The organism is Lysinibacillus sp. ACHW1.5, assembly GCF_022014815.1.
Lineage (GTDB): Bacteria > Bacillota > Bacilli > Bacillales_A > Planococcaceae > Lysinibacillus > Lysinibacillus capsici.
In genome coordinates, this window is record NZ_CP091777.1 from 2248178 (window position 1) to 2305635 (window position 57458).

Here is a 57458-nt window from a genome sequence, read left to right on the forward strand (position 1 = left end):
CAATTCTAAACTGTCATTCTCTAACTAATGTCGCTAGCTACAAGTAGAAATAGAAAACACTACATAGAGTACTGCGTAATGATGCTTAAGACAAGCAATACAGCAATGATTAATTAACATTTTTAATTCAGGAATTAATTTTATTTATTTTTTAATTAAAATTATTAATTTTATTATTTACATCTTTAATTTCTTTGTTATATAATCAGCTTAACTTAAAGGAAGGAGTTCACTATGGCTTATCAAGTAATCACAAATTGTCCTGTCTGCAGTAAAACATTGAAAATTACGAAGTTACAGTGTTCTCATTGTCACACGACCATTGAAAATGAGTTTGAATTGTCGAAGCTAGCATCCTTATCACAGGATCAGCTTCATTTTGTGGAAGTATTTTTAACCTGCCGAGGAAATATTAAAGAGGTTGAAAAGGAACTGGGGGTTTCGTATCCAACAGTTCGAGGCAAGCTAAATGATATTATTTCATCCCTTGGCTATGCTCAAAAGAAGAAAAATGAAGTAGATGAGAAAAAAATTGTAAGCATGCTGGAAAATGGCGAAATCACAACAGATGAAGCCATAAAGCTCTTAAAAGACGAATAGGGAGGAACGACCATGAAAGAGGAAATTACAAAAGTGTTAACGATGATTCAAGAGGGCAAAATTGATGCGGATAAAGGATCAGAGCTGATTCAAGTGCTACAACAGAAAGAAGAATCAGAGAATAAATTTGTGGAAAAAACAAAGTATTTAGATAAAACGTTAAAGGTTCGTGTTGTATCCACCGAAAATGATAATGTCACGGTAAATTTACCAATTAAACTTGTCAAAGCCGTATTGATGGCAGGACACAGCATCGCTGCAAGTATTCCGCAATCGGAAAAATACGTAAAAGATATCGACATCAATCTTCTTCTTGAAGCGATTGAAAATGAACTAGATGGACAAATTGTAGATATAAAATCAGCAAACGGGGATTCCGTTGCAGTCTTCATTGAGTAGAGGCGACGAATGATGCATGTAAAAGTGAAAGCAAAAGACGTTCGCTTTACCGTCCCTGTTCCCTATACTGTGCTAACCATTATCCTCTCCATTTTAACTTCTAAATGGATACAGCAACAAGCCAATAAGTGGACAAAGGCATACTTCGATAAAAAGAAAATAGACTTTACCTTTCCGCTCATCGACAAAGAAATGCTAAAGCCGATTATCAAGGAACTACAAAATTATAAAGGACTTGTGCTAGTCGATGTCAAAGCTCAGGACGGGACTGAGGTTAAGGTTAGACTATAATCCCAATGATAGAATGGTAAGAGCATGTTATGATAAAAGCATGCTCTTTATTAATGTAATGATCATTATTTCAGGACTTACGATAGAGACAACTAATTTTCAATGGTACATAAAATAGAAGATTTCTTAAAACTACAAATTAGAATTCAAGATCCATTTTAATAGAAAATCACGTACATCGTTAAAAATAGATTTTTGATTTGGGTATAAGTGATTAGTGGTAATCTATTTGGAACTACATAATTTAAAATACTGAATAATCCAAAAATAAAGAAGTTTAGAATCATGATTTACTTTTCATTTGAAGGATGGTACACTTAAAAATATTGAACAACAACTATATATTGTGTTCGTTTTACAAAGGTACTACTACATGTAGTTTAAAAGGGAAGTTCGGTACAATTCCGACGCTGTCCCCGCAACTGTGAAGCTGACGATGATTACAACCACTGTGCATTGGCATGGGAAGGGAATCAGAGAATGAAGCAAAGCCAGGAGACCTGCCTTTATAAAACAAATTTATCATTTCTTCGGGGATTAAGAGATGGGAACGTCAGTATTTTTGGTATGTTAACGTTTCCATTTAGCCTATCTCTCTAGAGGAGATAGGCTTTTTTATTTTATGAAAAGAGGGATTTCTATGAAACTTTATACGAAAACAATTTGTCCAAAATGCCTATGGGTAAAATCTGAACTACAACGTGCAGGACTTGAAGCTGAAATTGTTAACATCGATCACGATGAACAAGCAAAGCAAACGATTATTGACGCAGGTTTTTTAAGTGTGCCTGTTTTAGAGATGAATGAAACTTTTATAGGAGATGTTCAGGAAATTGTTTCTCAAATTGAGTTGATTGCCCTATGATTGTTTACGCGAGTCGTACAGGTAATGTCCGAAATGTTGTATCCAAATTAAAGGCAGAATGTATCGAGCTCTCGGAAGAATTGCGATTGAACAAGCCATATCTCTTAATTACCTACACAGATGGTTTAGGTGACATTCCAGCAAAGGTACAACGTTTCTTAGAAAAAAACAGGGATTTTTGTAAAGGAGTAGTTGCCAGTGGTAATAGTAACTTCGGTCATCATGTATTTGGTGCTGCTGGTGAGAAAATCGCTGCTACCTATCATGTACCCTTAGTAAGGAAATTAGATTTACGAGGTAATCAAACGGATTACGAAGCAATACAAACGTTTTATGAAACGAGGGTAATGAGATGAAAACCTATTTAAAGCTTAATAATGACGTACTGAATCGTTATAGTACAACTGGATTACTGGAGTTAGAAAAGGACCGCGAAGCTACGCGCCGCTACTTTTTAGAGTATGTTAACGTACGTTTGCGTTATTTTATAGATATTGAAGAAAAAATCCGCTATTTAGTTGATGAGGGCTACTATGAGAAAGCCTTTATCGACATGTACGAAATGGAATTTATTAAGAAGCTGTACAAGAAAGCCTATGATTATAATTTCCGCTTTCCATCCTTTATGAGCGCAAGCAAATTTTACGATAGCTATGCTATGAAAAGTCGTGATGGGGAAGAGATCTTAGAAAAGTATGAGGATCGTATTGTCATTATTGCTTTGTATTTAGCTCAAGGAAACACGGCTTTAGCAGAACGCTCTGTCGAAGCAATGATGGAAGCCTATCAGCCTGCAACACCAACTGCTTTAAATAGTGGTAAGAAAGCACGTGGTGAATTAGTCAGCTGCTTTAAATTATCAATGGATGACTCCATGAATAGTATTGCTGAAAATATTGGCTATTGTTTAGAGCTATCACGCCTTGGTGGTGGAGTTGGGGTCAACTTAACAGATTTACGTCCATTAGGTGATCCAATTAAAGAGATATTAAATCGTGCAAGTGGTGTCATCCCAGTAGCAAAACTGTTAGAAAATTCTTTCAGTTATTCGAATCAGTTAGGGCAACGAAATGGCTCAGGTGTTGTCTATCTAAATATTTTCCATGCAGACATAGAAAATTTCATTTCATCAAAAAAACCAAATGCTGATGATAAAATTCGCCTCGCTACCCTTTCAACAGGGATTATTATACCTAGTATTTTCTTCGAACTGATGAAACGTGATAAGGATATTGTTTTGTTTAGCCCATACGATATTTTTAAAGAATATGGCAAACGTATGTCTGAAATTTCTATTTCAGACATGTACTACGAGCTACTTGATAACCCTAAAATTCGTAAAATTAAACGTTTAAATGCACGTAAGCTTTACACAGAGGTGAAAAAAGCACAATTTGAATCAGGCTATCCGTTTGAAATCTTTGATGATAATGTCAATAAGGTACATCCTTTAAAAAATATTGGACGTGTCAAAATGTCCAATTTATGTACAGAAATCTTACAAGTACAAGAGACAAGTATCATTACGGACCAGGATCAACCAAATGACTATGGATTAGATGTATCGTGTAACTTAGGTTCCATCGATATCCATGCAGCAAGTAAAGTCAATGATTTCGGCGCATTAGTCGATACAGCCATGCACCTATTAACGAATGTATCGCAAATGACGCACATTAAGAATGTTCCGTCTGTTGCAAAAGCCAATCAATTAATGCATTCTGTAGGGCTTGGCTGTATGAACCTCCATGGGCATCTCGTGACAGAAGGCATCCTGTACGGCTCAAAAGATTCCATTGATTTCATGGATCACTTTATGGAAGCGATGAACTATTATTCACTGAAATCTTCGATGGAAATGGCGAAAGAAAAAGCTGCAACCTTCTACCGATTTGAGGACAGTGATTATGCATCAGGTAGCTATTTTGACCAATATATCAATAAAACGGAAGAAGAACTATCGCCTTCTGTGTTGAAGGCGCTTGGCAATATTCCAATCATCACAAACAAGATGTGGGAAACGTTAAAGCAGGATGTAATGCAGTACGGTCTATTCCATTCCTATCGTTTGGCTATTGCCCCAACTGGTAGTATTTCATATATTCGTAGCTGTACGGCTTCAATCGCACCATGTACAGAGCGCGTAGAGGTTCGTGATTACGCCGATAGTAGAACCATTTATCCAATGCCTCATTTAACAAATGACAATAGTCATTTATATGTGGAGGCGTATGATGTAAATCCGTATGATTTAATTGATTTATATGCAGCTTCTCAAAAGCACGTTGACCAAGGTATTTCCATGACGCTTTATGTAACGGACAATTGGACAACCGAACAATTGGCTAAAGTATACATTTATGCGTGGATAAAGGGCATTAAGTCTGTTTACTATGTTCGTCAACGATTACAAAGCTTAGAGGAGTGTGTAGCATGTCAAATATAATTTATGAGGCAGTCAATTGGAATAAGGCAACAAGTGAGCTTGCCCAAATCTTTTGGGACCAGCAATGGAAGCAAATTTGGTTTCCAGAAGAAATTGCGGTCAGCAAAGATATTAAACAATGGAAAAGCTTTGAGCATCAGGACACATATAAAAAAGTATTTGCAGGATTAACCTTACTGGATACTGTACAAACAAATATCGGGATGAATCGTGTTGCTGCTTATACAGACGATTTACAGGAAAAGGCTGTCCTAACCGTTTTTGATGCATTCGAGGCGATACATGCCAAGTCCTATTCTTATATTTTCACAACGCTTTGTACAAACGAAGAAATCGACGAGCTATTTGAATGGGTCAAGAAAAATGAATTTCTACAGTATAAGGCCAATAAAATAGCAGACATTTATAATAGTATTGAAGAAGGCAATCCAGAGAGCTTATGGAAAGCGATGTTTTCATCCGTTATGCTTGAATCTTTCCTGTTTTATTCTGGCTTTTTCTATCCACTATACTTAGGAGGACAAGGCTTCCTACGAAACAGTGCCGAGATTATTTCACTCATCTTGCGCGATGAATCTATCCATGGGGTAGCAGTTGGATTTTTTGCTCAAAATTTATTCAAGCAATTTTCAAAGGAAAAGCAAGAAGAGCTACATTTATGGGGCTATGAGCTATTATTAGATTTATATCAAAATGAAATGAAGTATACAGATGATATTTATGCGGAAACAGGATTATCACCTGAAGTGCGAGCATATGTACGCTATAATGCTAATAAAGCTTTAATGAATGTCGGCTTTGAAGCCATGTTCCCAGAAGAGGAAGTCAATCCAATTGTGATGAATGGTATTCGTAATGAAGGCTCCACATATGATTTCTTTTCACAAAAGGGTGCTACCTATGCCAAGGCAAAAGTTGCGCCAATCACAGATGACACATTCAATTTTAATCGTTAAGGATGAAGAACAATGAATCTAGAAGTAAAAATTAAAAAAGTTCACGCTGATGCCATGCTACCGATACAAGCCAACCCTGGTGATGCAGGCATGGACCTCTATTCCATAGAAGCAGTAGAAATCCCAGCAGGCGTAGCCAAACTCATTAAGACAGGTATTCAGATTGAGTTACCTAAGGGAACGGAAGCCCAAATTCGACCAAGAAGTGGACTAGCATTAAAGCATAGTGTAACCGTACTGAATAGCCCAGGCACTATAGATGAAGGCTATAGAGGCGAAATCGGTGTTATTTTAATCAACCATGGTCAAGAACCGTTTATCGTAGAAAAATCAATGCGCATTGCTCAAATGGTTATACAATTTGTTCCTTCTATTCAATTAGTGGAAGTAGATGAATTATCTCAAACGGTCCGTGGAGAATCTGGATTTGGTGCAAGTGGTACGAAATAGTGTACCTAAATATAAACCTCATAAAGTTTACTTAAAAATCCTGCGAAAATGCAGGATTTTTTTGTTACCGTTGCTCATAGCAGAAGGAAATAATAGGGTTCATATGGAATGAAGTCATGATAGCGAATTAAAGGAGTTAATAATCATGAAAAAGATATGCTCAGGTATTTTCCTTATACCTGATACTTATTTTTATAAGATTTATCCATTTAATTACTTTTTTCAATGTTATATCGAATTTGCTCTAAAAATCTACTTGCTGCTTGAGAGAAAACTTGATGCTTTTTCCAAATGATATTTAAGTTCGCTTTTAAACGAGGATGAAAGGGCTTAAAACAAAGTAAGCTGTCTCCTGATGTATTGATCAGCTTATCTAAACATAAGGCATATCCAAGATTTTCTTCTACCATAATGGCAGCATTGTAAAGTAAATTATAGGTTCCAGCAATATTTAAATTTTTAATATCTTGCCCAAGCCAGCCTGTCAGCTCATTTTCTACTGTTGTTTGTCGTGAAATTAATAAAGGCTTATCAATTAAATCAGTAGGTTGAATAAACTCTTTAGTAGCTAAAGGGCTATCTTTGCGCATTAGGACGCCCCAGGTATCAGTAGCAGGCAACTGCATGTAATCATATTTTTGTTTATCGGTTGGTTCAATAACAATGCCAAAGTCTAATAAGCCACTGTCTAATTTATCTGTAATATCATCGGCATTTCCACTGTATAAATGAAATTGAACTGCTGGATGATTTTGGAGTAATTCTTTCAGCGTCTGCCCAATAAAACGCATCGCTTCCGTTTCTCCACCACCAATGTATATTTCACCACTTATCATTTCTGTTGATTGGTTAAAATTTGCTTCAGTTTTATCAACTAAATCCACAATTTCTTTCGCTTTTCTTAATAAAAACATTCCTTCGGTTGTTAAAGTAATTTTTCGGTTTCCCCTTGTAAATAAAGGTGTTCCTAATTCTGCCTCTAAGTCACTTAGTTGCCTCGATAATGTCGGTTGTGATATATGTAAATACTGCGCTGCACCTGAAATACTTTGCTGATTGGCAACGGCAATGAAGTAACGTAATAGTCGAATCTCCATCATGCACTCTCCTATGCTTAAAAGATATATCAATGTATTTGGTATAGGTATTTGATATTGAAATCATATCATCTTATGATGTTGTTGAAAAAGAAAAATGATTCAAAAAGGAGCGTTTAGGTATGGCTTTAAAAGATAAAGTGGTTGTCATTATGGGGGCATCAAGTGGAATAGGTGAAGCAACAGCTAAATTACTTGCGGAAAAAGAGGCAAAATTGATTATTGCGGCCCGACGATTAGATCGTCTTGAAGCTGTGAAGGAAGCATTCCCAAAGGCAAGCATTCATATTCAACAGGCAGATGTAACAAACTTTGAGGATGTGCTACAAGTTGTGAAGCTCGCAATGGATACTTACGGAAGAATTGATGTGCTTTACAACAATGCAGGGATTATGCCGACTGCGCCCCTTGTCGAAGGTCGTCGGAATGAATGGCAAAGAATGCTAGATATTAATATAATGGGGGTTTTAAATGGCATTGCCGCTGTTTTACCCATTATGGCTCAGCAAAAATCGGGACATATTATTGCAACCGATTCTGTAGCAGGACATGTTGTCTATCCAGACTCTGCAGTGTATTGCGGCACAAAATTTGCAGTTCGTGCGATTATGGAGGGGCTAAGACAGGAACAGCGAGAAAATAATATAAAATCAACAATTATCTCACCTGGAGCAGTTGCAACAGAGCTTTACAAAACCATTCATGATAAGCAAGTTGCAGATGAGCTTCATCAAGCACAAAAAGAATGGGGCTTAACTTCAGAAGATATTGCATCAGCTGTTGTATTTGCAATGGATACACCCGATCGTATGTCAGTAAGTAATATGATTGTTCGTCCAACGACACAGCTTATCTAAGCCCAAATTAACTACAACAATCAGGTCTTATGTTTACAGAGAATCGGCAACCTTGAAAAAACATTAAAAGGAAGTGAACCACAATATATTTATGAAGAATTCTAAAAATACACTTCTATTCATCTTGGCTGTTGGGGTTTTTGGTATTATCAATACTGAAATGGGTGTAATTGGCATACTTCCTGATATAGCAAATCATTTTGATATTAGTGTCTCGAAAGCAGGATTAATGGTTAGTCTTTTTGCGCTAGCCATTGCCATTGCAGGTCCAACGATGCCATTGGTCTTTTCACGGATGAATCGAAAGAATGTGATGTTAATGGTACTCGCTATTTTCATTATTGGCAACATTATTTCTATCTTTACATCCAATTTCACAATCGCCTTACTAGCGCGTGTAATCCCCGCCTTCTTTCATCCTGTCTATGTGTCAATGGCATTATCAGTCGCTGGGTCATCTGTTAGTGAAAAAGAAGCGCCAAAAGCGATTTCAAAAGTATTTATAGGGGTTTCTGCAGGGATGGTATTAGGTGTACCAGTGGTAAGTTTTATTGCGCATACAGTTTCGCTTGAAGTGGCGATGTCCTTTTTTGCTATCGTCAATATTTTTACGTTTATTGCAACATTATTATTTGTACCTTTTATGACAGTACAAGAAAGACTTTCTTATGGCTCTCAGCTTCAGATTTTAACAAAGGGCATTACGTGGCTTGCCATAGTGGCTGTCTTATTTTTAAACTCAGCTATTTTTGGGGTATATAGTTATCTTGCTGAATATTTAGGGGTAGTGACGAATATGTCAGCCAATTTAATTAGCATGTTGTTACTCGTCTATGGGCTAGCTAATATTATTGGGAACATGTTGGCAGGGCGATTACTGACAGATTACCCCATACGTGTAGTAACCATTTTCCCGATTGTATTAATAGCTGTTTATCTTATCTTGTTCTTTGTTGCTGAACTTACGATACCGACTGCGATTATTATAGTAGTTTGGGGAATTCTAGGGGGACTTGGCGCAAATATCAATCAATATTGGATTATGTCTGCCGCTCCTATGGCACCAGATTTTGCAAATGGCTTATTTCTAACTTCTGTAAATTTAGGGACTACGATTGGCGCTGGTGTAGCAGGGGGCGTCATCTCACAATTTGAGACAAAATACATTTTATTCGTAGGTATCGTTTCGCTAGTGATTGGTTTTATCTGCATTATACTCCGAAGTTACTTATCTAAACCTATCTCTTGAATCGACAAAACTATGGAATATTCATCTATAGATCCAGAAAAGATGGATAAGGAGGCAAAATAGCATGAAAAAATTATGGACTTTAATTTTCACTATATTAATTGTTTTCACGTTAACAGCATGTGGAAAGAAAAATGACGAAGAAAGTAATTCTAAAAATGTTGCAGAAGATGATCTGTCAAAGCCAATTAATAAAGAAGGTAGTAAAAACTATACGAGAATCAGCGTCTCTTTTGACGGTGGGGAAATCATTATCAAGATGGATGATAATCCAACAAGTAGGGCGTTTCTAACACAACTGCCCTTAACATTGACCTTTGAAGAGTTTAGTGGATTTGAAAAACTTAGCTACCCACCTGAAAAATTAACGACAAAAGGGGCATCCTCTGGCTACCAACCTAAGCGTGGTGATTTTTCTTATTATGCTCCATGGGGAAATGTGACCATGTTCTATGATGATCATAAATTTTCTACTGGACTTGTAAAATTAGGGGGAATTGAATCTGGAGTAGAATGGCTAGACACTATTCATGATGATTTTACAGCTACTATAAAAAAGGAGAATTAAGCAAGGAGTGAAGAAAATGCAGAAAGTTAAAATCGCTGACAGAGCAGCTTTCCCTATAGGTTGAGACAAAGCAGATTCATTTGAGCAAGAAGTAAAGGCTATACGAGCTGGTCTTATAAATGGTATTCAAGTGATTGATACGGCTGAAATGTATGGTGATGGCAATGCGGAACGTTTAGTAGGTCATGCTATTCAATCCTTTAATCGTGAATATTTATTTCTTGTGTCTAAAGGGCAATTTTCCAATTGAAGAAACAATAGAAGTAATGGAAAAAGCGAAAATGCAGGGGAAAATCAAATCATGGGGAGTATCTAATTTTGCTGTGAACGATAAGACTAGTTTATTAAAAATGCCAAATGGTCGGCATTGTGCCACGAATCAAGTTCACTATAATTTAGGAGATCGAGGAATTGATTACGATTTAGTGCCATTGATGAAGGGACATAATATGCCGTTAATGGCTTATGCTCCAATAGCAAGAGGTGGTTGCTTAGGAGCTGAATTAACCAAACAGAAAGTTTTATTGGATATTGCAAAAAAGTACCAGATGGATGTTTTTCAAATTTTATTAGCATGGTTTATTCGTAATGGCAAAACAATTGCTATTCCAAAATCCAGTAATCGGGACCATATTTTAAACAATGTAAAAGCTGTAAATATTCGGCTTACAGAAGACGATTTAACTAAAATAGATTCTGTCTATCCAGAACCAAGTGTCAGCGAGCCAATAGCCTTGTGGTAATCTGGATGATGAAGGGAAATGTTCCATGTAAAAGGACATTAAAGTAAGGACTAAAGCATAATTTAAGTAGGTATTTAACAATAGTAGTGGAAATACTATATAAAAAGTTGTCATATCCTCTTTTTTTATAAAATATCCTAGTTACACCTTTTAAACTATTACATATTTCCCCAATAATTTATTGTTCGAAAGAAGAGTATTCGTACAAATTTTTATAAATGTTCGCTCTTTATTAACAGCTAAATATTCCTAAATTATCAATCCTGTAACAATACAAAGGAACGAAAATTCTCAGTAAAATATCTAACCTTTTTTAGTAATTGAGCGTTGTTAAGGAGGTTAAAAATGAATAGGAAGAATGGAAAGTACTATTTAACAAAAGATGAACTGGAGGTATTTGAAACCTCTTTTCAGTATGGGAATTTAAAGAATGCTAAATATGTTTTTGTTGGGATGGAGGAAGGATTAGGGCGCTTTGGTTATCAAGAAAACCTAGAGGGCAGACTAAATTTTTTAACGAAGCACAATCATTATGTGCATTACATCGATGCTGAACAGGATTATAGAAACGGGTGGTATGTAACAGATAATGAAGATTCACCTGCGCTCCTGACAGCCATCAATAGTAGTTTAGAAAATAGAGGAAACCCTATAAGCTGGGAAGTTGATCGAAAAATTGACCCAACCATGAGAATGCAAATTCGTTTAGCTAAACTACTGGAAACAAATATGGATTTCTCTACTCTGGATTTATTTCAAAGTAATACAGACTATTCTTCTTATCCCTTACATACTAAAGACGGAGCAACCGCAATGTTTGATTGGTACCCTCTACCAAAAAGAAGTAAAAATGATTTCCCCTATAAAGTTTGTGGAAAGTTTAACGATATGAAATCCTATTATAATTATTATGATACTCATGACACAACTCGAATAAATATTATTAAAAATATGTATGATACTTTGCCATTAAATATTAGTTTCGTTTATGTAGGCATACAAAGGCGAAAATTTAAATTACAAAAGCATTATGAAGATGTGTTAGGGTTCCAGTTTGCTCCTTATAATACAGGCTTGGTGCCTGCTAGCTTTACTACACGAATGGGCGCTAGCCAGAAGCCTAAGCCTTTTAGTATAGCTCAAAGAATACGAGATGATGGTCACAGACAATTAGCCGTCATGACACCTTTTTGGGGAATGGGTCAATTTGGATTTGACGATATTAATGTTATGGCAGCTTGGGTTTATGAGAAACAAAGGCAATCCAATCTTGTTTAAACAGTCGAATTTGTAAGTTACGAAGAAGAAGAATTTACATTAAAATTGGATTGGTCTGTCTAATGAGACCTAAGTACAGGAAGAAAGATAGTAGTAAGCTTAAAAACAAGTTAACCTTTGTTAAGGGCTAACTTGTTTTGATTTTGAGAAGTGCTAATCATTTTTATTTAGAAAAGTACTAGGCATGACTACAAGGACTACTGTTCCACGAGCACAAAGCGAATCCTGCGCGTAAACTTCAGTTTCTACTTTCCATTTCTTCGGATGAATTTCTTCAACAGTGCCAATTGCCTTTAAGGGAACATCTTGGGGTGTTGGCTTGAGGAAATCTACATTAAGGTTAGCCGTTACAAATCGAGGTGGCTCCGCTCCATCACCAATTTCATGTCCATTTTTACGATGCAAGGCAAGCGCTGCTGACCCTGTTCCATGGCAATCAATTAATGAAGCAATTAAACCACCATAGATAAATCCTGGAATACCCATATATTTTGATTCAGGTGTATAGATTGTAATCGTCTTATCACCATGCCACCCCGTGCGAAGATGATGACCATCTTCATTCAAACGGCCACACCCATAACACCAAGCGATATCATCTGGATAAATATCTTGAATTGCTTTTTCTACTTTTAATTCTTCCATTCTTCTCTCCCCAATGCTCTAGTATTATTTGTTTCTAATCGAACGTTAATCATTTAAGTATAATTAATCATTTCCATTCCATCAATAAAAATCTAAATATTCCATCTATTTAAACTATGTAAAAAAGCACTACCATAAAGTTGAACAGGTTTTATTAGTGACAGATGGGGAGGGCTGGTATCAGGAAGAGGGAAAAGCTGCATAGCTTGTAAAACGCTGGCATGGTGCAACAAAAGAAAGATGGTATACTAGGATCGTTACATTTTTCTTTTACCGTGCTGAAGAAGGAATTAAAGGAGTCAAAAGGTATGTCATTAGAAAATATAATCGATTGTATTTGCAAGGAAGCAACTAATAAAGACAGTAAAAAATTAGAAGAATTACTAGAGCAATTGTATGATTATGGAAGTGCTAAAATACTTGATATTTACCCTTATCAGATAAAAAGTAATGAAAAATATAGTCAAGTAGAAGTATTCTTCGATAAATTAGAGATGGTCGATTTCCAACAAAAAACGCAGGATTATCATTCATACCAGAAAAGCCTAGAAAAATTTGAGAGATTTTTTGAATTGATGTGGTTAAAATCATCTCAATTTTATGCATTTTATTATTTACCAGAACCTTTATATAAGGATCAATTGTATTATAAAGTCTACGAGAATGAGTGGAATAAAATTATACCTAAAGATCTTACAGAAGGCATTTTATTAAACATTGATGAATACACAATGTTAATTTCACTAATAAAATTAGCTGTTTCGGACCATCTCCATTTACATTTTATTTTACCTGAGGAGAATATTGTATTTAGTGGGAATGGCTTAGCCTTTTTAATTTACAGCCAACATAATCTTGAGTTATTAGAAAAGGTTGCTAATACGGAGGGGCTCTATGTCCGTTGAAAAAGTGAGAGAACATTCCCAGCAACATGAAGCTAGATAATATGGAACATACCCTAAAAAATAGCAACAATCTATATTACTACAGATTGTTGCTACTATTATTTAAAAATCATTTATTTTGCTCTCGATAATTAATGGCCTCTTTAAATTCATCGGTAGCTAGGATATTGTAAAACATATTTCTACTGTTTACGTTTGCTATTGTCCCAGTGATTGTATTATCAATCCATAGATAGTATTCATCATCGTTTAGTTTAATTTTGTACTGCGGAGCAATGTCGTTATCGACCTCACCGAATTCTCTAGCTTTTTTAAATGTTTTTTCTATAATTTTAATATCTTTCGCATTCGAGATTTGTTGTAAAGTATCAGGTTGCACTTCATCGAAATTAATTAATTCTTGAATTTCTATCACCTTTGATGCTTCTTTCTGATCGTTGCAAGCAACTAACGCTAAAGAACAAAGCATTAACAACAAAATTGTTTTTATTTTCACCTTATCTTCACCCCTTTTTGTTCAATCTAGTATATTCCCTTCTGAATATTTCTTCAAACTGCAAAACCCTCAAAATATTTACAAATTCTAACAGTCTAAAAAGGTTTAACCGTAGCATAAAAACTTTTCTGAGAGCTTTCCCCTTGAATGGAATTTATAGTATGCTGATTAAAAGGGAGGAGAGGGATTTTATGGTTAAACAATTGATTGTTGGGGATACAACACAGGAATTGGCTTCTACTCGTCGCATGCTGGAACGCTTGCCCGACGAGCATATGACATGGAGGCCACATGAGAAATCAATGACACTAGGAGGTCTGGCCACGCACCTAATCAATCTGCTAAACTGGCAAATGGCTATTTTACAGTACTCAGACTTTGATCTTTCCACCGTTCCGTTACGACGAGAGGCATTAGAAAAGCGAGCTGATATTCTGGATGAGTTCGATACAAACGTAAGAAAACTGGAAATGATGCTTACTGAATGTGATGAGAAAACGCTCGGAGAGGAATGGACACTACGTCACGGTGATCATATTATTCGCCAGGAGCCCCGAGCCATTGCGTTCCGCAACTTCGGATTAAGCCACATGATCCATCATCGGGCACAGCTTGGGGTATACTTGCGACTTCTCGATATTCCAGTACCAGGCATCTACGGCCCCTCTGCAGACGAAGAAGCCTAGTAAACTACTTCCATGAATCGCTATTTAGAAAGGTATGAGGTGTTCGATTGACTAAGATAATGACGAAAACAGAACGATTAATTATTCGATTAATGGAAGAGGAAGATTACTCTTCTTGGCTAACGCAATATGAAAATCGTTTACCTTCTCAGCATAAATACGATGAAGGTAAATTAGATATGAGCATCTGTACGAAAGAATGGTTTGGTGATTTAGTTACTAAGCATCATCAGATGGCTGAGGATGATAAGGTGTATGTATTTGGCGTGTTTAGAAAAACAGATAATATGCATATTGGTTTTGTAGACTTTTCAACCATTATGAGGGAAGAATTTCAATGGGCTAGGATCGGGTATACCATTCATAATCATTTTTGGAGAAAAGGTTATGGTCAAGAAGCTGTAAAGGCAGCGATTGATCTAGCATTTGAAAAATTAAATTATCATCGAATAGAAGCTCATATAAACCTCGACAACACGGCATCTATAAAATTAGCAGAAAATGTTGGAATGCTTTATGAATGCACAAGGAAAGGATTCATATACGAGGACGACAAGTGGACTGATCAGCTGGTTTATTTTATAAATGCAGATGACATATAAAAGGGAGGAGCTGTATGTACGACATGGAGAACTCTTTAGAAGTGCAAAAGAAAGAGGATATAAAAATTTCGATTGTCATACCAGCCCATAATGAAGAAAAATACATTGGAAAATGCTTAGAATCTATTTTAAAGGCTTCCAAATCCTTTCAAAATCAAGTAGAGATTATTGTTGTTTTAAATCGCTGTACAGATAGAACAGAGGAAATTGCAAAATCGTATAATTGTATCTTACTAAAAAATAGCGATAAGAACCTTTCGAAGATTAGGAACGCTGGCGTTGATATAGCAAGAGGGGAAATCATCGTCACAATTGATGCCGATACACAGATGAACGAACATGTGTTATCGAAGGCAGTGGAGAACTTAAGCACAGGTAAGTACATTGGCGGGGGCGTTACAGGAAAGTTTGAAAGAATGTCCTTAGGAATTTTTGTTTCGGCTTTGTTATTAATCGGACCACTATTTTTAAAATATGGTGCAATTTCTGTAGGCATCTTTTGGTGCTACAAAAAAGATTTTCAAGCAATTAATGGATTTAATGAAAATATGCTCATGGCAGAAGATGCCGATTTTGCTAAACGATTAAAAGATTGGGGAAAAAAGAACGAAAAAAAATACGGAACAATTCAAAATGGAATGATCACTTCCAGCAGAAAATTTGATAAGCATGGAGACTGGGTTTTACTTAAACGTCCTAAAATGATCCTAGCATACCTTAAAGGTACAGATCAGAAACATGCGAATGAAGCATATTATGAAAATGAAGATAGATAAAAAGAAACCGTAACGTTAATCGAACAAGGATTAACGTTTTTTTGTTATCACACTAGCTGGAAAAAAGAAAAGAATTGAATAATTTTTTATAATAAATTATTCTTTATTACATCAATATTGATGATTCATTTTAGCGAAAGGATGGGGATTGATATAGCTGACGTCAATGTGTCAAACCCTAACAATCAGAATGATGAATAACTTTGAAGATTTAATAGAAAAAGAGTATGCCAATATAGCAGGCATCGCTATTAGAAAAGATAATCATTTAATTTACGAAAAATATTTTGATGGGTACACCCAAGATGATGCTTTGCATATAGCATCTGTCACTAAAAGTATCATCTCCATTCTTATTGGAATAGCAATTGATAAAGGATATATGAAAAATATAGAACAGCATGTGTTAGATTTTTTTCCAAATTATACAGTGAAACGTGGCGAAAAAACCATTCAAAACATCACCATAACAAATTTGTTGTCAATGACTGCACCCTATAAATACAAGTCAGAACCTTATACGAAAGTATATTCAAGTGATGACTGGGTAAAAGCTGCATTGGATTTGCTAGGGGGCAAAGGTAGTATTGGGGTGTTTAACTATTCTACCGTTGGCACACATATTTTATCAGGTGTTCTTACAACTGCCACTGGTCAATCTGTTCTTGATTTCGCTACAGAAAACTTGTTTAAACCTCTTGCAATCAAAGCTCCCACAAATACAACTATACAAAATAAAGAAGACTATTTCGCTTTTCTGAAGGATAAATATGTCACTGGCTGGATAGTAGATCCTAAGGAAGTAAATACCGCTGGTTGGGGACTTACGTTAACAACCCGGGATATAGCCAAAATAGGTCAGCTCTATTTAAATGGGGGTGTATGGAACGGTCGCCAAATCCTTTCTTCTCAATGGATAGAGGACAGCACTAAAGTACAAAGTCGATCAGGAAAGCTGACCTATGGTTATTTGTGGTGGATACTTGATGATTGCTATGCAGCTTTGGGGGATGGTGGAAATGTAATATTCATAAATCCTCAAAAGAAGATGGTCATTTCGATTGCTTCGCGCTTTATGCCACGTGCCAAGGATCGTGTTGAATTGATTAGAAAACATATGATGCCATTGTTTGAATAACAGCTAGGGATAATAAAAAATTATGGTAAATACACTCCATTTTGATCCTCATCAATCAAAGTGGAGTTTTTATATTGAATGAAGGGTATTAATGAATCAATTTTATCAATCATCCTTAATGGGCATAAAAGCATGTGAAAAATTACAAGCCATCCAAAACAGTTTTGGGGATCCGTTCAGCTTTGTTCAAAATGACATTTTTAAAATCAATTAAAGTTTCGCTTTATTGATCAAAATTTTTTTAAACTCACAAAAATACTTGCAACACCCATTGTAGTACTGTATAGTACTAATTATGACAAAGGTAAAATTAATGAATCAAAAACGTGTAATTGAAGTAGCTGCAACATTATTTTTAGAAAAAGGGTTTGCTTATACAAGCATGGATGAATTAGTTCGTGTAAGCAAAGTTTCAAAGTCTAATGTGTATTATCACTTCTCTAATAAGGAAGAATTGTTGGAAGGGGTCGTTGATTATTGGATTGAAATGTATCAATCTGCAATAGATGACTTACTATCTCAAAACCATTTATTAGTTGAAGATCGTATCAAACTGTTTTTAAAGCAAATAACACAAGGAGTTCAGACGAGAGAATATAAGGGGAGCTGTCCATTTATTACGCTTTATATTCAAAGTCCTACAAATGCCACAAAAGTAAAAGAAAAAATAGGTCTTTTTTTTAAAGGCTTACAAACGAAAGTTTCTCTATTCCTTAAACAAGGGGTAGAGAATGGTGAATTTAGAAAGACAATAAATATTGACGAGGTTGCATCTCTTTTTATTACAAATCTTGAAGGAGCGCTATTTATTTCAGAAACACTGGAGGATGCAACTGTAATCATGAAAACAGCAGATCATTTGTTTAACTTGCTTCGGTAAAAGAAGCATTTTTTTTACATCAAATTAGTACTAAACAGTACTACTAGGAGGATTTTTATGAGAACAGTATTTTTAACGGGTGGAACAGGTTTTATTGGAAAGCAATTAGTGAAGGAATTAGTCAAAGAGGATGTGAACATTCTTCTTTTAGTGAGGTCGAAAAGTAAAGCAACACACATTTTTCAGGAAAGAGGCATCTTAAAAGAGGAAAATATGCACTTTATTGAAGGTGATTTAACGAAAATAGACTTAGGTCTAAGTGCTGAAGATAAGGAATTGGTATTGAAAACGGATGTGATTATTCACGCAGGAGGCTCCATGGATATTCAAGCGACAAACAAAGAGGCAACTTCTGTATTTTTGAATGGCGCCAAACATATTAGTGAATTCGCTAAAAGTATTCATCAATTGAAGGGCTTACAGCAATTTATTCATGTTGTAGGTTACATGAGTCCCTTTGATGATAATAATAGCAAGGTTACGATAGATGTATTTAAAGAAGGAAACAAATTTTTAAAAATAAAAAATCCATATGAGAAAACAAAATTTTTAGCAGATCTTTATATCCGTCAACAGGCATCAGCAGTAGGTTATCCGCTGTCTGTCATTAATCCGCCAACTGTGGTTGGTAGTAGTAAAACAGGGAGTACAGAGCAGATAGCAGGATTAGGTTTGCTTGTGACAAGTATGCGAAGAGGGCTCATGCCAGTGATTCCTGGAGATAAGGGATATAGGTTGCCACTGATTTCAAACGATGAGTTTGCGAAGTTTATTGTGCAGGTTTTCAGATTGGAGCAGCCGTCTATTCAAACATATACACTTGTTGATGACAAAGAGAACGATCCGAACATTGCTGAATTATTAGGTGTTATGTCGGAAAGTATGAATATGAGAGCACCAAAAATCTCTGTTCCAATGCCGCTTATGAAAACAATAATGAAAAGTGGAGTAAGTAAAATAACAAACATTCCTTCTGATGGACTGAATTTTATCACAAAACGAACATTTTCAAATGGTTCGGTGAAAACCATGAGGGGGGGAGATTGGTTTAAGAGGATGAGTGTCATGAACTTTTTCCCTGCCGTAGTAGCTGATCTGGATTATCGATTGATGTATCAAAATGGGGAGCATCATCATTTATTTGAGCGAACATTATGCGATAACAATACCCTTTACCAATTACACGGAGAGGGAAAACCGTTTATTTTATTACATGGTTTATTGAGTGATGGGGAGGATTTATTTCCTTTAGCGCTAGAGCTTCATGAAAAAACGGGTCAACCTGTATGGATCTTGGATCTTCCAGGTTTGGGACGTTCTCCTTTTAAACGCGAGAAAAATCTTTTAAATATCTATTTGAATGTAGTAAAAAAGTTATTGGAGAAAGCTACTAACGGCGCCCATCTAATTGGCCATTCATTTGGTGCGTATATTCTTTTGGAAGCATTAGTACAAAAGTACATAGATAAGAAGTATACAATTACTTTACTTCAGCCACCTATTACTAAAAAAAATGCTACATCGATAAATGTTCCTCAATTTATGAACAAATGGACATTGAAATTGGCAACTACTCATTTGATAGAGCGATATTTATTAAGTAATGGTTTATTTGAAAGTACAGAGAGCATCCCTGAACATTATATTGAAAAACTAAGTAAAAGTTTTACTTCTCCTAGAATTTTAAATACTACGGTTCAGCTTAACAGTTTACTAACGAAAAACGTTCAAGGTGATTTCAATGAAGTAACAACGTATAATCTTCACATTATTTGGGGGGATGCTGACAGAGGCTATTGTGCTCCTTCACATCTGGGTAAGGTTGATTTTGTTCCATATGGTCATCATTTTCCTCTTAGCCATCCGAGTGAAACGGCTAATTTGGTCATAAAAAACAGTAATGCATTTGCAAAAGAAGCTGAGATCTTGCTTCGGTAAAACTACTATTTAGTGTCCTTTCTACAGGTAGCAGTGAAAATTACTGATATATTACAGCCGAAAAGTATATACCTAACCAGTTGTCAAAATTTATTTGACGACTGGTTATTTAGTCAGCTGAATAATTAGATGTAAGTTAAGCACTTGTAGGATGATTTATGTTAAACAGCAAAGTTTAATTATATATGTAATAATTGTGCCTTAAATTTTTTAAAAATTTAAGAAGTCCAAAACTTATTTGACCCTTTTACTTTCATTTCGTCTCACTATTATTAGTATACTTTTCAATGAAACATAACTTCCTATAATTTATATTATGTAAACTAAAATTATTTGGCGTGGAGGAGGGCTTGAATACACCAATATCTGTACTGTATATGGACACCAAACTCTAAACTTTAAAGACACCAAAGTCTAAACTTTTGCCATAATGTCAAAAAGTTTAGACTTTGGTGTCTTTTTAATTATTTGATCAATTTTCTATGTATAGCTCCACAATAGCCATAACTTTATAAATTATCCTGGTTTTTAATGTAGAGTAATTAAATGTTTTTTCTTCCTTATTATTAAATGGACTGCTAGCTGTAGTTGGTTTGTAATAAACTATAATTAATAAAGAATATTCAATCCTTATTTAACAACAACATATGCAAAACCTCCATTTTGAAAAAAGATCGATATAAAAAATAGAGGTTTTGCATTTTATCTAAGTATTGGGATTTCCCAAAAGAGTTTGATTAAATACAAGTCCTTACTTATTAAGCTAAAGCCAATTCATTTCATCTATTTTATCTGCTCTTTTAACCCAAGATAGTCTTTGATGGCAAATAATAAAGAATCAAGCTCTCTCTTAGAGCGACGATTAGATAATTCGCCATGCAAATTCACAGTCAATTGATCTTCTAGTATTGCATCTGTATGAACCAATTCTTTTGTCGTAATCCTCATTATCCTAGCAATTTGTTCAATCCGTTCCGATTTTAGAGTACAATCTCCATTTAACATAAATCCTACAAGTACTTTACTTACACCTAATTGTTTAGCAAACCATTCATAGGATTTATCCTCAGCCACTAACCAATTTATTATTTTGTTTATTACGATGTCGTTAGTTTTCATATCATACTCACCACCTATCAATAAAAATCTTATCATTCAATATAGTCATCCATAAAGTTTAATTCATTCAATGGAAATATCCGAAGTATTAGAAAAATTGAAACTATATTTCAAAGCTACTTTCTTCTTTCCATTAAGACTGTATCATGCCATATCCCATCTAACTGAGCAATTTTTTCTCGAGTTCCAACAACTCTAAATTCCATCTTTTTATGTAATTGAATACTTGATGTATTTATAGCAAAGATAGATGATTGAAGTGTCCAAAACCCTGCTTTTTCACTCTCTTCAATTAGTACTTTGAAAAGCTTGGAAGCAATGCCCTTACCTTTACTGTCACTCGATATATAAACACTAACTTCTCCAACTCCAGAATAAACCGCGCGTGTAGAAATCGGGGAAATGCCAATCCAACCAACCACTCTACTGTGTTCTTCTGCTACAAAGCGCAACGTTGCATGGTGTCTTTCATTCCATACTTGTTCACTTGGCACAACTGATTCAAAGGTTGCCATCCCTGTTTCGATTCCTTCTTTATAAATATGTAATACCTCTTTTAAATCCTTCTTTTCCATTTTACGAATAATTAGCGTGTCCATTCCATTTCCCCCTTAGTATTTTAAAGGACTGCTAGCTTTCGCTAACAGTCGGATTTTTTAACAACATGAATTTGATGGATCGGCAAGATTTATACCGCATACACCTGTTTCAGGTAACTCCAATTCCACACGTTTCGAAGCTTCTTCGTCATCTGATAAATAAGCTGTTATTGAACGAACTTGTTCGTAGCCAGTTGCCATTAAAAATGTTGGTGCGCGTCCATAACTTTTAGCTCCGACTATATAGAAGTCCTTTTCTGGTTGGCGTAGAATTTCTTCTCCATGCGCTCTTACTGTGCCACAACTATGCACATTTGGATCAATTAATGGCGCTAATGCATGCACACTTTCAGTTGTTGAATCAATGGAAAGGCGTAGTTCACTGTTAATTGATAGGTCTGGTCTATTTCCTGCATTGACAATAAGCTCTTCAAATCCTGTTAATACTTTTTGTTCTCCGTTTTTAGTACCAACAATATGGATGTTCTCTTCTTTCTTTACCTGTGAGATATAGAAAGGAGTTATTACTTCAACCTTACCTGTATCTACTAATTCGTGAATGCGAACACCGAGTGCGCCACGTGCTGCCAATGCATCTTTTTCTTCGCCACCATAGGCTTCTTCTACAGACTTTTTACGCATAATCCACACTAGTTTTGTTGATGGGTTTTCTTCTTGTAACTCCGCAAGTGTCAATAATGTATTGATAGCTGAATGGCCACCACCAATAACTGCAATCTTCTTATTGGCATAACGCTTAGTATTCATATTTATGTCTGGGATACCATACTCAATGTGATCTGCTAAAGCTTTTTCATTTTGTAGCCATACACCAGTAGAATTTGCTGGATTTGGATTCCCCCAAGTACCCGTCGCATCAATAACTGCTCTTGCCTCAATCATACGGATGTCATTCTCTTGTTCAATATAAATAGTAAAGGACTGTTCTACTCGATTTTTTGTCTTCATCTTATCATTCAATTGTCGTGAAATCCCTACTACTTTTGCGTTCAATTGAATGTTAGGCTTTATTTGTATTAGCTCAGACAAAGGTTTTAAATAAAGATCAATTAATTCATGTCCTGTTGGTAACGTATCTAAATTAGGTTCTACCCAACCAGAAACATCTAATAAAGCTTTAGCAGCTTTATTGATGTTATATCGCCATGGTGAAAATAATGTAACATGCCCCCATGTACGAATATTGTGTGCTATTTCATGCCCAGCCTCAAGTAAAATAAATGCTTGCTTTTGTTCCACTAAATGAGCAGCTGCAGCTAATCCAATTGGACCTGCACCAATTATGACAATCGGTAATTTCTTATTGGAATTATTAACAGTCTCTTGGACTTCAATATCCTTAGTAGTAGTACAACAAGATCCATTTTGGTTGATTACTTTTAGTGTTTTCATCATTAACTTCTCCTCTGTATCCTTTATATAAGCATTTACTTATATAAAATGTATTTTTTACGTCTAGCACTTAGCTAGACGTTTATACTGTGCATGTGTAATTAACACATTTCAATTTCTTTTATAGCCTTTTCAAATTGCAACCATGTAGAAGGGCCGTAACGCTCCATATCTCCTTTAAAAAAGAAATCAAAAGCAAATTCTTTAGCCTGTATCAATGTGTATTCTCTACTATTCATAATTAACTTTAAATAAGCGATAAAATAATTTTTAGTTAATACGCTAGCATGGTTAACTGTCATTATCGTATCCTCCATTCAACAGATTGAATATTTGCTAACAGAAGTATTACAGCTCCTCAGCTACAAATTGCTCAATCCGTTTACCAATTGCATCACGTACAGTTTGGAATACAATCCATTTTTCTTCATCTGTACCTGTCGCTTTCGCAGGATCTTCAAATCCCCAATGCTCACGACGAACGTGAGGAGGTGTCATTGGGCATTTATCAGCGGCATCCCCACATAACGTGACAACTAACCTGGCGTTGTTTAATGTCTCCATATCAATTAAATCGGATGTATGATTTGAAATATCAACCCCTACCTCGGCCATCGCTTTTATAGCATTCGGGTTTACACCATGTGCTTCAATACCCGCACTTTTAACTGTCCAATTGGTAGGTAGTAATTTCTTTGCCCATCCTTCAGCCATCTGACTACGGCATGAGTTCCCTGTACATAGGAAATAAAGTGTATTTGTCATAGTAATTGCTCCTTATAATTTAATGGTTTTAAAGTATTTTTTCTGCCAACGTAGGGCAACCCATACAAGTCCTATGAGAACAGGTACTTCTACAAGTGGACCAATAACAGCAGCAAATGCCACGCCACTATGCAGGCCAAACACACCAACTGCAACCGCAATCGCTAGCTCAAAATTGTTACTTGCAGCTGTAAAAGAAAGAGCTGCTGTGACAGGATAAGATGCCCCTACTTTACGGGAAGAGAAGAATGACACAGCAAACATGATCACAAAGTAAATAAATAATGGAATAGCAATTCGCACTACATCAATTGGCAGTTCTACTAATTGCTCACCTTTTAAGGCAAACATCATCACAATCGTGAACAGCAGTGCAATTAGAGTCAGTGGTGAAATTTTCGGTAAGAACTCTTCCTCATACCACTGTTTCCCTTTTGTTTTAATCCCTATCCAACGTGTGAGGAACCCTGCAGCAAATGGTATCCCTAAGTAAATTAGAACGCTCTTTGTAATCTCCCACATAGAAATAGATACATGGAAATTCTCTAGACCAAACCAACCAGGCAATACATTTAAGAAAAAGTAAGCAAAAATTGAATAAGTCACGATTTGAAAGATGGAGTTAAACGCAACTAAACCAGCTACATATTCACGGTCTCCACGTGCTAAATCGTTCCATACAATGACCATTGCAATACAACGAGCTAAACCAATCATAATCAGCCCAGCCATATACTCTGGGTAATCATGTAAGAAGATAATCGCTAAAAAGAACATTAAGAACGGTCCGAGTAACCAGTTTTGAAAAAGAGAAAGTAAAAGCACTTTCCAATCCTTAAACACTCGCCACATTTCTTCATACTTTACTTTCGCTAATGGTGGATACATCATGATAATTAACCCGATAGCAATCGGTATGGACGTTGTGCCAATAGACATGGCCTCTAATGCTTCTCCAATATTAGGCATTGTCAAACTTAATAAAACACCTATTCCCATCGCAACGAATATCCAAAGGGTAAGGTAACGATCTAAAAAAGAAAGCTGCTTGGTTAAAGATTCATTACTCATTTATATTTCCCCCTACATGGCAACAATCTGTGCCACAGTTGCACCCGTTTAAAGGTTGAATTTGTTCGATGATGCCCTTCATCAATGGCGTTTGATCCTCTACTAAACGGTAATGTTTCCAAGTCCCTACTTTTCGTTCTGTAATAATGCCTGCCTCCTTTAATTTTCGTAAATGTTGACTAACAGCTGGTTGCGATATTCCGAGAACATCTACAAAATCACATACACATACCTCCCCATTCTTCATGCATGCAAGTAATTTAATGCGATTTAAATCTGCAGCTGCTTTTAGTTGTTTTTCAATTAGTGTATTTTCCATTTATCTGCACTCCTTATATAATTATTTGCTTATATATTATTTTAAATAAAATCACCTCGTTAAAGAAAGGTGAATTAATCCGTATATAACTATATTCTTATATTATGATTTAATGTTTTGAATTGCAACAGATTTTTACCCAATTTGACGTTGCTTTGAGATAAAGTTTGAGCAAAAATGCCTCGCAAACCCTTATTTTATGATAAATAAGGAGAATCCCTTTTGAAAAAAGATTGATCAAAAGGGATACCTCTTGAGCAGTTTTAAGTTAGTTTTATAAAAAAGTTTGATTGTTTTCTACATGTGTTACTCCACTATCGCGCCCTATTATGGAAAATGTATAACTAATATTTCACCTGCATATTATCTTGTAGTATTTTCTCTGCAAGTTTAATGTTTTCTTTTAGAAATAAAGGTAGTTCCGTATGTGCAAGAACCTCTGATGTAGTCATCCACATAACATCATCCACTTCTTCAGTACTTTTTTACTTAACAATCCTCGTCTCGTGAATTCAGAAGAACAGAACGCTATTCAACAATAGCGCCCAATTGTTGAAGATTGTTATCTAACTAAAGCACTCTAAAGTTCAAGTGAAACTGTTCACAACTTATAATCAGTGTTTTAGGAACTCAGATAACGCCTGTTCCTCACCATCTAACATCGAAGTAACGATTGTCATAAAATCTTCAGCTCCAATTTCAAAATGACCTCGACGGAATGGTACCCCCCAATTGCGATTTCCACGCGTAAAAGTGAGCTGGTTTAACAACCATGCAATCTTAACTTCTCGGCAAGGAATATAACGCATATCTCTGCGAAATGGCACAAACGACTCCGACACTCTATGTTTGTAAGCACCGTTATCCGTAACCTGACCAATAGCAGTAAATGCTTGAACTGGCTTCCCTTTGGACATGTCTGTACGAGGGGAATAGTATATCAGCCAATCACCTGGAGACATTTTACGCAAAGGTGCTGCCTTACCGTGACATAACTGTGCAAAACCACCTTCTATGGCTAAATTCACATGAGAAGCGGATACAACGCCAATCCAATATCTGCTTTTCTGACTTGTTATATTCGACATGATGCATCCCCCTACTCTTCAAATACTAAACTTTTCAACCGATCCAGTTGTAAAAAATGATGTCTGTAATGCATTTCAATCAACATAAACCACTCCTGCGCGTTTAAAGCACCGAACGCCGGATGAAGTATCTTGTTACTTACAGGCACTTGAAGTAGCACTGATTCCGTATTCCTCATCCGTTCCACTACACTGTGAAGTCCTTCTACCAAATGCTCCATGCTCTCTGGTGGTTGCGGAGTATAGTTTGGCGAAGCAGGGACCTTAATACGAACAGCAGGAAATTGTTCTAGTTTAAAAACAATCTTACCCTGCTCAGTTTTTTCCATCGCTGGGTTCAATGTCGATTCGCTACCAGCTAAACATTGCTCGACATTATGTAGATGCATGAAAGCTGATTGAATTAAATGTACATACATCTGTCCTATGGACCAATCTTCTTCGCTTTGCTTTCTATGTATTTTATCCATATTGAGTTTTGTCAGTTCTGCCAAATATCTTTCTACTGTAAGTTCAAATGACTTCAATACTTCCTTTGTACTTTTCATCCTTCAAGCAGCTCCTCTTCATCTTGGTATAGTCGCAGTATAAAAGAACACTACTGACAGGTGTATGTCAGTAGTGTTCTAGAATTTTTTTCGCTACTTCCCGAATCTTGAAGCGTAAAGACTTCGGCTCAATCACCTCGATATCTCCGCCCCAGCCAAGTAAATGCTGTAATAGTTCCTCTGGATACCGAACACGAAATTGAAAGATTACATCCTCCTTTCGCTCCTCAATAGATTCAATATAAAAATTTACTGCCTCAATGATTTTGTCGGCAATTTCGGGGTTTGCCCTCATTATTATTCTTTCATCTCGATTGTCAGGTGGCCGATAGCTACTTAGGTCAAAATCATTTGGTAAAAGAAATTGATCCTCCAACACAGAAAGCTCGGACATCCGAGACAAGCGGAAATGTCGCATTTCTTGCCTCATATCACAGTATGCTAGTAAAACCCAATTTTCATGGACAAGTGTTAATCCATATGGAGAGACCACACGTTTATTTTTCCGATTCCCATCTGTTCCTGGCATTTTTTTAATATACATAAAACTGATTTTGCACTGTTTTAAAATTGCATCGCGAACTTGATTAAGATACGTTTTTACCCGCTCTTCAGTTGACTGCTCACCTATATAAAGCAGTCGCATTGTTTCCCGAACAAGCCTTGACTCGTTACGAACTGACTCCGACAAAGTAGCCTCGATTTTACGCTTAGCGGACCTTGCATTAATACCATAATCTGTATCCAACCTTTGCTCGATAAAATCAGCTCCCATGAGCAGGGAGACGGCCTCTTCGGCTGTGAACCTAACCGGGGGTAGGAAATATCCTTCCATTAAGGAATAACCCTGACCAGGGGCACCTAAAATCGGAACCCCAGCCTCACTTAGTGCTTGAATATCCCTATATATGGTACGCACACTTGTCTCAAATTGAGAAGCTAAATCTTCTGCTCTCAATGTTTTGCTTCGCTGTAATTCAAGCGTGATCGCAAGCTGCCTCTCCGTTTTATTCATTTTTTTCCTCCACAATTTCAGCATTCTATTACAGTACTTGCCCAATAATTGAATAACAGCAAGCAATGTATTGGGGCTATATCCCTGGTTTCGTTTGTATGCCTCCTAATGATATCAAAGCTTGCTTAGAATCATAGTACAACACATTATTGGAACAATTAATAATAGTTGCTTCGATTAGGAGGTTTTAAACACCATTCAACTAGATTTCCCTGTTAAAACAGGTATTCACGTAATAATTCTTCAGTAATTTTAATCATCCCTAATCTCAATTTGCAGGTATGTTTCTTATAATATCCTAAAAATAATTTTTGTACTAAACTGCCCGTTTGTTAAACAAAAAATCCTGCATATCAATACAGGATGTTTAAACAAGCTTTATTATAAATGATCAATCTTTTATATAAAACTACGATGGCTACCCGTGAATTTTTCATACACAAGTTAAATTTTCCATAATATCCCCATTTTCTATAAATCAATATAGCTTGCCTATTTCACTATTAAAGCTGGGCAATGAACATGTTTCATAACTTTATGGCTTACACTTCCTAACACCATCTCTTGTAAAGTATTTAAGCCTCTGCTACCTATGATAACTAGATCAACTTGCTTTTCATTTGCATACTTCACAATTATAGGACCAGGTGTACCATGTAAAATCGTTAATTTGAAGTTACTCCCAGCAACTCTTAAAACTTCTTCTACTAGTGCTACCTTTCGTTTACGTTCTAATAATAAACTTTCACTAGATACAGCATGTAACACTTCTGTTTTCGCCTTTTCAAAATCTGCCACGTACACCATTTCAATCAGTGAATTCTCAGAAGCAATTTTGACTGCCTCTTTTGCGGCACGCACTGAATTCTCAGAACCATCAACAGCCAATAAAATATATTTATACATAAAGTATCCCCCTTAATGTGATACACCTACATTTAATAATTGGTTATATAATTTTTCACTCGCTGGATTCATGCCAATGACTTTCACAGTTTTCCCCTGCTCTTCTAATTTCGTAACGACTTTTACGACTGCCCCAACTGCTGATTCATCCCATAAATGGCTACTTGTTAAGTCGATTGTAACGATATCATCCTTAACTACTTCAATTGTTTGGACAAATTTTTGAGTAGACGCAAAGAATAAAGGACCTTCTACAATAAATTTATCGTTATCTTGATGTATTCGTACCTTTGAAATCGTTGCAACAAAGAATAAAGAACTTAAAATTACGCCCAATACAACTCCAATCGCCAAGTTATCTGTATAGACAACTACAGCTACGGTTGCAAGCATAACGAATGCCTCACTTTTAGGTGCTTTGACAATATATTTAAACGATCCCCAATCAAATGTACCAATACTTACCATGATCATAATTCCTACAAGTACTGGCATTGGAATATCGACCACGATGTTGCCAAGTACCAGGATTAAGAACATTAGGAACATCCCAGCCACAAGTGTTGATAGGCGTCCTCGACCACCTGATTTTACGTTAATCATCGACTGTCCGATCATTGCACATCCCGCCATACCACCAAAGAAACCGTTAACGATGTTTGCAATTCCTTGTCCACGTGCCTCAATATTTTTATTGGATTTTGTATCCGTCATATCATCAACAATTTGTGCGGTCATTAGTGATTCCATTAACCCAACAAGCGCTAATGCTAGTGCGTAAGGGAAAATAATTACTAACGTTTCAAAATTAAATGGTACGTCTGGAATGAAAAAATGCGGTAAGCTCTGTGAAATTGCTCCTAGATCTCCTATCGTTTTTAGTTCAAAATTAAAAATGAATGTTACAGCCGTTAACATAATAATCGCAATTAACGGTGCAGGTATTGCTTTAATGAATCGAGGTAAAATGTATACGATACATAATGTGACCACGATGAATATATACGTTATATACCCTTTTCGAAAAAAGTGTGGTACTTGAGCCATGAAAATTAAGATTGCTAGTGCATTAACAAAGCCAATCATGACCGAATTTGGTATAAAACGCATGAGCTTAGCAATTCCAAATACACCAAATAAAACTTGAATAATTCCTGTTAAAATGGTTGCTGCTAATAAATATTGTAACCCATGGTCTGCCACCAAATCTGCAATCACGAGTGCCATTGCTCCTGTTGCGGCAGAAATCATTCCCGGTCTTCCCCCAACAAATGCTATAATAACAGCAATAGAAAATGACGCATAAAGTCCGACCATTGGATCGACACCAGCAATGATAGAAAAGGCAATTGCTTCTGGTATAAGTGCTAAGGCAACGACAATCCCTGACAAGATGTCACCACGCACATTACCGAGCCATTGTTGCTTTAAACTTTGCATGATATTCTCCTTCTTTACTAAAATATAATCTTCGAATATCATAGCACACTTTTCCCAAAAGGGAACCTTTACGGAACTAAAATGGAGTGAAATTATATGATTTATGGTTATCAACGACCCTTATTTAATGATGAGGATATGCAAATTCAAACTGCTGCTTTAAAGAATTGTGACCATCTATTTACTGAAAATCATGGTCGTGCGAAAAAGCGATTAGTTCTTGAAGAATTACTCATGACCATAGAAAAAGACGATACCATTCAGGTACTTCGTTTCTTTAGCATTGCGGATACAACTAGGCATTTAGAAGACCTACTAAAAATTTGTAAAAGAGATCAAGTAACAATTCATTTTATGGAGGAAAATATTACGTCCACACAAATTCTTGAAATGCCACTAGAGCAAGTTTTACAATTCTTTTTAACATTTCAAAGTGATATCGTAAAGCAATCAACTACTTTGGGAATGGCTGAAGCAAAAGCAAAAGGAAAATCAATTGGGCGACCTAAGAAATCAGATGAAAATATAAAAAAGGCAATTGAGATGTATCAGTCTGGAAACACATTATTGGATATTAAGAATGAAACAGGTATAAGTAAATCAACACTTTATCGTTATCTAGAGTCAATAGAAGTAAAACCACAGTAAATTGAAATCTTTATAACCACTATTAATTAAATAAAAACAAGCCTGCTTATGCGTTAATTTGAGCAGGCTTGTTTTTTATTTAATTAATTCATTTTTACTTCCCAAAAAGTCATATAAAAGAATGGTATTCAATACTCTGCTTCGTTAATTCAATAAAAATGAGCTGCCTTTGCAATTCCTTGTTCTTCAAACAAAGTACTCGTTCGCTTAAATAATTTTTTCATAAACTTTGTTTGGTGTTCATCTGATTAACTAACCTTTTGTTCAATTCCCATAACGCCGTTTTATTGCTATCCCATTTCAAAAGTGTTACTGCCTCTTCAAAACATAACCATTTATAGTTAAGGTGCTCTTTGGATAAAGCCAATATCCATAATCACTTCTCTTAAAAATTGCATATTCAATAGAATGATCAGTGATTGTATAAGGAAATACCAAAACTTGATAAGGTGCCCTCATTGCTTATCTCCTCCAAAAATAACCTTAAAATTAATTTGTTCTTTCTTTAACTAACCTACTTATATATATATCGAACTAACTAGCTACGGTTCCATTGAACAATTACATTCCTTAGTTATGTCTTCATTATTGTAACTTTTACCTCTTTATTTTTCTTCATGATTCCATTCAACTTGTATTGTCCCTTTTTTAATGTTCACAGTTAGTTGCATCATCGTAGTTTATTTTTGGCACGTATTTTTGTCTTATTTTCTTCGTTTTTAAAATAGACCTCCAACATACCCTACCATTTCAACGTTTACCTCTTTTATTTATCAAAATTATAGTAAAATCCTTAAACTTTCCTAAAGTTCTGGAACTACAATTTTGATAAAATACTATGGGTTTCGTTTTTTCATTTTGTAGCCATACCCCTGTAGAAATTACAGGGTTTGGCTTCCCCCATGTACCCGCCCATTAATAACAGCTCTTGCTTTAATAATTAGGAAAGCTTTGTAAAAGATGTTTACAAACAACTTAAATTTAGATATACTTACAAAGTAAACAAAAAATTCTTAAGGAGGTCGAATAAAATGATCGTTATCGTTAAATTGATGTCATTGGTAGCTACAACTTCATTAAAAATGAAAATCACACATTCGACCGCATCGGAATGGATCGCTTAAGGTTTTTTTGTAAATAAGCATACCCATACCGCAGGGAGAAGTGTGCCCCTGCGGTATTTTTGTGCCTTTTTTCACCGTAGAGGAGTCTCTCTACGGTTTTTTTCATTTTTCATGACAATTTAAGGAGGTGATAATAAATGATATTAAACTTTTTTGCGCTCACGATAACTATTACAAAACGTAAGGTCTCTCTTGAGAAAGCACTTCATGATGAATATGTGAAAAAAATCTTTGAAGAGAACCGAAAAAAAATTGACGATTATCTTCGTATTCGTCAATATTAATCTTGTTAATTAAAAAACATGAAAGGTGGTAATTGAAATGTTTTATATGATCAAAAGACGTCATGAAGTTTTATGGCTGGAGAAAGACACAACCACCAGATGGAGTAATATAAAGTGATAATATAGCTAATTTTATAATCTCAGTTGAGCTAACCCGTTCTAATCTAGGACGGGTTGCTTCAGGAGTTTTTTTGCACTTTTAATTGTTAAGTTACAAAAAAGTCGTATCCTAGAAGTCTTTAAAGCAACAGAAAGCATCTAAATGGCACGAAATGGCTTTATCTGGTGTTTGAAGTCGTTTAAAATCCACTCTTGAATGACATCTAAAAAACCTCCAAATATATGGAGGTTTTTAAACTATTTTTATTTTACTTCAACTTGACCCATCATCCCATTTTCTTCATGTTCAAGGACATGGCAATGGAACATGTAAATGCCCTTATTATTGAACTTCACTGCTAATTTAACTGTTTGACCAGCTTCAACTGAAACCGTATCCTTCCACCCTTTTAAATTTAAAGGAGGTTCTTTCCCATCAATCGACACGATTTTAAATTGAGTGCCATGTATGTGGAAAGGATGTGTCATGCCACCCATCATATCAGGTTTATTATAAATTTCCCAAATTTCAGTATCTCCCTGTTTTTGAGTGAAATCAATGCGATTCATATCAAACTGTGAACCATTGATTGAAACCATTGTGCCCATACCAAAAAGTTCAAGTTTCTTTGTAACTGGTAAGGTTTTTTCCTCTTCCGTAACACCAAAATCATTTAAATTTTGTGCAATGTTACTTGTACTTGCAGCTTTTTGTTCAATTTTAAATGGTAAAAGGGTAATTCCTTCTTCATTTATTAATGCTATATCAGTTTTGTCATCCATCTTTGAAAAATCCACTATTACCTCTGCTCGCTCACCTGGTGTTAAGGTAATTTCTTTCATATCAGTTGGTTGATTTAAGAAACCTCCATCAGTAGCAATTTGTTGGAATGTAGCTCCATTATTCAATTTAAACGTATAATTACGAGCATTAGAACCGTTTAATAATCGAAGTCTTATTTTTTCTTTACCGACTGTAAGTTTAGGATTCAAAGTACCATTAATTAACAAAGTATCTCCTATTGTACCATCCTCATTAAGGACTGCTTGATAATTTAATTGCTTTTCTTCAGTAAATTGTCTATCTTGGAATACTAACGGAAAATCATTCACACCATACTCATTCGGTAAATTGATTTTTTGCGAATTTTCATCATCAATATAAATTAAGCCAGCTAAACCTTTAAATACTTGCTCTGCTGTAGCACCTTCTGGATGTGGATGGAACCACAGCGTAGATGCTCCTTGATTAACTGTAAAATTTACATCTTCTGTTACACCTGGCTCTAAGACTTGGTGTGGACCGCCATCACCATTTCCGGGGATTTCTAATCCATGCCAGTGAAATGTTGTTGGTTCAGATAAATCATTTTTAGTTCTAAACGTTACCGTTTGATCTTTATAAATACGAATGATTGGCCCTAAAAAGGAACCATTATATCCATATGTCTCTGTTTTAGTTCCCTTAAAGATTTCTGTCGTTCCTTTTTGAGCAGTAATATCAACAATTCCATTTTTAGGTTCAATAATAGGTGGAAGCGCAAGCTCATTTTCCCCAGTTGAATTATTTAATGCTAATGGATTGTTGTGACTCGCATGACCATTTTCCATGCTACTATCTTTATTATCCATACCCTCCATGTTTTTCATTTCTTCATCACTCATATTGGAATGGTCCATACCAGACATAGTAGAATGGTCCATATTTGAATGAATATTAGATTCCGAATTACCCGCACTACATCCCCCCATTATAATAGCGCCTACCAATAATGAAGCAACCAAAAGTTTAGATTTCATTATGTTTCCTCCTTTTATTCTTTACATAGGCACTATAACAAAGAAGTATGGAGAAATTATGGATTTGTAATTAAATAGGACAAGTATTAACCACTCTATCTAACATTAATAAGATACTTATTACAATTTTCCCTATTAAATTTACTTGCATAAAACCATATACGGCTCCTGCTTCAAAGATTAAGGCTGGTATTTTTCCAATCGTACTAGCAAGCGCAAATGTGCCTAAAGACACCTTAGAAAGAGCACTAGTAAAAGTCACAAGACCTGATGACATAAAAGGTAAAACGAACGGTCTTTTCCATTTATTGATTCCTTTTCTATATAAAATAAAGCTAATAACTGCACCAAGTGATTCACCGATAATAGAAATCAACAAACCGTTGAATACGCCAAAAAACACAAGGTTATTCTCACTCAACCTTTCATAGTCCATTTGAAAATAAAGTATAGACTATAAATATGGAGAATATATGCATATGCAGCGTGATATAAGAATTAGAATTTTATTGATAGCTTTCGAATTGAGCATTAATCTAAATAGGGATTAAAAATAAAAATGAGCCGTGTTTCAACTATAGAAACACGGCTCATTTATTAGGCTAATTCTAAACATTGGAAACATCTTTAATTATATTCCTAGTCTAAGGATTAAAGCATAATCTAACAAGAATATTAAATACGTATCATACATATATTGATTTTAGTATTTCATTAAAACAAAAATCTATTATTCTATTCATGATGGAATTATATTAAATTTTCTATAAAGATAGGATGATGACAATTATTGAAAAGTCGGTTCTTGCTATGGTTATTTTACGTGTATTGTCTGGGAGTATTGAAGTAAGTGCTGGATTGTTGATGCTAAAGTTAAATAATCTAGAAAAAGCATTTTATATTAATACAATGCTTGCTTTGGTTGGTCCAACAGTTTTAATCGTAACAACAGCAATTGCATTATTTGGACTAGCAGATAAAATACCTGTGACAAGAATCGTTTGCTTATTTACGGGTATAACACTTATTATTATTAGCTCACATATTAAGTAAAAATAAAAGATTACTAAAATTCAGCAAAAGCATACAAGTGTCAGAATATGAGTTTGGCGAAAAAATAATCTTCACAACCTTTTGGATCCAAGTTATCTTCTGTATCGAACTTATTTTATAGCATGGTTCCATTCATAATCTTTGTTAAACTCTTTTATGAATCACCTAACATGTTTATTAAATTACTGTAGCGTGTGACGACGCTGCTTTTTTTTATGTATAATTAGCCTTTATTTGCACAAATTCATATTGAGTGTATCGCACGCACTTATACGGTTGTGGCGCTGGTTGACCGTCACGACCTCCCTCAATAAGGGTTACATTATCTCAGTAACCCTTTTATAATTTCTATTCAGATCAGGTAGTTTTCTACTTTGGACTAACCTTAATTAAACCTTTACGACCACTAACCGTATTAGTAAAGATGTTCCTCTATCTTTGATTTTTTCTGTACTAGCTCATTCATATAGTTACGGAACACCTATTTCCTCATAATTTCAAATCTCCTGCATCCTTCCCTATATATTCTGCTTTTATTTATATATATCTTTAATCTACATGGTTTGCACAGCACGCGACATCAGCATGAACATCTTCTAAAACCGTATCAAACATTTCAAGAAGTTCGCGAATACGCTCATTTCTCAAACTATAGTAGCAATATTTTCCTTCATTACGACCAACAATAATGCCACACCCTTTTAAACAGGCTAAGTGTTGAGAGATATTTGACTGATTCCCCTTTAATTCCTCGACGATTTGAGATACTGTCTTCTCTTTCTCTTTGATACACTCTAATATTTGAAGTCTTACCTTGTTTGAAAATCCATGAATTAGTTTAATTTTTAAGTCAATATTTTTTTCTGTCACAAAATCTCCTCCAATTCATATTAGACTTAGCTAATATGTTTTGATATGATCATATTCGATATCACTAATATGTGTGTCAAACATACTAGCACTACCTAATATGTCTGTCAAAAATTTAAAAAAATATGGGTCTCTCTTCAGCTAATAAACGTAGGCATCCTCAAGTTAGATTTTTTACTGTCTGAAAAGGAATATTAGTTTAAGTTTGGGACAGGTTTCGCAACTGGCTGGACACTTGTAATAATGGCTTTAGGGCTAACAAATCCTGATAAAGGCTTATTATACATACTTATTAATGTACTTAGTTTTTCAATTTCCTTTCTTAAGCTGGCGCAAATTACGTTTCTTCCAAAAAGAAGCCATTTATGATTATTGATTTTAATGGGATTTTATTATATTTTGACATGATGACAAAGATTATTGCGTGGGTCACTCCTATTTTCGGAGAGGACACAGGATTTTAGAAGTTCATACGCTCTGTAGAAAGGCTGGATGTAGCATTGAATAATACGTGGAACAAAATTATCTATAAAATTGGCTCTTCCTTTTACGATAAATTTTTTAATACAGGTACTTTTTTAAAGACTAGAAAGAGGATTTTTCAAGAAGTGCCTTTTCAGCGTAAACAAAAAATCCTCTATGTAGGTATTGGTACTGGGGCTGATTTAGAATTAATCAACTATGTTGATTATGATATAACTGCCATTGATTATTCTCCTGATATGCTAGCCAAAGCAAAACATAAATTCGAGCACGCTTCTATCAATTTTTTAGAAATGGATGCTCAAAAAATGTCTTTTGCAGATGAATCATTTGACTATATTGTAGCTAGTTTAATACTTTCTGTGGTTCCTAATGAAAATAAATGCTTTGAAGAGATGATAAGAGTTTTAAAGAAGGATGGTAGAATTCTTATCTTTGATAAATTTGCTCCTAAAAATCAAAAACTAACGCTAACAAAAAAATTGGTAAGGCCATTTATAAGTATGTTAGGAACAGATATTGGTCGAAGTTTTGAGGAGTTGTTTAAACAAAATGATCAAAGGCTCAGAATTATACGAGATGAATCTGTTATGTTAAAGGGTATGTATAGATATATTGAAGTTCTTAAAATCTCTTAGCTAATCATTAAGGGCATAGCTGCACTAGCAGTTAACGTTTTGGAGAAACTCATCAAGAAGCTCAAGCATCTTATCAAGAGTTTAAAAAACAACAATTAGCCAACTTGAATTGGCTGATTGTTGTCTTCGTAATGGATCAGCCCTATAAATGTTAAATACCATGTACTATCGATTTAAGTCTCCCGTGATAAATTGTTACTCTATTTGTTTTTTCATGAGTTGTTTTGAAAAGTTAAAAGATCGAATTTCGCTAACAAATGTAGAACCTAATAAAAATACCCCTCCGATCATTTGCACTAGGGTCATTTGCTCTTGCAATATCATTGCAGAAATCAATATTGCTACAAAAGGATCGACATAACTTAGCATCGCAATACTCTGCCCTTTCAATTTTTCCATTCCCAAGAAAAACAACCAAAATCCAATTCCTGTATTAACGATACCTAAAATTAAAATAAAAGGAATAGATGCGCTTGCTAATCCAAAAATCCCAAAGCCTTCTGTCAAAAAAACATACGGCAGCAGTAATAATGCAGTTGTTCCAAGTTGAATAATGGTTAGCTCAAGCTTGTCCATCTCTTTAATAAATTTGTTTAAAAGTAACAATGCCGCATAAAAAGCAGCTGCACTCAATCCAAAGATAAGTCCAAGGAAATCATCTGATGCCGTTGCACTCACCCCTTCTCCTACAATCATTATCATACCGATAATTGCTATGACAATGCATATTATTTTCTTTATGGATAATTGTTCCTTAAGTACAAAAGGTGAAAGAATCATTACAAATACGGGTGCAAAGTAATATCCTAGTGTGGCATTGGCAAGTGATGTGTGGTCGTAGGATTGATAGAGAAAAATCCAGTTTCCTCCCAATGCAACGCCTGAGAGAAACAAAAATAAAGCATTCGATTTCACTAAATTCCAGGATATTTTTTTCTTCATTATGGAGAAGATGAAGAATAAAAATAAGCATCCTAGTAAACTACTTAGTAAAGCTCTTTCACTCGCCGCTAAATCAATGTAACGCATAACTAAACCAATTGTGCCAAAAATAATCATTGATACGATAAATTGAAATTTAGATTTCATGGTCTATTCCCCTAACCTACCGCAATTTAATAGGAACTATTAGGTGTTTTTTCCGTCCTTTCCTTCCACTCCCTTTCAACTTGCTTTTGTAATGGGAATAGCATAGCATACTTATATGTATTACAAAATTGAATGTTTGTCATGCTACACATAACAAAATAGCATGCAAGGGGGATAGCGCAATGAATATCCAAAAATATATGGCCTTTGTCAAAGCAGTAGAATATGGGAGCTTTACAAGTGCTGCCGATGCATTAAACTATACACAGTCTGGTATCAGCCGTATGATCAACGATTTAGAATCAGAATGGGGAATTTCCCTTTTTGAACGAGGTCGTGCTGGAATCAGTTTAACATCCGATGGCTTAAAGTTACTGCCCCAATTACAACGTATATGTAATGAGCATGAAATGTTAATGATGCAGATCGAAGACTTACATGATATCCAATCAGGAATCATCCGAATTGGTACATTTTCTAGTGTAGCAACACATTGGCTACCTTATATGATCAAATTCTTTAAGCAGGATTATCCAGGGATTGATTTCGAGTTACTCTTAGGAGATTACACCGAAATCGAAAGCTGGATTATCGAAGGTAGGGTCGACTTTGGATTTTTGCGACTACCAACAAAAGCTAAAATGGAAACAATCTTTGTAGAGCAAGACCGATTGTTGGTAGTTATTCATCAGGATCATCCTCTTGCTGATTGCGATAAATTTCCTATAAGTGAACTATTGAGCAGTCCATTCATGCTTTTAGAAAAAGGCGCAAAAGCTGAAATCTCCGAAATTTTTGAGAAGCACAATATCTCGCCGCACATTTCTTTTACAACATGGGACGACTATGCCATTATGTCAATGGTGGAAAACGGGTTAGGAATCAGTATATTACCTGAACTGATTTTAGAACGCATTCCATACCAAATTATCGCGAAAGAGCTTGAGATCCCTGCTTTTCGAACTATTGGGATTGCGATGAGAGAGCAAAAATCGCTGTCACTTGCAGCAAATAGATTTATAGAATATTTATCCTATAGAAAGAGAAAATAAGAAGTTTAGCTATTATTTTGCACACTATAAAAAGCGTATTCGAAAAAATCTCGAATACGCTGCATTAATCTTCCACCGCTTCTAAATAGCCTTGCTGTAAACATGTATCTGTCATAAACTGCTTTATCCCTGCATCAAATGACAATTTGATCGTGCTACTTGTGACCTCCAAAATTTTTCCCTCTCCAAACATCACATGCTTCACCTTTGAGCCAACGATTAACGCTGACTCCGTTGTAATTGTCTGATCATTACGGTATTGCTTCAATGCTTTCCTCGGACTTTTCGACGCTTTCTTTGGTAATTCCTGAGGAGAAACGATTTGCTTTAACGCCTTCATAAATATTGATGGCACCACACTTGCTTTAAAGCGCTTGCTGTACGAAATTAATTCCAAATGGCGAATTGCACGAGTGATACCTACATAAAAGAGCCTTGTTTCTTCCTCTATTGCTTCTTCCGTCTCACTAGGTAAAATCCCATCAATTAAGTCAATCAAATACACACGATCAAATTCCAAGCCTTTTGAACTGTGTAAGGTTGTTAATGTAATGGCATTCATTTCATTTTTCAGATGAGATGTACGTGCTAAATTTTCAAGGTACTTCAAACGACCCGCAAATTCAGTCATCGTCGACGTATGGCGAGCAATTAGTCCAAGTACATCCACAATATCTAGTAAATTTTCATAATTAAAACCGAGGTCCTCGCTCATTTTCTTTAAGGCACGCTCATAACCAAAGTCATAACGGATATGCTCTAGCATGGCTGTTGGTGTTGTTTGATCAAATTGAATGCTATCATACGTTTGGCGAATTCGCTTAATATATTCAGGCTGATAATCCTTTAATTCCACATGCTCTAGCAATAGTGAGAATACACAGCCATCCTCCGGTACTTTCTGCAGTGCCTTTAATTGCGTTGGTGTAATATAAGCATTCATTTTTCTGTAAACTTTTTCAAATATCGAGATATTTTTTGTATTGTACGCTAGACGCATGAAGTTCATTATATCCTCCACAACCCAATGCGTAAAAAAGCGAATGGTGGAATCTTTCATATAGAAAGGCAAGCCCGCTCTGTCTAATGCGTCCATAAGAGGAATGGCAGACGTATTATTTCGATATAAAACAGCCGTTGAGCCACGCTTAGACAAGCTTTTTAACTGATTCACTACATATTTGGCCTGTAAGCTGTAATTCTCTAGGATTTTAAACGAGATTGGCTCTGCTGCAGGATTTTGCGTAAACATTTGTTTGTTATATCGTTTTTTATTTCGCTGAATGAAAAGATTGGCTGGCTCTACAATCGAGGCAGATGAACGATAATTTTGTGTCATTAGTAAAACACGTGCCTCTGGATAAATCTTTTGGAAATTCAACAAATAATCTGGCTCTGCACCGCGCCAGCTATAAATGGCCTGATCCTCATCGGCAACGACGCATAAATTTTGATGGACAGCGACAAGCTTCTCGATGATCGCATGTTGAACAGGCGATGTATCCTGACTTTCATCCGTTAAATAAAAATCGTATCGACGTTGAAATTGCGCCAACACCTCTCGATTTTTCGTAAAAATATCATTCGCCATTAACAGCATATCGTCAAAATCAATGAGCAATCGGTCACTAGCTGTGCGCTTATATTCCTCATAATGCTGTAAAATCTCGACTTTTCTTGGCACCTTTACTTCTGCAATTGCCCATTCCTGTTCTGGCAGCATTTTATTTTTGATGAACGTTATGTACGTCAGTAGCTCGTCTAACTGATCTTCCGTAATTTTGGAGCCATTTAATTGTTCAAAAATCTCACGAAGCACTCGTTTTTTTGACATTACACCAGGCCCGTCCGCTTCTTCGATAATCCCGTACGAAATGCCCTGACGTTCAAGTGTCTGCCGCACAACTTGAAATGCTAAACTATGAATCGTCGAAAAATCAACTGGTGGCAAATGCGGAAAAAACTTTGCAAAACGTGCCTTCATATCATTTGCTGATGCCTTACTAAACGTAACAGCCTTTATGCGAGCAGGCTTGACACCAAGCGCCTCGATCATATAGCCAATACGCATAATAATCGTCGTCGTTTTTCCTGAACCAGGAGATGCCAATAGTAGCAGCGGTCCATTCGTCTGCAATACAGCCTGCTTCTGCACATCATTTAGATAAACGCCAAGTGAACGCTCCTTTTCTTCAAAAAATGCTTTTTGCGCTCCATTCATATCAATTACTCCGTTCTAAAAAAATCTATTTTCTATTATACCAGATGATACTGATTAACTTCTTAAGAGCATTAAAAGCAACTAAGCTCGACTACTACTCATTCGAGTGATCTTAGCTGTTAAGGAAATTGTTTGCCTCTTCATCATTTTTAGATCTTATCAAAAACAAAAAAGCGTATATACAAAATGTACAACGCTTTTTAGTAGCTCGTTAGTGAAATTTTTTATTTGGCTAGCCATTCATATTGAATATCAGCTAAATTCTCTTCATTTTCATGTCCTCTCCCTATAATTTTAAATCCATGTTTTTCATAAAATCGTTGGGCATTTTCATTAACCTCAAATGTGTATAAAGTTAATCGCCCATTTGATTGTGCTTTTACTTTATCTAGTAATGTATGACCTATGCCCATCCCTTGATAGTCAATATGAATATATAGTTGGCTTATTTCTTCTTCGTTATAGGCAATCATGCCAACTACTTTTTCATCCATTAACGCTAAATCGATGTGAAACTGCTCAGCTAATAGATGATTTAAGAAATATACATGACTTTCAAAGGTATGAATTTCTTTTTGACCAATCGCCTGCTCCTTACTATCTCGCCACATAGCAACTGTTTGTTCAGCGTATTGGGGGGTATATTGCGTAATAATTATTTTGTGTTGGTTCACTACGATGCCTCCTTAAGCATAATGTAAAAAATAGTTTTCCTGTTGATATTTAAAAAATAGATCTTATGAAAAATACTTGGTTGGATTCCTAAATCCTGAATGCATACGACCTTTAACAATGCAATATACTTTAAATCAAATATTTTACATTCAAGACTAAACCTATGTAGTTTGTATTTCCTCACATCTTCTGGAAAAATATAAGACATTCCTGTATGCTTCAATTTTTAATCGACTACAATAATTATTTTCTCGTCTTGTCAATATCGTGATTCAAACAGCGTGATAGCCTTTTATAAACCACCTGCTATCATTATCAATTACTTCCTACCCTAGTTTGAACCGTAGAATTAAATTTGGATAATTTTCATTCATACTATACTCCTTAATAAAGTAAAGCACATTACTTGAAGAATTAAATGTCCGTTCTACGGATAAAAAAACATCTTCCACTCACACTAATGGTGGAGGTGAGATGAAAATGGGCAATAATAAACATAAAAATAATAAAACGCAAGACAACAAAAAACAGCAGAATCAAAATCAAAATGCTAACAATGAGCGTAAAAACAGAGAAGAGTTTGCTGAAGAAGTAGATTTCAGTCAAATTCAAAATGAAAACAAACGTTAATCATACTATCATGTGAAGAAACCCTAATACTCACTTCAGCAAAGATGGGTATTGGGGCTATTTTTATAATCCATCTATTACAGCATTTTACGGCTCAAACCCAGCCTGACTTATATAAACATGATTTTCTGGAAAGATTTCAATAAATCGATTGTATACTTTTTTTATTACATCTGGTCCATACCATTCTTCTAAACCAAGTTGGTCATATTTTTTCTCAATCTCAAGTTTTCTTGTGCGTTTTCCACCACTGCCATCTCCCATGAAGTAGTCATCTATACATATCCGATCGACGAGTTGCTTCAATTTCAAAGGAAAATATTCTCCACTTGGTAAAATGGGCGCGATAGCAACTTGGGTCGGTATGTCCGCAGCTGCTAATTTTTCCAATGTCTTAAAACGCGCTTGGATTGGAGGTGCCATTGGCGTAAAATGTTTACGTATCGTTTCCGAATCTGTCTCAATTGTCATACTTACCCGCACTTTTTCTTTAAATTGTCGCAGCAAATCAATATCTCGACTGACAAGTGGACTTCTTGTCTGTACAAATAAGAAATCAGGGGGATCCTCTAGCATAACCTCTAGTAAAGATCGCGTCACTTTTTCCTTATGCTCTATTGGCTGATACGGGTCTGTACTTGAGGACATAAAAATGGTTACAGGCCCTTTGGCTTTAGCACGATGAAGCTCCTTTTTTAATACATTCGCCGCACCGTTTTTAACATCGACCCAACTACCCCATTCCCCTTCTCGAAAAAGAGATACAGGCATTTGACGTACATAGCAATAAGAACATCCAAATGAACAGCCTGTGTAAGGATTGAGCGAATGCGTATAGCCAGAAAGAAAGCCAGTTCCCTTATTCAAAATGGTTTTTGGATGCTTATAGAATAATTCGCTTTTCATACGAAACCTCCATTCCATGTAAAGCAAGTATTACGCATTGCTAGATGAACCTCGCTTTTCAAGTTCCAAGAGCAATTTCTTCATTGCTAATCCGCCCCGATAGCCTGTTAAAGAGCCATTCTTTCCTGTTACACGATGGCACGGTACAGTGAGCAACACTGGATTAGCCCCAATAGCCGCTCCAACAGCACGAACAGCTGCTGGTTTATTAATAGCATGGGCAATGTCTGAATAGGATTTCGTCTGCCCATAAGGAATTTCACAAAGTGCTTGCCAGACTGCTAGCTGAAATGGCGTACCTACGTACTCAAATGGGATAGTAAAGGTTTGCCTCTTTCCTGCTAGATACTGAATGATTTCATTGACATAGGGTTCAAGCTTTTCCTCATCTTCAACAAAAGGACTTCCTGGAAAGCGTTTCTTCGCCCATTCAAACATTTCCTCGATTGGTTTGTTCTGTGAACCAACAAACACAAGGCCCTTGGAGGTAGCAGCAATATAAAAATGCCAATCCTCAAACTTGAGTAAAGACCAAAAAAGGGTTGGTTTATTTTTTATTTCCATCATTCATTTCCTCCATTTTTCTCATTTGACGAAATTGCGCTGGGGTCTGACCTGTTTTCTTTTTAAATAAAGTAATAAAATAGGGCGCATTCGCCATACCCACACATAGGGCAATATCGCCTATTGCTTTATTCGTCTCAATCAAATACTTTTTAGCCTCGTGTACGCGAACTTGTTGTATATACTCAATCGGCGTCAAGCCTTTTATCTTTTTAAATGTTCGATGCATATGATAGGGGCTCCCATGACAAATCATTGCTAATGATTCGAGCGTTAATTTTTCAGCGAAATTTTGATCAATGTATGCTGTGATAATATCAACCCACTCGCTATCAGGTAAATTTTCATTAGTAGGCTTGCAACGTTTACAAGGGCGAAAATTTGCGTGGAGTGCTTGTTCTGCTGTTGCAAAAATACATACATTCTCTTTTTTCGGAACGCGAGACTTACAGGATGGTTTACAGAATATCCCTGTTGACTTGACAGCATAAAAAAATTGATTGTTGTACGCTGTATCATTCGTGATAATGGCTTGCCATTTTTCATCTGTCATCATTTCTACATTATTCAAAATATCATTTTCATCATTCATAGGATCCAGCATTTATCTCACCTCTCCTTACAATATACTCCCTAAAAATTCACAATGTACAATTCTAGATATGGAATAGCAAGATATTGAAGTTTTTTTATTTAGAATCGTGAAAAATAATGCCAAGACCGTATCGTTCTCCAGCAGTAATCGTACTTACTCCATGACGAACCGTATGTTTATAATATCCCCTTTTCCCTAGAACAGGTCTATGGTTTGTAGGAAAGATGAGCGCACTGCCTTGGTCTAACGTAATGACATGTCCCCTACTCTGAGCACGTGGAATTTGTTCCACTAGGAGTGATTCTCCACCAAAAAAGTCTTGTTCGCGTTGATTTAATACAAATACTACTTGAAACGGGAAAAACACATCGCCATATAAATCTTGATGCAAACAATTAAAGCCACCTGTTTCATACTTTAAGAGTAACGGTGTCGGTCTAGTTTGTTCATATTCTTTACAAGTGTTCAAAAAATCTTGAAGCTGAGCTGGAAACTGCGCTGTTTTCTTTAAATAACCTAACCATCGATTAGCTGTTTTGGCCAATTCTTGATAAAAGGACTCTCTTAAACTTTGGATGATTTCAGGCAATGGATAGGAAAAATATTTGTATTCCCCCTCCCCAAAGCGATACCTCGTCATATTAATGGTCGTTCTATATGGCTCTTCTGTACTATACAACCCTATTAAGAATTCACATTCCTCTTTTGTTAAAATTACTGGAAGCTTTGCAAATCCTTGTTTATCTAGTTCCTGTTGAATGGAATCCCACTCCAAGCTGCCAACACGTGTTTGAATATCTTGGACCATTTTTATTCCCTCCTTAGCCTTCTTAATAACTAACACTATAACCTCATCAATAGAAAAAAATAAGGCGTTTAGAATGGAATAGCAAGATAACAAAATGAGTAAAGCTACTTTTATGATAAAGTAAACTAACAAACTGTGTATGTTGAAAAGGAGAATGAAAAAGTGATATGGAATGACGTTGACGATGTGATGATCATTACCTTACCAGCAAATTTTGATATGAATGCAAATCTAGGCTATTTAACAAGAGAAAAAAATGAATGCCTGTATGAAATAGAGAACAATATTATCACAAAAGTGATAGCCATTGGAGAAATGCAGTCTTTAGTACAGATAAGCGTAATCGATAATCAACAAATGGTTGTTCAATTCCTAAATGGTTCTAGGCCTATTGAAAAGAGGGAGCGGGAAAAAATTGCAACATATATACTTGAATGGTTTGATCTTGATAACGATTTAACGCCATTTTATGAAATGGCAAATACAGATCCATTACTTCAAATACCTGCCCAAAAATTCTATGGATTACGAGTTATCGGCATTCCCGATTTATTTGAAGCGTTATGCTGGGGCGTTTTAGGGCAACAAATCAACCTTGCCTTTGCCTACTCTTTAAAGAGACAATTTGTAGAAAGCTTTGGCGATTCTATCGAATGGAATGGTAAAAAGTATTGGGTATTCCCTCCCTACGAACGAATTGCACAGTTAGAACCTACTGACCTAGCAGCTATTAAAATGACGGTTAAAAAAAGTGAATATATCATTGGCATTGCAAGATTAATGGCATGCGGAGAATTATCGAAGGAACAATTAATGAAAATGAATTTTAAAGAGGCAGAAAAAAGCTTAATCAAAATACGAGGAATCGGACCTTGGACAGCCAATTACGTGCTAATGCGCTGCCTACGGTTTCAGACAGCTTTTCCAATCGATGATGTAGGTCTGATTAATTCAATAAAAACATTACGTAATATGAACCAAAAGCCTACGAAAGAGGAAATTTTAGCGCTCTCGATACCATGGAAAAACTGGGAATCCTACGCTACATTCTATTTATGGCGTGTTCTTTACTAAATATCATCACCTTGATTTGAGCATGTTTTGAAAAAATGAACCAAAACATGCTCTTATGTGGCTACGGTTAATTCTTCTACAAAAAAGCACAATGACGATGAACAATCGCAATGGACACAGAATTCTTATAGCTGTAATTCTTTAATACAATCCATGGTTGTTTTTATAAACTCTTTGACAGCGGGAAGGGGTTGCTTCTTTGAGCGAGTAATAATGCTTATTTCTCGGAAAGGTTCGGGTAAGAGAGGTTTTACAATGGTACCTGCTAAATTATAGGGTAAAGCTAGTTCTGGTATGATTGTAATGCCTAATCCTTCACGTACCATTGCAATGATTGTTTGATTTTCTTCCACATTAAACTCTATGTTTGGGGATACCTCTTGTTCCTGTAAAAACTTCTTAACACTCACTTCACATCCTAGCTGAGGCATAATAAAAGCCTCCCCTTGAAGTTCTTCCGCCTTTACTTGTTCATTTATGGCAAGATGATGATGAATCGGTACGATTGCTACTAATCTATCTCTTACTATGGTGGTAGCCTCCAAATGATCCATGGGGTTACTTAAAGATGTAAAACCTATATCCACTTTCCCCTCTTCTACCCAACGTGTAATTTGGTCATAGCTCCCCTCATAAAAGTTTATTTCAATTCCCTTAAACTCTCCTTTAAACCGTGATATGATCGTTGGCAACACTTTTGAAGCAAAACTTGAAAAGCTGCCAATATTTATTTTTCCGTTTTGTATTCCTAAAATAGAAGCGGCTTCTTGTTTTATGCTTTCTGCTTCGGATAAGATATTTCTCATATTGTTGATGATACGTTCTCCACTATCTGTTAACGAGATGCCATTTCTTCCTCTATTCAAAAGTTTAATACCGAGTTCTGACTCTAATGAAGCGATATTATGGCTTATGCCCGATTGTGTCATCGCCAATATTTCACCTGCTTTTGTGAAATTTCCAATATCGACTACTTTGACGAATATTTCTATTTGCAAAAGGTTCACAAGCTAACCTCCGTATAAGATTTAACTTTCCATTCGACTTCCTCATGTTTAAGATTAAAAACATGAATTTTACTTATCAATTCTATCATACTACAATAATCTTAGAATGAAGGAGGAGATAGCAATGAAAAAAGTGGTAGAGTTTTTTTATGTTGATGCATTCACCACAGAAACGTTTGGAGGAAATCCAGCTGGCGTTATACCTCATGCAGAAAATTTAACAGATGAGGAAATGCTAAACATAGCCAATGAATTAAACCTTTCGGAAACGGCCTTTCTTTTACCATCAACAAATGTAAATGCAGATTATCAAATAAAATATTTTACTCCTACAAAAGAAGTTGACTTTTGCGGTCACGCTACGTTAGGTACAGCATGGTTAATGGCTAATAAGTACAATTGGATTGATAAGGACGAGAAAATAATCTTTGAATCAAACATTGGACTAATTCCTGTAAAATGGATTACGGAAAACAATCACTTAAAGAGCGTGTCCATGACTCAAGTACGTCCCCATATAAAAAGTATAGACATTAGCCCTGAAGTCGTTGCGGACCTTGTGGGTTTAGAGGAAACGGACATTGATGATCGATACCCGATAAAAATAGCGAACACAGGGGTCCCACATCTTATGGTTCCCGTTAAAACACGTCAAGCAATTGATCAAGCAGAACCTAAATTAAATGAGCTTAAAAAGATGAACAATCATTTTAACATATCAACCACTCACCTCTTTACCTTTGACACAAATGGGGAATTTGATATTTATACAAGAGATTTTTGCCCAAATATAGGGATCGATGAAGATCCAGTTACAGGGGCAGCAAACGGTGCATTAGGTGGTTATTTATATCTAGAAAATATACTAGCTCCACAAGAAAAACATCAATTAGTAATTGGGCAAGGACATACGATTAATAGACCTGGGACTCTTTATGTCACGATCACTCCTGATGGGGAGAATGCTGTTATTGAAGTAGCAGGAGCAGCAGTTATTTCAATAGAAGGAAAAATACTTTTATAATACTATTTTTCTGAATTTTCTGTGTTAATTATCATCATAAAATAAACTTCTCTAAATTCTTCACTTAAATTTAGAGAAGTCTTTTTTATGCCAAATAAAGTGGTTAGTTTAATGCATTTAAATGCGTTTTTAAGTATTGCAAAAATGGTTGCTCCATGAGATCGGTTTTTCGAGAACAAATAAATAAACTTTGCTGTATAGCTGCCTGCTCAACATACACTTGAGCAAGTTTCCCGTTTATTATACTTTCAGCCACACTATAGGACGGAGCTAAAGTCATGCCGTACCCCGCTTCCACTACTTTTATGGATTCATGTAAGCCCTGCATTTGAAGCCCTAACTTAGGTAATGGCGCATTAAAGGTGTAAAAAATGGACTCCAATAAATCGAGTGTCGAGCTACCACGTTCCCGATAAATAAAGTCCTCGTTCGATAATTCATAGATGGAGACCGTTTGATTTGCTAGAGGATGTGAAGGATGGACTATAAACCAAAAAGGGATATCCAATACCTTTTCAAATTGTAAATCTTCATGACCAATTTTACTTTGAACGACAAAGCCAAAATCTACTTCATAATTCAGAACTTGCTCCTCCACAGATTGAACATTGCCTAACGATACAAAAAATTCAATTTGAGGATGCGCAAGCTTGTATTTAGCTATGATAGGCGGAAGTATATAATTAATAGGGATGTAAGAGGACGCAATATGTATTTTGTCTTCCTTTGCTAAAAACTTACCAAGCTTCTCATCGATTTGTGCTTCTAAGTAAAATAAACGCATGCCTTGCTCGTATAAAAACTTCCCCTCTGGCGTTAATTGAATTCCACGCCCTTTACCTTCAATCAATTTTGCCCCTATTTCATTCTCTAATTTTCGAATTTGTATGGTCACAGCAGGTTGACTTAGTAGCATACTATTCGCCGCTGCAGTAATTCCTCCAAGCTTGGCTACATTCGTAAAGATCCTCAATGCATGTAAATTCATTCCATTCCAACCTTTCTATTCATAAATAATATTTATGAATAAGCAATAATTATATATTTGTTTTATGTATAGTTTACCAGTAATTTAAGTATTGAGGTGATTGAATGGAAATTTTACTACAGGAATGGTTAACAGTAAAAGGAGTTATTTTATTTACAATTGGTTTACTCGCAGCCATAATAGGCGTTCTTTTTGGTGCAGCAGGCTTTATTTTGATGCCTTCATTGTTGCTCGTCGGCATTCCAATTCATACAACTGTTGCTGTTAATAAATTTGCGACAGGCTTATCAGCCCTATCAAATGTTGTTTCATTTGTCATAAAAGGACATTTATCTGTAAAAAAGTATTTTTCTTTCATGTTTGTTGCTAGTTTAGGTGGAGTATTTGGGGCATTATTCGCAATCCTCTTATCGGAACAAATCATGAATGTCGTCGCTTGTATAAGCTTAATTTTTGCATTTCTGATTGTCCTTTGCAGTAATAAATGGATTGTCAAAGATGTAAAAGAAACAGAGGAACAACCCTTGAACAAGCTGATTCCATTTGCAATTTCCATATATGACGGTGGTTTTGGACCAGGCTCAGCTCTAATGAATATAACCTATTTCTTGAAAAAACAATACCATTATTTAAAAGCAGTCGAGTTAACGAGAATGCTCTCGTTATCAAGCTGTACAGGTGCTTTTCTCTTTTATTACTTTACTGGCATTGTTAATTGGGGAATTGCTATCCCTGTGTCACTTGGCTCTATTGCTGGCTCTTTCTTAGGTTTAAAGATCATTCCGTATATCCAAACAAAATGGATTCAAATTATTTTACCAATCATTTTTTTATTCTTAATTGCTCAAGTAGTGTCGGATTTAATAAAATAAGCGAAACAAGTCCTACCTTTTTTGCCCCAAAATTTAAGGACATCTAAGGTGGAGCTTGTTTAGAATCCACAATTTACGACTGTTAGTATAATAGACGAAAGCAATAATAATTTGCCTATTTTTTTTATTTATCTACCGCCACTCACATGTATAATTTCTCCAAGGATGTAATTTGAGGCATCAGAAGAAAGGAAGGCAATTACTTCTGCTATCTCTTTAGGCGCTGCAGCTCGTTTAATTGGTACAGCGGAAGCCATTCGTTCAAGCCGATTGTCGCCAGGAGCAAATTTATCGTGAAAGGGTGTCTCTACCATTCCAGGCGCTACCCCGTTCACGATAATTCCATATTCAATTAATTCTCTGGACATACCAATCGTCATTGTATTGATAGCTCCCTTAGCAGATGCGTAATGAATACTTTCCCCTGCCCCACCAATACGTGCAGCTGCAGAAGAGACATTAATAATTTTTCCGCATTTCTTCGGAATCATATATCTTAATACAGCTTGAGAGCATAAGAGCACACTATTGACATTTAGCTTGAATGTTTCTTCCCATAGCTCTTCACTCATCTCCATAAAAGTACTTTGACGGATGCCGCCTCCAGCGTTATTCACTAAAACATCAATTGTGCCGAATGTAGAAATAGCCTGCTCAATCATTGCGTTCACATCTTCTTTATTCACAATATTAGCTTGAATAGCAATGGCGTCTCCACCTTGTTCTTGAATTCGTTGGACAGCTTCGTTGGCACCTTCCACATTTGTATGATAATTGATAATTACTTTAGCCCCGTGTTTTGCCACTAGCTCAGCCGTGGCAAATCCAATACCTGAGCTTGCACCTGTGATAAGAATAACCTTTCCTAACAAGTTATGCATAGCGTCCCACCTAACGTTTTTAATAGTAATTCGTTCATAAACAACTCAATGCTCACGCACCACGATAGTTAATTATGTGGTTCTACTACTAGTATATTTTTTGATGATCGTAACTAAAATCGCCAGAATAAATACAATCAAACTATTAATGAGTAAATAATAGGCAATGTTCAATCCATAGAATAATGCAAAGGGATCACGAATAATAATTAGTGCTAATACACTTCCTAGTCCACCAAATACACCTGCCAGTAGTAAAATGATAAAAGCAGCATTATATAGATTTTTCTTTTTTTTGTAGAATACAAACCCAATCACATTTGCAACAACAATTAAAAAGCCTATCAGTATGAAGAAAAAACCTTCCATTCAACTCCCTCTTTTCAAAACGATTTTGTCATGGGATAACTATTTCTTCCCCCTTGAATTAAAGTGGTCCACCCTCAAAACCAATAGGCCAACCATTTTCTTTAAATTTCACTTTATACTGAAACTCAAAGTGACCCTCATAAATAAAAGCTAAACTAAAGCCTGAAAAGATATAACTATCAAAGTTAGCCATATTTCCAAAGCTTATTGTGGATAAATAATAACTGTTTATTTCTTGATTAGGAAAAAACTTATGTAAATACGCCAATGCGCAGCTTATATGTAAATGGAGTTCATCGAAAATTCTTTCTGCTAGTTCGATTATTCTCACCTCAGGATTTTCATTATTTCCTTGGATAATAATCTCTACATCCTCCCATTCCCCAATATTCATGCTGTATAACCACTGTTCCTGAATAAGATACTTTTCTTTATTGTATACAGGGGGATTGACTAGGTTTAATTCTTTGATGTCATCTTTAGTCAACGGTTTTGCAAGAATAAGCTTATTCTGCAAAATGTCTTTGATATTAGAGACCGTATATTTTGATTTGTTTAATTCTAAAGAGTCCATTTTCCACCTCCGTTTAAAGTAAGTTTACCTTAAATTTCTATAACTACCTACACTATAAGTTCAAAAAGAAAAAAGAGCTAGCTATGTAACTAAATCAAGAAAATATAACCGCTTCAAATTTAAAGATATCGTTACCCCTATTATAACTAAATTAAGTGCCTATTTAATTTATCATCTATCAAGCTGTTTAGAAAAGAAGCCCCCAACCCTTGCAGTCAAAAGAGCAAAACAGCTATTCAAAAAGATTCGTCTTTTTGAATAGCTGTTGCATTTTATTGTAATGGAATGTTTACTTCAATATTTTCCCCAATCGGATTAGGATAATAGTTCAAATATAGCTTAACTTTCCCATTATATTCTTCAAATTGTGATGTCTCTACTACATACTGCTCGTCTCGTGAAATGGTCAAACTGTTGAATTCTAATGGCGTGCCATCTTCTTTTATGGCGTCAGAGAGCATTAATAGTTTGCCTTCATTATTTTTATTCATCTTAACTGCTACACTTTGCTGTTCTATTGAAATGTCCCCCTTAAAATAAGTAGGCTTCGTGAGTATTTCTTTTGTGCCAAAATCAAATTCGATAAAATCCTCACCCTTCGGCACAGCTTGAACGGCCCCAATCATAACCGTCAATGACGCGGGATCATCGAAATAATTACTTTGCAAATAGAGCGTAAATTGGCCATCGCGAATATTTCCATCTGTTGAAATATCATTTCTAATACTATCTCTACGTTCACCGCTTTCTGTCATGATGGCAACATCATCCAGCGCTAATAGTTGCATTGTATTATCTTTAGCTACCTCAATATCGAGTGCCACTTTTAATGGTGAACGGCGAATTTGTGTAATCGTAAATTTCTGTCCATTGACATCAATCGTACGATTTACAGTAGAAATTTTCTCCTTTGCGATCTCGTTTTTCAGTGAAAACGGTAAAGATATTTCAATGTTACCCTTCTCTTCATCCTGAAAGTGAAAAACTGCTTTAAAATCCTTGGAAGTATAGGCGATAGGCTTTAAAAAACTATATTTCACTGATGAAGAGATGTATGTTTGATTGCTTGCATTCATGGTAAACGTACAGCCGCATTCAATCTCCTCATCTCCTTGAAACAATTGAACTTTCTCTAAGTTTAATTTTGAAATATCAAATGAGGCATCAGCGTCATAGAAGAGGACAAATCCTAAATTATCGGCAATCACGCCCTGCAATGTAAGTGCTAGACCTTTTCTAGATTGCGTCACATTGATTTCTTCATAGTATTCATGATCTACAATATCTTTTATTCCTTTATCTATTGCAATCGCTGTTACAATTGCTTGAAAGCCAGGTATTTTGGCAACTTGACTAGCAATCGTTGGCGAGACGCGAATTGAAAAGAGTAGGCTTAGACAAAGCATGGCGATGAATGTAGCCGAAACAATGCGCTTCTTTCTTCTTTTTTCTCGTTGAACTTTCCGAAACATGTCCATGCGAACTTGTTGCAGTTTCTCCTTTGGAACGTCAATTAATGGTTTACTCATAGCCAGTCCTCCTTTTCTCTAGCAAAGCTTCTTAGCTTCTTTAAAATGTGATGAAGCTTAGATTTTACAGTCCCCTCAGGAATTTGATTGAGCTCAGCAATTTCTTTATTTTTTAGTTGCTGGAAATATTTCATATAGACGAGTTGCTGCTCCGATAAAGACAAATGTTCCAATAATCTCTCCATATCTGAGTAGATGACCCATTCAGATAAGTGGTGTTCCTCAATCTGAACAGTCGGTGGACGTTTTCGTAAATGGTCTTTACAACAATTGATTAAGACGCGCACAAGCCATGTTCTGGCATATTCGTGCTGTTGAACGGTATGCATTTTGTTGAGTGCTTTGTAAACAAGCTCCTGCATTACGTCCATAGCATCTTGCTCATTTTTCATATATGTAAAGGCCATGCGATATAAAATATCCTCATCCATTTCAATGAGTGAAAGTATCGCTTCTTGATCTCCACGTATAGCACGCTGCTCTAATTCAAATTTCATCCTTTTTCGCCTCCTTCTCTCATTAGACTCACCATTGTTGCATTTCGTTCAAAATTTTTGAAACTTTTTAGGAAACTGTCATTCATCTCCCCATTAATAGTAAGAAGCGATTGCTCTAATTGAACAATCGCCTCTTCCCCTTACCTGTATGTATTGGTAAAAATTAAACACCATAATGAATCATCCATTTATCTTGTTTTATTGCTTCAGCTATTTTTTTGATTAATTCTTCAAGTTCTGCAGATTGGTATTCGACATTGGCTTCACACACCATATTTAAAAATTGTTTATGAGAGCTTGGTGGTATCAAGGTTATTCCCCAATAGGCGAGACTTTTAAATGGCCTATTTGTGTTGTGTGCAAAAGTTTCCAGGTGATGTATTTTTTTGCCAAAATCCTTAGAAAGCAGTTCATCAAAGAGATCACCATCTACACCGATGCAATTGTATTTTTCAGGTTCATAAGCAGCATACTCCTTGTCTTTTTCTATACAAGCAATGATTCCAAACTCATGGATGTATGGCATAGTATCGCAACCCCCAATTCCCTTTATGCCCGGCTAATGATTACGTTTCTTGCAAGAGGATCTTTGCAAGACGAAAAATGCCTTCCTCAATGGCTTGCTCATCAATTTTAGCAAAGCCGAGTACCCATCCTTTTCGATTATTTTCTAAGCAATATTTGCTCAGTGGATAAACACGTATCCCATTTTCGAGTGCGAGGTTCGTCATTGCTTCTTCATCAAACGATTCTTCCGCCTCAAGAAGCATATGCAAACCCGTTTCAATGCCACTTAGCTTGAAACGTTCGGCTAGTCCTGTCGCCATGATTGCCTTTGTCATCGCTTCATGTCTACGTCGATAGACATTTCTGGCTCTCCTCATATGACGCATAAAATGACCGTGCTCAATAAAATGAGCAAGCGTTAATTGCTCCATAATGGGAAGATGCCGATAGGTTAATTGTTGTACTTGCGCAAGCTGACGAATAGCATCTTTGGGGCCGATAACAGCTGATATACGTATGCCAGGAGCAACCATTTTAGAAAAACTCATCATATATAATGTGTTGTGGGGTTGTTGGCTAAACAAGGTAGGAAGCGGGCCACCTCGATACCTGAACTCACCATCATAATCATCTTCTACAATCCAGAATTGATTTTTCGCGGATTTTTGCAGCAATTGTTGTTTGCGTGGCTCAGACATTATGACACCAACCGCACATTGGTGAGAAGGTGTAACAAAAATAAGCTTGGTTTGTGGATCAATCTGCTCTACTTGTACGCCATACTCATCCACGGGTACAGCAACGACATTCATACGCCGATATTTCATGGTCATCCAGGCTGCAGGAAAGCCTGGATCTTCAACAGAAACCGTTTCTCCTTCCTTTAGAAGGGCTTGAGCAATCAGATCGATGCTATGCTGCGCGCCAGAGGTTAAGATGATTTGGTCAATCTCTACATGTACCCCTCTTTCAAATGTGAGGTAACGTTGAATCTGTTCACGGAGCGGTGTGAAACCGTAGGCATCGCCATAGCCCCAATTGGTCAGATCTGTTTCTGCTGAAGCCTGTAAAAACGATTGTCGCCAAGTTTTTCGGAAATGCTCATCCAAATACGGCTCATGGGGACAAAAATCGATTGCGACGTTTCCATGTTCTTTGCCTCTAAACCAATTGTTTAATTCATCAACTGCCACGTTTAATAAAGGTAATGTTGGCGTGGATGGTCCTTGAGGAATCACCTCATCTGCCAAGTTGGTTTTAAATCCCCATTCACTTACTCTTGTTCCTCCACGCCAATTTGTCACGGTATACCCTCGACTAAATAATTCCTCATACACAATTTGTATGGTTGAGCGTGAAACACCTACTAATAAGGCGAGTTCTCGGGATGGAGGAAGTAATTCCCCTGGGGGCCATTTGCCTGTTGTAATATGATGAATAGCTTGGTCAAGTAACTGTTGCCATATGGGATTTTTATCGTCTCGGTTAACTTGTAACATTCAATTCACTTCCAGTTAGAATAGAGATTGTTAAAATATGCGAAAATTAATGGTTTTGTCCAGTCTATAATTATTATACTATCAAATCGATCATTTTATAGATATAGGATGTTTGTAGTCCACTTTCCATCATCTAATTACATGATAACATCCTTTTAAAGGCTACATCTGCAGCATGAATCGTTCTATCAATATCATGTGTGGAGTGAGCAGTCGAGATAAATATACTTTCATATTGAGAAGGAGGTAGAAGTATACCCTGTTTAAGCATTTCTTTATAAAAACGGCGAAACATCTCAGCATCTATTTTTTGAGCATCATCAAAATTTTGTAAGGGATGATCGATGAATGCGTAGCCAATCATTGTCCCAGCTTTCGTTGTTTTAAGTGGAATATGATTGTTATGCGCTACTTTTGATAAGCCTTGAATAAGCCGATCTGCTAACGCTTCGATATACGTATAACTGTTATGATTTAATTTATTGATTGTGGTATACCCTGCTACCATAGCGATTGGATTACCCGATAAGGTTCCAGCCTGATAAATACTACCTTCAGGTGCAATGTGATTCATGATTTCTTTTTTTCCACCATATGCCCCAACAGGCATCCCTCCACCAATGATCTTTCCTAAACATGTTAAGTCTGGTTTTATGTTATAAAGCCCTTGAGCAGAGTGGTAATCTATACGAAAACCAGTCATGACCTCATCGAGTATAAATAGTCCACCATACTTTGTAGTGAAAGAACGTATAGCTTGAAGAAATTCAGGGTTAGCTGGTATTCCCGCCATATTGCCTGCAAACGGTTCTACGATGACTGCTGCTATTTGTGAGCCATATTTATCAAAGATCTTTTTCAGGACTTCGATATTATTATAAGGTATGGAGATTGTATGCTTAGTGATCTCTATAGGTACACCCAGACTATCAGGAAGGCTGAAGGTAGCA

Annotated in this window: 64 protein-coding genes, 2 pseudogenes and 1 riboswitch (1 of these 67 cut by a window edge); of the genes and pseudogenes, 30 read left to right on the forward strand and 36 right to left on the reverse strand. The window is 35.9% G+C overall.

All coding sequences use genetic code 11. From position 1 onward, the window contains the following. The first annotated feature begins 234 nt into the window (after nt 1-234). From L6W14_RS11060 to dut, 8 genes are all read left to right on the forward strand, one after another. Nucleotides 235-600: a DUF2089 domain-containing protein gene (locus tag L6W14_RS11060; RefSeq protein WP_004229931.1), complete on the forward strand. Its 366-nt coding sequence runs from the start codon at nt 235-237 to the stop codon at nt 598-600. Between the two features lie 12 nt (nt 601-612). Further along, nucleotides 613-999, forward strand: a complete 387-nt coding sequence (locus L6W14_RS11065; RefSeq protein ID WP_016991732.1) for an SHOCT-like domain-containing protein — start codon at nt 613-615, stop codon at nt 997-999. Nucleotides 1000-1008: 9 nt separating this feature from the next. Continuing rightward, on the forward strand, nt 1009-1290 hold the full coding sequence (locus L6W14_RS11070) for a hypothetical protein (RefSeq protein WP_237900860.1): 282 nt from the start codon (nt 1009-1011) through the stop codon (nt 1288-1290). 344 nt (nt 1291-1634) lie between these two features. Beyond that, nucleotides 1635-1813: riboswitch (cobalamin riboswitch) on the forward strand. A 117-nt stretch (nt 1814-1930) separates the two neighbouring features. Then, on the forward strand, nt 1931-2155 hold the full coding sequence (locus tag L6W14_RS11075; protein WP_004229925.1) for a glutaredoxin family protein: 225 nt from the start codon (nt 1931-1933) through the stop codon (nt 2153-2155). Next, the gene (gene nrdI / locus L6W14_RS11080) at nt 2152-2511 is read left to right on the forward strand and encodes a class Ib ribonucleoside-diphosphate reductase assembly flavoprotein NrdI (RefSeq protein WP_048392755.1); all 360 of its coding nucleotides are present in this window, start codon (nt 2152-2154) and stop codon (nt 2509-2511) included. Before L6W14_RS11075 ends, nrdI begins: the two co-directional genes overlap by 4 nt. Next, nucleotides 2508-4601, forward strand: a complete 2094-nt coding sequence (gene nrdE / locus L6W14_RS11085) for a class 1b ribonucleoside-diphosphate reductase subunit alpha (RefSeq protein ID WP_237900862.1) — start codon at nt 2508-2510, stop codon at nt 4599-4601. The genes nrdI and nrdE overlap by 4 nt, the downstream gene beginning before the upstream one ends. Then, a complete protein-coding gene (nrdF, locus tag L6W14_RS11090) occupies nt 4589-5557 on the forward strand; it encodes a class 1b ribonucleoside-diphosphate reductase subunit beta (RefSeq protein ID WP_004229921.1) in 969 nt (322 codons plus the stop codon). The genes nrdE and nrdF overlap by 13 nt, the downstream gene beginning before the upstream one ends. Nucleotides 5558-5569: 12 nt before the next feature. Next, nucleotides 5570-6007 carry a dUTP diphosphatase gene (gene dut / locus L6W14_RS11095; RefSeq protein WP_048392753.1) on the forward strand — a complete coding sequence of 146 codons (438 nt, stop codon included), beginning with the start codon at nt 5570-5572 and terminating at the stop codon, nt 6005-6007. A gap of 209 nt (nt 6008-6216) precedes the next feature. On the opposite strand, the gene L6W14_RS11100 is transcribed toward dut, so the two are convergent. Continuing rightward, nucleotides 6217-7104, reverse strand: coding sequence for a LysR family transcriptional regulator (locus L6W14_RS11100; protein WP_237900864.1), 888 nt, complete (start codon nt 7102-7104; stop codon nt 6217-6219). A 122-nt stretch (nt 7105-7226) separates the two neighbouring features. Here L6W14_RS11100 and L6W14_RS11105 point away from each other — a divergent pair, with 122 nt between their 5' ends. The 5 genes and pseudogenes from L6W14_RS11105 to L6W14_RS11125 all read left to right on the forward strand — a co-directional run bounded on the left by L6W14_RS11105 (nt 7227) and on the right by L6W14_RS11125 (nt 11799). Further along, entirely contained in the window at nt 7227-7961 is a 735-nt protein-coding gene (locus tag L6W14_RS11105) for an SDR family oxidoreductase (RefSeq protein WP_237900866.1), read from the forward strand. A gap of 91 nt (nt 7962-8052) precedes the next feature. Next, complete coding sequence (locus L6W14_RS11110) at nt 8053-9210, forward strand: MFS transporter (RefSeq protein WP_237900868.1); 1158 nt, start codon at nt 8053-8055, stop codon at nt 9208-9210. Nucleotides 9211-9274: 64 nt separating this feature from the next. Further along, the gene (locus L6W14_RS11115) at nt 9275-9778 is read left to right on the forward strand and encodes a cyclophilin-like fold protein (protein ID WP_237900870.1); all 504 of its coding nucleotides are present in this window, start codon (nt 9275-9277) and stop codon (nt 9776-9778) included. Nucleotides 9779-9908: 130 nt separating this feature from the next. After that, a pseudogene (locus L6W14_RS11120) lies at nt 9909-10521 on the forward strand (aldo/keto reductase). A gap of 345 nt (nt 10522-10866) precedes the next feature. Beyond that, nucleotides 10867-11799: a hypothetical protein gene (locus tag L6W14_RS11125; protein WP_237900872.1), complete on the forward strand. Its 933-nt coding sequence runs from the start codon at nt 10867-10869 to the stop codon at nt 11797-11799. A 153-nt stretch (nt 11800-11952) separates the two neighbouring features. Here the strand turns inward: L6W14_RS11125 and L6W14_RS11130 are convergent, their stop codons facing one another. Next, nucleotides 11953-12444: a PaaI family thioesterase gene (locus L6W14_RS11130; RefSeq protein WP_237900874.1), complete on the reverse strand. Its 492-nt coding sequence runs from the start codon at nt 12442-12444 to the stop codon at nt 11953-11955. A gap of 308 nt (nt 12445-12752) precedes the next feature. Here L6W14_RS11130 and L6W14_RS11135 point away from each other — a divergent pair, with 308 nt between their 5' ends. Then, entirely contained in the window at nt 12753-13349 is a 597-nt protein-coding gene (locus tag L6W14_RS11135) for a hypothetical protein (RefSeq protein WP_237900876.1), read from the forward strand. Between the two features lie 109 nt (nt 13350-13458). On the opposite strand, the gene L6W14_RS11140 is transcribed toward L6W14_RS11135, so the two are convergent. Continuing rightward, a complete protein-coding gene (locus L6W14_RS11140) occupies nt 13459-13845 on the reverse strand; it encodes a hypothetical protein (protein WP_237900878.1) in 387 nt (128 codons plus the stop codon). A 191-nt stretch (nt 13846-14036) separates the two neighbouring features. On the opposite strand from L6W14_RS11140, the gene L6W14_RS11145 reads away from it, so the two are divergent. The 7 genes from L6W14_RS11145 to L6W14_RS11170 all read left to right on the forward strand — a co-directional run bounded on the left by L6W14_RS11145 (nt 14037) and on the right by L6W14_RS11170 (nt 19865). Then, nucleotides 14037-14531, forward strand: coding sequence for a DinB family protein (locus tag L6W14_RS11145; protein ID WP_237900880.1), 495 nt, complete (start codon nt 14037-14039; stop codon nt 14529-14531). A 47-nt stretch (nt 14532-14578) separates the two neighbouring features. After that, nucleotides 14579-15133, forward strand: coding sequence for a GNAT family N-acetyltransferase (locus tag L6W14_RS11150; RefSeq protein WP_237900882.1), 555 nt, complete (start codon nt 14579-14581; stop codon nt 15131-15133). Between the two features lie 14 nt (nt 15134-15147). After that, complete coding sequence (locus L6W14_RS11155) at nt 15148-15909, forward strand: glycosyltransferase (protein ID WP_237900884.1); 762 nt, start codon at nt 15148-15150, stop codon at nt 15907-15909. A gap of 193 nt (nt 15910-16102) precedes the next feature. After that, nucleotides 16103-17047: a serine hydrolase domain-containing protein gene (locus L6W14_RS11160; RefSeq protein ID WP_237900886.1), complete on the forward strand. Its 945-nt coding sequence runs from the start codon at nt 16103-16105 to the stop codon at nt 17045-17047. 91 nt (nt 17048-17138) lie between these two features. Beyond that, nucleotides 17139-17261 (forward strand): hypothetical protein, encoded by a 123-nt coding sequence (locus L6W14_RS23035; protein ID WP_256451370.1) that lies wholly within the window; start codon nt 17139-17141, stop codon nt 17259-17261. Nucleotides 17262-17360: 99 nt separating this feature from the next. Further along, nucleotides 17361-17927 (forward strand): TetR/AcrR family transcriptional regulator, encoded by a 567-nt coding sequence (locus L6W14_RS11165; RefSeq protein ID WP_054550174.1) that lies wholly within the window; start codon nt 17361-17363, stop codon nt 17925-17927. 57 nt (nt 17928-17984) lie between these two features. Beyond that, nucleotides 17985-19865: an alpha/beta fold hydrolase gene (locus L6W14_RS11170; protein WP_237900888.1), complete on the forward strand. Its 1881-nt coding sequence runs from the start codon at nt 17985-17987 to the stop codon at nt 19863-19865. Nucleotides 19866-20648: 783 nt separating this feature from the next. On the opposite strand, the gene L6W14_RS11175 is transcribed toward L6W14_RS11170, so the two are convergent. From L6W14_RS11175 to L6W14_RS11230, 12 genes are all read right to left on the reverse strand, one after another. Beyond that, entirely contained in the window at nt 20649-20984 is a 336-nt protein-coding gene (locus L6W14_RS11175; protein ID WP_237900890.1) for an XRE family transcriptional regulator, read from the reverse strand. A gap of 116 nt (nt 20985-21100) precedes the next feature. Then, on the reverse strand, nt 21101-21583 hold the full coding sequence (locus L6W14_RS11180; RefSeq protein WP_237900892.1) for a GNAT family N-acetyltransferase: 483 nt from the start codon (nt 21581-21583) through the stop codon (nt 21101-21103). Between the two features lie 57 nt (nt 21584-21640). After that, nucleotides 21641-22996, reverse strand: coding sequence for an NAD(P)-binding domain-containing protein (locus L6W14_RS11185; RefSeq protein WP_237900969.1), 1356 nt, complete (start codon nt 22994-22996; stop codon nt 21641-21643). 101 nt (nt 22997-23097) lie between these two features. Next, nucleotides 23098-23298, reverse strand: coding sequence for a hypothetical protein (locus L6W14_RS11190; RefSeq protein WP_237900894.1), 201 nt, complete (start codon nt 23296-23298; stop codon nt 23098-23100). Nucleotides 23299-23344: 46 nt separating this feature from the next. Further along, the gene (gene arsC, locus L6W14_RS11195) at nt 23345-23761 is read right to left on the reverse strand and encodes an arsenate reductase (thioredoxin) (RefSeq protein WP_237900895.1); all 417 of its coding nucleotides are present in this window, start codon (nt 23759-23761) and stop codon (nt 23345-23347) included. Nucleotides 23762-23773: 12 nt separating this feature from the next. Continuing rightward, nucleotides 23774-24832: an ACR3 family arsenite efflux transporter gene (gene arsB, locus L6W14_RS11200; RefSeq protein ID WP_237900897.1), complete on the reverse strand. Its 1059-nt coding sequence runs from the start codon at nt 24830-24832 to the stop codon at nt 23774-23776. Further along, nucleotides 24825-25151: an ArsR/SmtB family transcription factor gene (locus tag L6W14_RS11205; protein WP_237900899.1), complete on the reverse strand. Its 327-nt coding sequence runs from the start codon at nt 25149-25151 to the stop codon at nt 24825-24827. Before L6W14_RS11205 ends, arsB begins: the two co-directional genes overlap by 8 nt. 614 nt (nt 25152-25765) lie before the next feature. Then, entirely contained in the window at nt 25766-26239 is a 474-nt protein-coding gene (locus tag L6W14_RS11210) for an EVE domain-containing protein (RefSeq protein WP_237900901.1), read from the reverse strand. A gap of 11 nt (nt 26240-26250) precedes the next feature. Then, a complete protein-coding gene (locus tag L6W14_RS11215) occupies nt 26251-26787 on the reverse strand; it encodes a DinB family protein (RefSeq protein WP_237900903.1) in 537 nt (178 codons plus the stop codon). A 67-nt stretch (nt 26788-26854) separates the two neighbouring features. Beyond that, nucleotides 26855-27802, reverse strand: a complete 948-nt coding sequence (locus tag L6W14_RS11220) for a helix-turn-helix transcriptional regulator (RefSeq protein WP_237900905.1) — start codon at nt 27800-27802, stop codon at nt 26855-26857. 492 nt (nt 27803-28294) lie between these two features. After that, nucleotides 28295-28708 (reverse strand): universal stress protein, encoded by a 414-nt coding sequence (locus tag L6W14_RS11225; protein WP_237900907.1) that lies wholly within the window; start codon nt 28706-28708, stop codon nt 28295-28297. Between the two features lie 12 nt (nt 28709-28720). Then, a complete protein-coding gene (locus L6W14_RS11230) occupies nt 28721-30151 on the reverse strand; it encodes a SulP family inorganic anion transporter (RefSeq protein ID WP_237900971.1) in 1431 nt (476 codons plus the stop codon). 93 nt (nt 30152-30244) lie between these two features. Here L6W14_RS11230 and L6W14_RS11235 point away from each other — a divergent pair, with 93 nt between their 5' ends. Then, the gene (locus tag L6W14_RS11235) at nt 30245-30796 is read left to right on the forward strand and encodes a recombinase family protein (RefSeq protein WP_237897987.1); all 552 of its coding nucleotides are present in this window, start codon (nt 30245-30247) and stop codon (nt 30794-30796) included. 220 nt (nt 30797-31016) lie between these two features. Here L6W14_RS11235 and L6W14_RS11240 read toward each other — a convergent pair. Beyond that, nucleotides 31017-31255: pseudogene (locus tag L6W14_RS11240) on the reverse strand (hypothetical protein). Nucleotides 31256-32057: 802 nt separating this feature from the next. On the opposite strand from L6W14_RS11240, the gene L6W14_RS11245 reads away from it, so the two are divergent. Then, nucleotides 32058-32204 (forward strand): YrzI family small protein, encoded by a 147-nt coding sequence (locus L6W14_RS11245; RefSeq protein WP_237897988.1) that lies wholly within the window; start codon nt 32058-32060, stop codon nt 32202-32204. Nucleotides 32205-32567: 363 nt separating this feature from the next. Here L6W14_RS11245 and L6W14_RS11250 read toward each other — a convergent pair whose 3' ends face one another. Both L6W14_RS11250 and L6W14_RS11255 read right to left on the reverse strand, forming a co-directional pair. Then, a complete protein-coding gene (locus tag L6W14_RS11250; protein ID WP_237897989.1) occupies nt 32568-34103 on the reverse strand; it encodes a multicopper oxidase family protein in 1536 nt (511 codons plus the stop codon). Between the two features lie 70 nt (nt 34104-34173). Continuing rightward, nucleotides 34174-34524 (reverse strand): TVP38/TMEM64 family protein, encoded by a 351-nt coding sequence (locus tag L6W14_RS11255; RefSeq protein WP_237897990.1) that lies wholly within the window; start codon nt 34522-34524, stop codon nt 34174-34176. 356 nt (nt 34525-34880) lie between these two features. Here L6W14_RS11255 and L6W14_RS11260 point away from each other — a divergent pair, with 356 nt between their 5' ends. After that, on the forward strand, nt 34881-35156 hold the full coding sequence (locus L6W14_RS11260; protein WP_048395961.1) for a YqhV family protein: 276 nt from the start codon (nt 34881-34883) through the stop codon (nt 35154-35156). Between the two features lie 549 nt (nt 35157-35705). Here the strand turns inward: L6W14_RS11260 and L6W14_RS11265 are convergent. Further along, nucleotides 35706-36026 (reverse strand): ArsR/SmtB family transcription factor, encoded by a 321-nt coding sequence (locus L6W14_RS11265; RefSeq protein WP_237897991.1) that lies wholly within the window; start codon nt 36024-36026, stop codon nt 35706-35708. Nucleotides 36027-36526: 500 nt separating this feature from the next. Here L6W14_RS11265 and L6W14_RS11270 point away from each other — a divergent pair, with 500 nt between their 5' ends. Further along, nucleotides 36527-37147, forward strand: a complete 621-nt coding sequence (locus tag L6W14_RS11270) for a class I SAM-dependent methyltransferase (RefSeq protein WP_237897992.1) — start codon at nt 36527-36529, stop codon at nt 37145-37147. Between the two features lie 195 nt (nt 37148-37342). Here the strand turns inward: L6W14_RS11270 and L6W14_RS11275 are convergent, their stop codons facing one another. Continuing rightward, complete coding sequence (locus L6W14_RS11275) at nt 37343-38236, reverse strand: DMT family transporter (RefSeq protein WP_237897993.1); 894 nt, start codon at nt 38234-38236, stop codon at nt 37343-37345. A gap of 182 nt (nt 38237-38418) precedes the next feature. Here L6W14_RS11275 and L6W14_RS11280 point away from each other — a divergent pair, with 182 nt between their 5' ends. Then, nucleotides 38419-39288, forward strand: a complete 870-nt coding sequence (locus tag L6W14_RS11280) for a LysR family transcriptional regulator (RefSeq protein ID WP_237897994.1) — start codon at nt 38419-38421, stop codon at nt 39286-39288. 64 nt (nt 39289-39352) lie between these two features. Here the strand turns inward: L6W14_RS11280 and L6W14_RS11285 are convergent, their stop codons facing one another. Together L6W14_RS11285 and L6W14_RS11290 are read right to left on the reverse strand one after the other, a co-directional pair. Continuing rightward, on the reverse strand, nt 39353-41509 hold the full coding sequence (locus L6W14_RS11285) for an ATP-dependent helicase (RefSeq protein WP_131520176.1): 2157 nt from the start codon (nt 41507-41509) through the stop codon (nt 39353-39355). 224 nt (nt 41510-41733) lie between these two features. Continuing rightward, the gene (locus L6W14_RS11290; protein WP_131520175.1) at nt 41734-42183 is read right to left on the reverse strand and encodes a GNAT family N-acetyltransferase; all 450 of its coding nucleotides are present in this window, start codon (nt 42181-42183) and stop codon (nt 41734-41736) included. 481 nt (nt 42184-42664) lie between these two features. Between L6W14_RS11290 and L6W14_RS11295 the strand changes: the two genes are divergently transcribed. Further along, nucleotides 42665-42814, forward strand: a complete 150-nt coding sequence (locus L6W14_RS11295) for a hypothetical protein (RefSeq protein WP_016992948.1) — start codon at nt 42665-42667, stop codon at nt 42812-42814. An 87-nt stretch (nt 42815-42901) separates the two neighbouring features. Here the strand turns inward: L6W14_RS11295 and L6W14_RS11300 are convergent, their stop codons facing one another. From L6W14_RS11300 to L6W14_RS11315, 4 genes are all read right to left on the reverse strand, one after another. Continuing rightward, complete coding sequence (locus L6W14_RS11300; RefSeq protein WP_054550211.1) at nt 42902-43720, reverse strand: SPL family radical SAM protein; 819 nt, start codon at nt 43718-43720, stop codon at nt 42902-42904. 30 nt (nt 43721-43750) lie between these two features. Beyond that, nucleotides 43751-44284, reverse strand: coding sequence for a methylated-DNA--[protein]-cysteine S-methyltransferase (gene adaB, locus L6W14_RS11305; RefSeq protein WP_054550483.1), 534 nt, complete (start codon nt 44282-44284; stop codon nt 43751-43753). Beyond that, nucleotides 44268-44888 carry a bifunctional transcriptional activator/DNA repair enzyme AdaA gene (locus tag L6W14_RS11310; protein ID WP_131520174.1) on the reverse strand — a complete coding sequence of 207 codons (621 nt, stop codon included), beginning with the start codon at nt 44886-44888 and terminating at the stop codon, nt 44268-44270. Before L6W14_RS11310 ends, adaB begins: the two co-directional genes overlap by 17 nt. Before the next feature lie 85 nt (nt 44889-44973). After that, entirely contained in the window at nt 44974-45687 is a 714-nt protein-coding gene (locus L6W14_RS11315; protein ID WP_131520173.1) for a 2OG-Fe(II) oxygenase, read from the reverse strand. 189 nt (nt 45688-45876) lie between these two features. On the opposite strand from L6W14_RS11315, the gene L6W14_RS11320 reads away from it, so the two are divergent. Then, the gene (locus L6W14_RS11320) at nt 45877-46761 is read left to right on the forward strand and encodes a DNA-3-methyladenine glycosylase 2 (RefSeq protein WP_284705849.1); all 885 of its coding nucleotides are present in this window, start codon (nt 45877-45879) and stop codon (nt 46759-46761) included. Nucleotides 46762-46886: 125 nt separating this feature from the next. Here L6W14_RS11320 and L6W14_RS11325 read toward each other — a convergent pair whose 3' ends face one another. Next, nucleotides 46887-47768 carry a LysR family transcriptional regulator gene (locus L6W14_RS11325; protein WP_112118595.1) on the reverse strand — a complete coding sequence of 294 codons (882 nt, stop codon included), beginning with the start codon at nt 47766-47768 and terminating at the stop codon, nt 46887-46889. Between the two features lie 124 nt (nt 47769-47892). On the opposite strand from L6W14_RS11325, the gene L6W14_RS11330 reads away from it, so the two are divergent. Then, entirely contained in the window at nt 47893-48792 is a 900-nt protein-coding gene (locus L6W14_RS11330; RefSeq protein WP_237897996.1) for a PhzF family phenazine biosynthesis protein, read from the forward strand. 103 nt (nt 48793-48895) lie between these two features. Here the strand turns inward: L6W14_RS11330 and L6W14_RS11335 are convergent, their stop codons facing one another. After that, complete coding sequence (locus L6W14_RS11335; protein ID WP_131520170.1) at nt 48896-49780, reverse strand: LysR family transcriptional regulator; 885 nt, start codon at nt 49778-49780, stop codon at nt 48896-48898. Nucleotides 49781-49884: 104 nt separating this feature from the next. Here L6W14_RS11335 and L6W14_RS11340 point away from each other — a divergent pair, with 104 nt between their 5' ends. After that, nucleotides 49885-50652, forward strand: a complete 768-nt coding sequence (locus L6W14_RS11340; protein WP_131520169.1) for a sulfite exporter TauE/SafE family protein — start codon at nt 49885-49887, stop codon at nt 50650-50652. A 128-nt stretch (nt 50653-50780) separates the two neighbouring features. On the opposite strand, the gene L6W14_RS11345 is transcribed toward L6W14_RS11340, so the two are convergent. The 8 genes from L6W14_RS11345 to hemL form a co-directional block, all read right to left on the reverse strand. Beyond that, nucleotides 50781-51533, reverse strand: coding sequence for an SDR family NAD(P)-dependent oxidoreductase (locus L6W14_RS11345; RefSeq protein WP_131520168.1), 753 nt, complete (start codon nt 51531-51533; stop codon nt 50781-50783). A 72-nt stretch (nt 51534-51605) separates the two neighbouring features. After that, nucleotides 51606-51902: a 3-isopropylmalate dehydrogenase gene (locus L6W14_RS11350; protein WP_237897997.1), complete on the reverse strand. Its 297-nt coding sequence runs from the start codon at nt 51900-51902 to the stop codon at nt 51606-51608. Nucleotides 51903-51960: 58 nt separating this feature from the next. Beyond that, entirely contained in the window at nt 51961-52476 is a 516-nt protein-coding gene (locus L6W14_RS11355; protein WP_237897998.1) for a hypothetical protein, read from the reverse strand. A 272-nt stretch (nt 52477-52748) separates the two neighbouring features. Then, entirely contained in the window at nt 52749-54005 is a 1257-nt protein-coding gene (locus L6W14_RS11360; RefSeq protein ID WP_237897999.1) for a DUF4179 domain-containing protein, read from the reverse strand. Continuing rightward, nucleotides 54002-54502 (reverse strand): sigma-70 family RNA polymerase sigma factor, encoded by a 501-nt coding sequence (locus L6W14_RS11365; RefSeq protein WP_237898000.1) that lies wholly within the window; start codon nt 54500-54502, stop codon nt 54002-54004. The genes L6W14_RS11360 and L6W14_RS11365 overlap by 4 nt, the downstream gene beginning before the upstream one ends. A 163-nt stretch (nt 54503-54665) precedes the next feature. After that, nucleotides 54666-55028: a hypothetical protein gene (locus tag L6W14_RS11370; RefSeq protein WP_131520164.1), complete on the reverse strand. Its 363-nt coding sequence runs from the start codon at nt 55026-55028 to the stop codon at nt 54666-54668. A gap of 40 nt (nt 55029-55068) precedes the next feature. Further along, nucleotides 55069-56508 (reverse strand): MocR-like pyridoxine biosynthesis transcription factor PdxR, encoded by a 1440-nt coding sequence (locus tag L6W14_RS11375; protein ID WP_237898001.1) that lies wholly within the window; start codon nt 56506-56508, stop codon nt 55069-55071. A 133-nt stretch (nt 56509-56641) separates the two neighbouring features. After that, nucleotides 56642-57458: the 3' portion of a glutamate-1-semialdehyde 2,1-aminomutase gene (gene hemL / locus L6W14_RS11380; protein ID WP_237900973.1), read on the reverse strand. 476 nt of this gene lie beyond the right edge of the window; only the last 817 of its 1293 coding nucleotides appear in the window; its start codon lies off the right edge, out of view; its stop codon occupies nt 56642-56644.

What these genes read in the sequence shown, in the direction of transcription:
- L6W14_RS11210 (WP_237900901.1), bottom strand. Translation starts at nt 26,239, where the DNA reads ATGTCGAATATAACAAGTCAGAAAAGCAGATATTGGATTGGCGTTGTA.
- L6W14_RS11310 (WP_131520174.1), bottom strand. Translation starts at nt 44,888, where the DNA reads ATGCTGGATCCTATGAATGATGAAAATGATATTTTGAATAATGTAGAA.
- L6W14_RS11320 (WP_284705849.1), top strand. Translation starts at nt 45,877, where the DNA reads ATGATCATTACCTTACCAGCAAATTTTGATATGAATGCAAATCTAGGC.
- adaB (WP_054550483.1), bottom strand. Translation starts at nt 44,284, where the DNA reads ATGGAAATAAAAAATAAACCAACCCTTTTTTGGTCTTTACTCAAGTTT.
- L6W14_RS11205 (WP_237900899.1), bottom strand. Translation starts at nt 25,151, where the DNA reads ATGGAAAATACACTAATTGAAAAACAACTAAAAGCAGCTGCAGATTTA.
- L6W14_RS11375 (WP_237898001.1), bottom strand. Translation starts at nt 56,508, where the DNA reads ATGTTACAAGTTAACCGAGACGATAAAAATCCCATATGGCAACAGTTA.
- dut (WP_048392753.1), top strand. Translation starts at nt 5,570, where the DNA reads ATGAATCTAGAAGTAAAAATTAAAAAAGTTCACGCTGATGCCATGCTA.
- L6W14_RS11295 (WP_016992948.1), top strand. Translation starts at nt 42,665, where the DNA reads ATGGGCAATAATAAACATAAAAATAATAAAACGCAAGACAACAAAAAA.
- L6W14_RS11215 (WP_237900903.1), bottom strand. Translation starts at nt 26,787, where the DNA reads ATGAAAAGTACAAAGGAAGTATTGAAGTCATTTGAACTTACAGTAGAA.
- L6W14_RS11110 (WP_237900868.1), top strand. Translation starts at nt 8,053, where the DNA reads ATGAAGAATTCTAAAAATACACTTCTATTCATCTTGGCTGTTGGGGTT.
- L6W14_RS11235 (WP_237897987.1), top strand. Translation starts at nt 30,245, where the DNA reads ATGATTTATGGTTATCAACGACCCTTATTTAATGATGAGGATATGCAA.
- L6W14_RS11330 (WP_237897996.1), top strand. Translation starts at nt 47,893, where the DNA reads ATGAAAAAAGTGGTAGAGTTTTTTTATGTTGATGCATTCACCACAGAA.
- L6W14_RS11340 (WP_131520169.1), top strand. Translation starts at nt 49,885, where the DNA reads ATGGAAATTTTACTACAGGAATGGTTAACAGTAAAAGGAGTTATTTTA.
- L6W14_RS11165 (WP_054550174.1), top strand. Translation starts at nt 17,361, where the DNA reads ATGAATCAAAAACGTGTAATTGAAGTAGCTGCAACATTATTTTTAGAA.
- L6W14_RS11175 (WP_237900890.1), bottom strand. Translation starts at nt 20,984, where the DNA reads ATGAAAACTAACGACATCGTAATAAACAAAATAATAAATTGGTTAGTG.
- L6W14_RS11100 (WP_237900864.1), bottom strand. Translation starts at nt 7,104, where the DNA reads ATGGAGATTCGACTATTACGTTACTTCATTGCCGTTGCCAATCAGCAA.
- L6W14_RS11300 (WP_054550211.1), bottom strand. Translation starts at nt 43,720, where the DNA reads ATGAAAAGCGAATTATTCTATAAGCATCCAAAAACCATTTTGAATAAG.
- L6W14_RS11060 (WP_004229931.1), top strand. Translation starts at nt 235, where the DNA reads ATGGCTTATCAAGTAATCACAAATTGTCCTGTCTGCAGTAAAACATTG.
- L6W14_RS11350 (WP_237897997.1), bottom strand. Translation starts at nt 51,902, where the DNA reads ATGGAAGGTTTTTTCTTCATACTGATAGGCTTTTTAATTGTTGTTGCA.
- nrdF (WP_004229921.1), top strand. Translation starts at nt 4,589, where the DNA reads ATGTCAAATATAATTTATGAGGCAGTCAATTGGAATAAGGCAACAAGT.
- L6W14_RS11275 (WP_237897993.1), bottom strand. Translation starts at nt 38,236, where the DNA reads ATGAAATCTAAATTTCAATTTATCGTATCAATGATTATTTTTGGCACA.
- L6W14_RS11365 (WP_237898000.1), bottom strand. Translation starts at nt 54,502, where the DNA reads ATGAAATTTGAATTAGAGCAGCGTGCTATACGTGGAGATCAAGAAGCG.
- L6W14_RS11155 (WP_237900884.1), top strand. Translation starts at nt 15,148, where the DNA reads ATGTACGACATGGAGAACTCTTTAGAAGTGCAAAAGAAAGAGGATATA.
- L6W14_RS11115 (WP_237900870.1), top strand. Translation starts at nt 9,275, where the DNA reads ATGAAAAAATTATGGACTTTAATTTTCACTATATTAATTGTTTTCACG.
- L6W14_RS11105 (WP_237900866.1), top strand. Translation starts at nt 7,227, where the DNA reads ATGGCTTTAAAAGATAAAGTGGTTGTCATTATGGGGGCATCAAGTGGA.
- L6W14_RS11370 (WP_131520164.1), bottom strand. Translation starts at nt 55,028, where the DNA reads ATGCCATACATCCATGAGTTTGGAATCATTGCTTGTATAGAAAAAGAC.
- L6W14_RS11250 (WP_237897989.1), bottom strand. Translation starts at nt 34,103, where the DNA reads ATGAAATCTAAACTTTTGGTTGCTTCATTATTGGTAGGCGCTATTATA.
- L6W14_RS11145 (WP_237900880.1), top strand. Translation starts at nt 14,037, where the DNA reads ATGGTTAAACAATTGATTGTTGGGGATACAACACAGGAATTGGCTTCT.
- L6W14_RS11070 (WP_237900860.1), top strand. Translation starts at nt 1,009, where the DNA reads ATGATGCATGTAAAAGTGAAAGCAAAAGACGTTCGCTTTACCGTCCCT.
- L6W14_RS11125 (WP_237900872.1), top strand. Translation starts at nt 10,867, where the DNA reads ATGAATAGGAAGAATGGAAAGTACTATTTAACAAAAGATGAACTGGAG.
- L6W14_RS11180 (WP_237900892.1), bottom strand. Translation starts at nt 21,583, where the DNA reads ATGGACACGCTAATTATTCGTAAAATGGAAAAGAAGGATTTAAAAGAG.
- nrdE (WP_237900862.1), top strand. Translation starts at nt 2,508, where the DNA reads ATGAAAACCTATTTAAAGCTTAATAATGACGTACTGAATCGTTATAGT.
- L6W14_RS11355 (WP_237897998.1), bottom strand. Translation starts at nt 52,476, where the DNA reads ATGGACTCTTTAGAATTAAACAAATCAAAATATACGGTCTCTAATATC.
- L6W14_RS11280 (WP_237897994.1), top strand. Translation starts at nt 38,419, where the DNA reads ATGAATATCCAAAAATATATGGCCTTTGTCAAAGCAGTAGAATATGGG.
- L6W14_RS11135 (WP_237900876.1), top strand. Translation starts at nt 12,753, where the DNA reads ATGTCATTAGAAAATATAATCGATTGTATTTGCAAGGAAGCAACTAAT.
- nrdI (WP_048392755.1), top strand. Translation starts at nt 2,152, where the DNA reads ATGATTGTTTACGCGAGTCGTACAGGTAATGTCCGAAATGTTGTATCC.
- L6W14_RS11245 (WP_237897988.1), top strand. Translation starts at nt 32,058, where the DNA reads ATGATATTAAACTTTTTTGCGCTCACGATAACTATTACAAAACGTAAG.
- L6W14_RS11065 (WP_016991732.1), top strand. Translation starts at nt 613, where the DNA reads ATGAAAGAGGAAATTACAAAAGTGTTAACGATGATTCAAGAGGGCAAA.
- L6W14_RS11345 (WP_131520168.1), bottom strand. Translation starts at nt 51,533, where the DNA reads ATGCATAACTTGTTAGGAAAGGTTATTCTTATCACAGGTGCAAGCTCA.
- L6W14_RS11285 (WP_131520176.1), bottom strand. Translation starts at nt 41,509, where the DNA reads ATGAATGGAGCGCAAAAAGCATTTTTTGAAGAAAAGGAGCGTTCACTT.
- L6W14_RS11225 (WP_237900907.1), bottom strand. Translation starts at nt 28,708, where the DNA reads ATGTATAAATATATTTTATTGGCTGTTGATGGTTCTGAGAATTCAGTG.
- L6W14_RS11315 (WP_131520173.1), bottom strand. Translation starts at nt 45,687, where the DNA reads ATGGTCCAAGATATTCAAACACGTGTTGGCAGCTTGGAGTGGGATTCC.
- L6W14_RS11075 (WP_004229925.1), top strand. Translation starts at nt 1,931, where the DNA reads ATGAAACTTTATACGAAAACAATTTGTCCAAAATGCCTATGGGTAAAA.
- L6W14_RS11160 (WP_237900886.1), top strand. Translation starts at nt 16,103, where the DNA reads ATGAATAACTTTGAAGATTTAATAGAAAAAGAGTATGCCAATATAGCA.
- L6W14_RS11360 (WP_237897999.1), bottom strand. Translation starts at nt 54,005, where the DNA reads ATGAGTAAACCATTAATTGACGTTCCAAAGGAGAAACTGCAACAAGTT.
- arsC (WP_237900895.1), bottom strand. Translation starts at nt 23,761, where the DNA reads ATGACAAATACACTTTATTTCCTATGTACAGGGAACTCATGCCGTAGT.
- L6W14_RS11335 (WP_131520170.1), bottom strand. Translation starts at nt 49,780, where the DNA reads ATGAATTTACATGCATTGAGGATCTTTACGAATGTAGCCAAGCTTGGA.
- L6W14_RS11260 (WP_048395961.1), top strand. Translation starts at nt 34,881, where the DNA reads ATGATGACAATTATTGAAAAGTCGGTTCTTGCTATGGTTATTTTACGT.
- L6W14_RS11130 (WP_237900874.1), bottom strand. Translation starts at nt 12,444, where the DNA reads ATGGAAGAATTAAAAGTAGAAAAAGCAATTCAAGATATTTATCCAGAT.
- L6W14_RS11170 (WP_237900888.1), top strand. Translation starts at nt 17,985, where the DNA reads ATGAGAACAGTATTTTTAACGGGTGGAACAGGTTTTATTGGAAAGCAA.
- L6W14_RS11185 (WP_237900969.1), bottom strand. Translation starts at nt 22,996, where the DNA reads ATGAAAACACTAAAAGTAATCAACCAAAATGGATCTTGTTGTACTACT.
- L6W14_RS11190 (WP_237900894.1), bottom strand. Translation starts at nt 23,298, where the DNA reads ATGACAGTTAACCATGCTAGCGTATTAACTAAAAATTATTTTATCGCT.
- L6W14_RS23035 (WP_256451370.1), top strand. Translation starts at nt 17,139, where the DNA reads ATGAATCAATTTTATCAATCATCCTTAATGGGCATAAAAGCATGTGAA.
- L6W14_RS11220 (WP_237900905.1), bottom strand. Translation starts at nt 27,802, where the DNA reads ATGAATAAAACGGAGAGGCAGCTTGCGATCACGCTTGAATTACAGCGA.
- arsB (WP_237900897.1), bottom strand. Translation starts at nt 24,832, where the DNA reads ATGAGTAATGAATCTTTAACCAAGCAGCTTTCTTTTTTAGATCGTTAC.